This is a genomic window from Paraburkholderia elongata (assembly GCF_013177735.1).
Lineage (GTDB): Bacteria > Pseudomonadota > Gammaproteobacteria > Burkholderiales > Burkholderiaceae > Paraburkholderia > Paraburkholderia elongata.
In genome coordinates this window covers 1-56636 of the sequence record NZ_WOEZ01000005.1, presented here as the reverse complement: position 1 = coordinate 56636, position 56636 = coordinate 1, and the positions used below count along the sequence as shown (strand labels likewise).

The window sequence follows — 56636 nt, the reverse complement described above, 5'->3', positions numbered from 1 at the left end:
CGTCGTCGCTTATGTGCTCGAAGCTGAGAACTTCGAATCGATTCACAATCACAGCGCGTATGCAGTGATCGAACGGGATAAGCGGGCGGCGTGATTACGCTTTAGCTTCTTGCTTGTCACGCAAATAGAAAAAGCCGCTTCGAAAGCGGCTTTTTCTATGGGGTTGTCATCGTGTGGCCCGGCATGCGACGGGCGCCGCGGACTCAGCGTGCAAGAGACGTCAGATCCCAGCGCGGCTTCACCGTGAACGCGTAGTCTTTAGCCGATTGATCGGGCCAGCGTTGCAGCCTCAGGGCACCGGCCAACGCGATCATCGCGCCGTTGTCCGTACACAGCGACAGGTCCGGGTAGTGCACGAAAAAATTGCGTTTCTTCGCCGCGGCCGAAAGAGCTTCGCGCAGTTGCCGGTTCGCACCGACGCCGCCCGCGACTACCAGCCGATTGAGCTTGGTCCGTTTGAGCGCGGCCAGCGATTTCGCCGCCAGCACTTCCACGGCCGCGTCGACGAAACCGCGCGCCAGATCGGCTTTCGCCTGCTCGCAGATATTCGCGCCGCCCAGCTTCTTGGCATGCGTGAGGACAGCGGTCTTCAGGCCGCTGAAGCTGAAATCGAGGTCGCCGGAATGCAGCATCGGGCGCGGCAGGACGACTGCGCCGGGCGTGCCGAATTCGGCCATCCGCGACACTTCCGGGCCGCCCGGATAACCGAGGCCCAATAGCTTGGCGGTTTTGTCGAAGGCTTCGCCGGCGGCGTCGTCCAGCGTTTCGCCGAGCGTCTCGTAGATGCCCACGTCCGTCACGCGCATCAACTGCGTGTGGCCGCCTGACACCAGCAGCGCGACGAACGGGAACGGCGGCGGCTCGTCCACCAGCAGCGGCGACAGCAAGTGCCCTTCGAGATGGTGGATGCCAATGGTCGGCTTGTCCCACGCCATGGCCAGCGAATTGGCGACGCTCGCGCCGACCAGCAGCGCGCCCGCGAGGCCTGGGCCCTGCGTATAGGCGATCGCGTCAATGTCGCTGCGCACCGCGCCGGCGCGTTCCATCACATCTTCGAGCAGCGGCAGCGCACGCCGGATATGGTCGCGCGACGCCAACTCCGGCACCACGCCGCCGTACTCCCGGTGCATCGCAATTTGCGAATGCAGCGCATGCGCGAGCAGGCCGCGCTCTGTGTCGTAGAGCGCGAGACCGGTTTCGTCGCAGGAGCTTTCGATGCCGAGAACGAGCATGATGGGTGGTTTGAATGGGCGCGCGAGTGAAGCCACTCCGGCACCCAAAAGTGAAAAGGCAAGCGTGAAAGTATAGCAGCGCGGACAGGGGGCCGCAGACGCGCGGGTACAATGCGGTCCCATGGAATCCTTCGATATCGCAGTGATCGGCGCAGGCGCGGCCGGCATGATGTGCGCGGCCGTGGCCGGGCAACTCGGCCGCCGCGTGGTGCTGATCGACCACTCGCAGCGCCTCGCGGAGAAAATCCGCATTTCCGGCGGCGGCCGGTGCAACTTCACGAATCTGTACGCCGGACCGGCCAATTTCCTGTCGGCCAACCCCCATTTCTGCCGTTCGGCGCTGGCGCGCTATACGCCGCGCGACTTCATGGCGTTGCTTAAGCGCCATCACGTGACGTGGCACGAGAAGCACAAGGGGCAGCTGTTCTGCGATCAGTCGAGCGACGCGGTCATCAACGTACTGAAGAACGAATGCGACGCGGGCCGCATTGCGTGGCGCACGCCGCTCGCGGTCGAGCAGGTGCGGCATGACGCCGAAGGACAATTCACGCTGGATACCCACTCGGGCCCGATCGCAGCCCGCGCGCTCGTGGTGGCGACCGGCGGCCTGTCGATTCCCAAGATCGGCGCCACCGATTTCGCCTACCGTCTTGCCAAGCAATTCGGCCACAAGCTGATCGACACCCGCCCCGCGCTGGTCCCGCTGACCTTTGCCGCGACCGACTGGGAGCCGTTCTCGGCGCTCTCCGGCATGTCGCTCGAAGTGCAACTGGCAACCGGCAACAAGAAGACCGGTGCCGATTTCAATGAAGACCTGCTGCTCACGCACCGCGGCCTGTCGGGCCCGGGGGTTCTGCAGATTTCGAGCTATTGGCAGCCCGGCGAGCCGATTCACATCAACCTGCTGCCCGAGCAGGACGCCACGACCGCATTGCTGGAAGCCAAAACTGGCACGAAGCGCCAGATCACCAATCTGCTCTCGGAATGGGTGCCGCAACGGCTCGCCCACGTCTGGCTGGAAACCCACCAGATTCCCGCCGAAGCGCGTGTGGCCGACTTGCCGGACAAGACGCTGCGCCGCGTCGGTGAGGCCTTGTCGCGTTGGACGCTCACCCCGAACGGCACCGAAGGCTACCGCAAGGCCGAAGTCACGCGCGGCGGTATCGACACACGCGACCTGTCGTCGGCGACGATGATGAGCGCCCGCACGCCGGGTTTGTATTTCATCGGCGAGGCGGTCGACGTGACCGGCTGGCTCGGCGGCTACAACTTCCAATGGGCGTGGGCCTCCGGCGTGGCGGCCGGCCAGGCGGCCGCGGAGTACGTTCTGGGGGCTTGACGGCGCATTAGCTTTGTGAGAAAGCTCTGCTATACTCCTGAACCTTTACAAAGTTCCGTTATTGAAAAATGACGACCATCCGCGTAAAAGACAACGAGCCGTTTGAAGTTGCCATGCGCCGCTTCAAGCGCACGATGGAGAAAAACGGGTTGCTGACGGAACTTCGCACCCGCGAGTTTTACGAAAAGCCTACGGCTGAACGCAAGCGCAAGAAGGCGGCTGCGGTTAAGCGTCATTTCAAGCGTCTGCGTGGCCAGATGCTGCCAAAGAAGTTCTACTGATTCTGGCGTTGCCGCGGTTCCCATCGAACGGAGCGGCGACATCCAACCGGTGAGGGCACAGCAGGTGCCGTCACGGAAAACACGGCCCTTCGGGCCAGCCGGCAGGGTCGCATCCACTACGCAAAATCGCGCCAACCCGCTTGAGGAAGCAGTCCCAAGCGGGCGTTTGTGTTGGATACGGTGTGTTGATGCAGGGTACTGGTGCGGTTAGCCGGCCGGTTTTTAAATTTTCAACGCATTCAGGTGAGTGATGAGTCTCAAGGACCAGATCAACGACGATATGAAGGCTGCCATGCGGGCGCGTGAGACCGAGCGTCTCGGCACGATCCGTTTGCTGCTCGCCGCGGTCAAGCAGCGCGAAGTCGACGAACGCGTCACCCTTGACGACGCGGCGATCACCGCCGTCATCGACAAGATGATCAAGCAGCGCAAAGACTCGATCAGCCAGTTCGAAGCCGCTGGCCGCACGGATCTCGCCGACAAGGAAAAGGCCGAGCTGGCCATCCTGTCCGCCTATATGCCGGCGCAGATGTCCGAAGCGGAGATCGTTGCCGAAGTTCAGGCGGCGGTCGCGCAAACTGGCGCTGCCGGCCCGCAGGACATGGGCAAGGTGATGGGCGTGCTCAAGCCGAAGCTGGCCGGCCGCGCCGACATGACCGCTGTCTCGGCACAAGTCAAAGCCGCGCTCGCGAAGTAATTCCTGTATTTCCGGTCTGCGCGCACTGTTGCTCGACAGCGCGCGCAGCCTTGAGCTTTTTAGGTAGCGTCATTCACTGTGATTCCACCGTCATTCCTGCAGGACCTGCTCAACCGCGTCGATATCGTCGACGTGGTCGGCCGGTATGTGCAGTTGAAAAAGGGCGGCGCGAACTTCATGGGGCTGTGCCCGTTTCACAACGAGAAAAGCCCTTCGTTTACGGTTAGTTCGACTAAACAGTTTTATCACTGCTTCGGCTGCGGCGCGCATGGCACGGCGATCGGCTTCCTGATGGAGCACGTCGGCTCCACGTTCCCAGAAGCGGTCAACGAACTTGCGCAATCGGTCGGATTGACCGTGCCGAACGAGCCTTCGCCGGGATATGGGGGCGGTGGCGGTTCCGGCGGGTATTCGCCGGCCGCGTCCAAGGCGGTCACCACGGCACTGTCCGATGTTATGCAGACCGCATGCGATTTCTACCGCAAGCAGTTGCGCGGCGCGCCGGCCGCGATCCAGTATCTGAAGAAACGCGGCCTGACCGGCGAGATCGCCGCCCGCTTCGGCCTCGGCTACGCACCGGACGGCTGGCAGAACCTCGAACCCGCGTTCCCCAACTATCGGGACGATTCACTGGTCGAATCGGGTCTTGTGATCGTCAGCGAAAAGTCGGATGCGCAAGGCCAGAACCGCCGATACGACCGCTTTCGCGAGCGGATCATGTTCCCAATACGCAATGTGAAGGGGCAGGTGATCGGCTTCGGCGGGCGCGTGCTGGACGGCGGCGAACCCAAATATTTGAATTCACCGGAAACGCCTCTATTTAACAAAGGCAGCGAGCTGTATGGGCTGTTCGAGGCACGTTTGGCGATTCGCGAACAGCATTACGTGCTGGTGGTCGAAGGCTACATGGACGTGGTCGCGCTGGCCCAATTGGGGTTCCAGAACGCGGTGGCCACGCTCGGCACGGCCTGCACGCCGATTCATGTGCAGAAACTGATGCGTCAGACCGATACGGTCATCTTCAGCTTCGACGGCGATTCGGCAGGGCGCCGCGCCGCGCGTCGTGCGCTGGATGCCTGCCTGCCGCATGCGGCGGACAACCGGACCATCCGGTTCCTGTTTCTGCCGTCCGAGCACGATCCGGACAGCTACGTGCGCGAATTCGGCACGGAAGCGTTCGCCGAGCAGGTCGAGCGCGCCATGCCGCTGTCGCAGTTCATGCTGAACGAGGTGCTGACCGGCAAGGAACTGGACCAGCCGGAAGGCCGGGCCCGCGCGCTGTTCGACGCGAAACCGCTGCTGCAGCAACTGCCGGCCAATGCGTTGCGCGCGCAGATCATGCATATGTTCGCCGACCGGCTCGACGTGCCGTTCGACGAAGTGGCCGCCTTATGCGAGGTCGACGCCCGGATTGCGGCGGCCGCCCGTTTGGCGCCGGCCCGCAAGGACCGGCGCAGTGTGACCGGGATCGAGGAAAAGACGCTGCGCAATCTGGTGATGTATCCGCGGACGGTGGCGGTGCTCGACGAGGAAGCCGAGCAGGCGCTTCTGAGCGTCACGCGGCACGGCGAGCTGTTCGAAGAAGTGACGACGCATGCGCGCGCGCTGGGCGATTCGGCGGAGTTTCAGTTGCTGTCCGACCTATTGCGAAACGGCGCGAATGCCCCAACTTTCGAGGAAATCTTTCGCAAAATTCTAGACTATGATGAAAATGTCCGGGATTTGCTGCTGAAGGACCCGGAGGATGCGACCGTCATCGAGGAACGGCGTGAGCAGGAACGGATCGTCGGAGAGGAGCTGAAAGCGGCGATTCTGAAGATGCGATACGACGCTTACTGTGATCGTCTCGAGCAGCTTTCGCGGCAATCCCGGCACACACCGGAGGAGTTTGCGGAGCTGACGGGCCTGAATCAGAAGCGGGCTGAGATGAAGCGCCAGCTCGGGCTGTAAGCGGGATGGCAGAAGCCTGGGTGCTATAATAAAAGGTTTCTAGCGGTTTGTTTTTTCAATGGTTTTCCTAGCAAAGGCGAAAAGGCGATTGCGATGGCAAAGACACCAGGCGGAAAAAAAGCAACAGGCACGGGCTCGAACGAGCCGACCAGAAAGGTCACTGAAGCCAAGTTAGCTTCTTCCCCCAGAAAAACGTCTGCCGCAAGCGTCACACCTCCTGCCGGGAAGAAATCCTCGACCACTTCCGCTGCGCCCGCGGAGCCGGTCAGGGCGGCGAAAGCTGTACCACTACCGGCCATAAAACAGCCGGGTGTCAGAAGCGCAAGGGAAGCGCCTGCCGTGCAGGACGATGCGGTAGAGCGCGAGACTCCAGTATCCACGGTTCAACCGGCTGTTGTCCAACAGCCGCGAGTCGAGACTACAGCCGGTACGACGAACTCCATGACGAAAAAGCTGAACGAAACACCCGTTGATGACGACGCAACCCAAAGCGACGCAACCCAAAGCGAAGAAACCCCTGCGGCCGTTCCAGGCAAGGTGGAAAAGGTCAAGGCTCGCGATCGTCGTGCAAAGGAAAAAGCGCTGCTGAAAGACGCGTTCGCGTCGTCGCAGCCGGGCACCGTCGAGGAACTCGAAGAGCGCCGCTCCAAACTGCGCGCGCTGATCAAGCTCGGCAAGGAGCGCGGCTTCCTCACGTACGCGGAAATCAACGACCACCTCCCGGACAACTTCACCGAGACCGAGGCGATCGAAGGCATCATCAGCACGTTCAACGACATGGGCGTGGCGGTGTACGAGCAGGCGCCGGACGCTGAAACGCTGCTGTTGAACGACAACGCACCCGCTGCTTCGTCGGACGACGAAGTGGAAGAGGAAGCGGAAGTCGCGCTCTCCACCGTCGACTCCGAATTCGGCCGCACCACCGACCCGGTCCGCATGTACATGCGTGAAATGGGTACGGTCGAGCTGCTCACGCGCGAAGGCGAAATCGAAATCGCGAAGCGGATCGAAGACGGCCTCAAGCACATGGTGATGGCTATCTCTGCGTGCCCGACCACGATCGCCGACATTCTCGCCATGGCTGAGCGCGTCGCGAACGAGGAAATCCGCATCGACGAACTGGTCGACGGCCTGATCGACGCCAACGCGGATGATGCGGACGGCTTCTCGGCGCAGGAAGCGGAAGCGATCGAAAGCGAAGACGAGGAAGTCGAGGAAGAAGACGCGGACGACGAGGAAGAAGACGACGGCACGGCGCAAGCCACGGCCAACGCAGCGCAGATGGAAGCGCTCAAGCGTGCGTCCCTCGAGAAGTTCGCCATGATCAGCGAATGGTTCGACAAGATGCGTCGCGCGTTCGAGAAGGAAGGCTACAAGTCCAAGTCGTATCTGAAGGCGCAGGAAACGATCCAGAACGAACTGATGACGATCCGCTTTACCGCGCGCACCGTCGAGCGTCTGTGCGACACGTTGCGTGCGCAAGTAGACGAAGTGCGTCAGGTCGAGCGTCAGATCCTGCATACCGTGGTCGACAAGTGCGGCATGCCGCGTGCGGAATTCATCGCGCGTTTCCCGGGCAGCGAAACGGATCTGGAATGGGCTGACAAGATCGTCGGCGAAGGTCACGCGTATAGCGCGATCCTCACGCGTAACATTCCGGCCATTCGCGAGCAGCAGCAACGTCTGTTGGATTTGCAAGCGCGCGTCGTGCTGCCGCTGAAGGACCTGAAGGAAACCAACCGTCAGATGGCGGCCGGCGAACTGAAGGCGCGTCAGGCGAAGCGCGAAATGACCGAGGCGAACTTGCGTCTCGTGATCTCGATCGCGAAGAAGTACACGAACCGTGGCCTGCAGTTCCTCGACCTGATTCAGGAAGGCAACATCGGCCTGATGAAGGCGGTGGACAAGTTCGAATATCGTCGTGGCTACAAGTTCTCCACGTATGCAACGTGGTGGATCCGTCAGGCCATTACGCGTTCGATTGCTGACCAGGCGCGTACGATCCGGATTCCGGTTCACATGATCGAGACGATCAACAAGATGAACCGCATCTCGCGTCAGATTTTGCAGGAAACCGGTCTCGAGCCGGATCCGGCAACGCTGGCCGAGAAGATGGAGATGCCGGAAGACAAGATCCGCAAGATCATGAAGATCGCGAAGGAGCCGATCTCGATGGAAACGCCGATCGGTGACGACGACGATTCGCATCTGGGTGACTTCATCGAAGATACGAACACGGTCGCGCCGGCCGACGCCGCCTTGCACGCCAGCATGCGCGATGTCGTGAAGGACGTGCTCGACTCGCTGACGCCGCGTGAAGCGAAGGTGCTGCGGATGCGTTTCGGTATCGAGATGAGCACCGATCACACGCTCGAAGAAGTCGGTAAGCAGTTCGACGTGACGCGTGAGCGGATCCGTCAGATCGAAGCGAAGGCGCTGCGCAAGCTGCGTCACCCGAGCCGTTCGGACAAGCTGAAGTCGTTCCTCGAAGGGAATTGATCGAGGTCGGCGGGATGTAGCAAGTCTAGGGGCTTCCTGGTTGTTTCGCGAGAGCGAAGCGGTCACGGAGGCCCCTTTTTCGTGTAGTATGTCGGCCTGTCAGTGACTAGGCCCGGACTTCATGACCGGGTCTTTTTCTTGGCTGTTTTAGTTTTCTCAGGGCCGGACGCCGTGCTGGTTGCAGGCAGCGGACTCATAATCCGCCTCCGAAAGGACATCGTCGGTTCGACTCCGACCCGGCCCACCAATAAATAAAATACAAGGCAGCATCGGCGCGCACGTCGCGCTTTCCCACGCCTCGAAGTGCTGGGTGCGTAGCGCCCGCTATTGCTTTTTCAGCCCCTTACGCTGACTGACCGCGCTGCTGAGCGCGTCACGGTCCGCTGCAGAAAATGGCCGTTAGTAGTAGGGGGGCTACTTGATGAATGACAGCGCCGCTGCCGGCCTGGCGCGCGTGCGCTTCTACTGACTCGGTCGGGCCCATCACTACCACACCATAGGCTGAGTCTGTAACAGGCTGGCCATCTCCACGTTTGAACAGTGCATCGTTGTGTTCATACCCGAGGACGGCGTAGACGCGAAAGCCAAATGCCGTCAGGTTGCTGCCGTGCGCCGGTCGAAATGCGTTGACCGAGTTCGCTTCGACGCGCATCGGCTTCGGATCGATGTACTGGTCCTTCAGGAGCGGGGCGATGAACGCGTGTGCGTTCGATCTACAGTCGAGTTGCGGATCGAGCGCGTAGGCGTAGGACAAGACTGGAGGGAGCCCCGCGGCGATAGCAATGAGCGCCGCCACCCAGGCGTAGATTGCGGAAACCTTCATCAGTCTCTCCATCCAATCGAGCTTGCTCTCCAGTGTGAGCGAACTCGATCCGGCGCCATTTCTTCAAAATAACGAAGACTCCGCGCACAGGCTGCCCTGACACTGAGACCCATCGGACTCCTCGTTATTCGCCAGTGCCGATTCCAACGCGTGAACAAAACGCTGAAACGCATCCAGCGTTCCATGGACGCTTCGGTACTCGGTGCGACCGATTTTGCCGTCAAGTACGATCAGCATTCCAGCATCCGCCGCCAATTCCAGGATGTTCATTCCGTTCTCCCGAGATCGCCCGACTATCGACCCGTCGCTCATGCCGCAAGCGGGTAAGCGCGCATCGCCGGCGTGCTCGCCTTTGCCGGGAACACGTTCCACGAACCGTCATCGTGCCGGAAGAAAACGATGGTCAAACCTTCGTCCGGCCGCATCACGCCGATGCGCACGTAGCGCCTTCGATCCGATGGTGTGCGACTGAACTCCATCACGCGTACCGCCACCACCGCAGAGTGCCCAAACCACTTTGCGACCAGTGATCGCAAGCACATCTTGCCGGAACCCATCTCGCTCTCCTCTCACCGCGGCGCCACCATCGTGTCCCGCCAATTCGTGGCTGGAACATTGCAACGTCTTGTCGGTTACCTTACCGACAACTATAGGTTGGATAACCTATAAATCAACCGCTTAATTTGGATGTGAGGGTAAACGATATTTGCCTTTAGAAGCTTTGATTCATTGGACATTTCGTGCGTCGATGTTTGGGAAAACCGGTTTCTCAACCTATACTTAAGTCAGGTTAGATAACCTATTCGGAGTGCACGTGAAAAAACTGACCCTCACTTCCGCAGCGATATTTGATCCACGAACCGCGACACTCGCGAGGCAGCGCGGCAATCGGGAGAGCCGGGTGCCTGAGATCATCGATGTATCGATCAACGTGCTGATCGCGGCGGGTTACGCGGGGTACACGATCAACCGCGTGGCCAATGATGCGGGCATTCGCCTGAGCACGTTACAGCACTATTTTTCGACCCGTGAAGCGCTATTGCGCGCCACGATCGAGGAGGTCGCAAAGCGGTACTTCGAACGCTTTCGAGGCTTTGCCGAAAACAGAAACCGCTCCCCGCAGGCGCGGCTCGAAGCGATCATCGACGACGCTTTCGCCGAGTTTGTCAAACCTGGGATGCCTGCAGCCATCTTCGAAAGTTGGGGGTTGGCGCTGCATGAACCGTTTGCGCGCGATGTGGTCGTGGAGATACAAAAGCAGTTCACGAGGCTTTTTGCGAAGCTCGTTGGCGAATTCAATCCGGCACTGTCGATGGAGGAGCGCGAATTGCGTGGCGCATTGATCGTGTCCAGTTGCCAGGGCCTGGTTATTTTCCTTCGCTGGAGTGAAGACAACCCCTCGCAACTGCATGCCTTCCGCAAGGCTGTCAAGGTCGTATGGAGCGGCCTCGGCAAGGCTGAGGAATGAGCACGCCCGCAGTGATCGAGATCGATGAAGTGTTCGACGCGATGATCGCATCGGATCGCGCCACGGATTCGATCTGCTTCAGGATGCGAATCTTCAGATCAAGATTTTCGGTGGCAGCTTCGACCACGAGATCGGCGAGCGCGAGGCGCCTGCCGCCGGACCCTGACGACAAAGCCAGGCGTCGTACAAGCGTTCGTCCTCACTCGGTAACGCACGAATTCCAGTCGTCCGTCACTTGCTCGAAACGCTTGCTGCGGGACGCGGAGAGTAAAGCCGGCTATGGTAGAAGCGGCCGTCATCCCGCCGATCCAATGCGTCGCGAAGCAATTGGCTTATGTTTGTTCGACTGCCGCCGCGGCAAGCCCCTTCACCACTGGCTCTTGCGGTTCTTCCACAGGAAGCGTTCGGTGTCTTCTGAAACATAATCGGGATCGAGATAAACCGAGACACGTTCAATGAGGCCGCCCCGGATCTCGAACACGTTGCAGAAGCGCCCGCCAGCTGTAACGCCGCCATGCCACTCTTCACCTGATTTCATTCGTCCAGACGAGAGACCCTCGACGACCACCTTGTCGCCAGCGACAATGACAGCTGACCGGTCCACGTAATGGGTAATGCTCTCAAGCCGACCCTGCAGACCTGTCATGCAGGCGACGAAATCCTCCGTTCCCTTGCCGATCCCAAACTTCGGAAAGTAAAACTCGAAGTCGTCAGCGAAGAGTTCGAACAACTCTGGAGCGCCACGGTCGAGCCTGTCGAAATAAGCGACGGCCACATCGGCCGGTGAAAGAATCGCGCTGCCTGTCATGACTTTCCGCTTCTAAAAGAAAATTACGGTTTGGCAAAAGAGCTACAACGTCAACCATTTCGGGCCGTGGCGATGCGACGCTGCGCAGCCAGATCGCGACCGATGCGGCGGATCTCAGTCTCACCCTGTGCAAGCGCGTCCGGGCTCGTGTGCACCGAGTAGTGGCCGAGCACCAATGGATAGGGGTGCTTGATAGCGGAGCCGATGACGAACGACGTCGCGCCCTCGGCATGCAGCTCGATGGGCGCCCCGTCGGATTCCTCGAACACGGCGAGTTCCCCTGCCTCGATCGGCTCGGATGCGTTCAGGCGGCCTTTGTCGATCGCCAGCCACGCGACGTTGTGTCCGACCGGCGGCACGTATCGCCACGTATCCCCAGCGCTCAGTTCAACATGGAAATAGTTGATGCCTTCAGGCGCGCGGATATCGCTCGCTGCAGATCCGTGGCGGCCGAGGATTACGCGGACTGGCCCATCCCGCTGGACCTGGGCTGGCGAGATGTACTGGCTTTCCGGCGGCGAATTCTCCAGCGAGGGCGGAAGGGCGACCCAGAGTTGAAAGAGGCGTACGGTTTCGCCTGGCAATACGTTTCCGTCGTGCCAGACACCATTGCCGGCCTTCATCCATTCGAGGCCGCCGGCTCGAAGTTCGCCATTCTTGCCGGTCGTATCTTCATAGGAGATTCCGCCACTCAGCACGGTGGTGAGTGTTGCGATGCCCGAGTGCGGGTGGAACCCGAACATCGGCTTGCCGGTCGGTACGACCACGGCGTGATCAAGGAACACAAAAGGCTTGATCAACTCTCCGAGATCGGAGGGACTGGCCAGACGAGTAATGCCGCCGTGCGCACTGCCGCCGGTGCGAAAAGCGATCCGGCGCGGCGCCAGCATTGTTTGCGGAATCGGGGTGAGTACGGCTGTGTCGATGTTCATGGCTCTGCCTCAAAAAAGCGTGATACGGGTAAGGTAAGAGCTTGCGCTACATCTTAAAAGCCTATATTTTTAGATTCTACGTATCGATATAGGCGATGGATATGCTTGACGGTATTACGTTGGACCAGCTTCGGACCTTCATCGCAGCGGTCGATGAAGGCAGCTTTTCGGCAGCCGGACGAAAGCTCCGGCGCGCGCAATCGGTGGTCAGCCAGACCCTCGCGAATCTCGAGGTACAGCTCGGGGTGAAGCTGTTTGATCGCACTGCCCGCTACCCGAAGCTTACCGATGCAGGTAAGAGCTTGCTGCTCGACGCCCGTTCCGTGGCTGACACGATCGATGGTTTCAAGGCTCGAGCGCGCGCGATGCGAGAGGGTCTGGAGCCCGAGCTCTCCGTTGCGATGGACGTGATGTACCCAATGGACAGCTTGACGAGCGCGGCGGCTCAGTCCCAAAAGGATTATCCGCACACGCCGCTGCGGCTCTATGTCGAGGCGCTGGGCGGCGTGATGAAGCTGGTGCTCGACCAGATTTGCAATATTGGCGTGATTGGCACTCTGCCGATCGTGACGGACGAACTGCAGGTCGAATCCTTGCGCGAGCTTGAGCTGGTTACCGTCGTAAGCCCCTCTCATCCGCTCGCAAATTTCCAAGGCATTATCTCCGCTGCCGCAATGAAGAAGCACGTGCAACTCGTACTCAGCGACCGAACCGCGCTGTCCCAAGGGCGCGAATTCGGTGTACTGTCCCCCTCGACGTGGAGGCTCGCGGATATGGGGGCCAAGCATGCCTTTCTGAAGGCGGGCCTGGGCTGGGGGCATATGCCCCTGCACATGGTGAAGCCGGATCTCGACAGTGGCACCTTGGTGACGATTCGCGTTGAAGGCTTGCCGCGCGATACGAGGATGCCGATGAAGGTTGTTTACCGTAAGGACGCGCCGCCAGGGCCGGCTGCTCGCGCGTTCATCGCACAGCTCGGGAAGTAGGCTACTTACCTCGTGTAACCCGGTGTTGCATGCTTTGGTCTCTAAACGCGAACCCGGCCATTCCGAATGTCTGGCTATCGCGCCAGAGACCAGACGGTCAAGCGCCTGTACTATCCCACAGCGGGGCAAGACCGGGCGGATCTACAATTCTGCTGTCTTCCGTCGCCAACGCGTGTATAGCCGCCATGTCCGCGCCGTCCAACTCAAAGTCGAATACCGCTATGTTTTGCGCCAGTCGACTGATCCGCGTGGTTCTCGAAAGCGCCACAACGCCGCGCTGTTGAACAAGCCACCGTAAAATGATCTGGGCGATGGTTTTGTCATGGCGTGCCGCGATCTCCTTGAGCGTTTGATCCGAGAAGACGCGGCCAATCGCCATGCCGCAATATCCTGTCACGGCGAGCCCAGCCTCGCGCGTGCTTTCGATGAGCAAGGATTGATTCAGATACGGATGGTATTCGAACTGATTCGTTACCAGCGGAATTGCCGAGAGCCGGATCGCTTCCGTCAACAGTGCACGATTGAAATTGCTGACGCCTATGTGCCGGACCTTGCCTGCGCGCACGACCGCATTGAGCTCCGCGATCTGTTCGGCGAGAGGCACATCCGATCCCGGCCAGTGCAGCAGGAGTAGGTCGATATAGTCCGTCTTGAGCTTACGTAGACTCTCGTTGACGGACGCGTCGAAGTATTTTGCGGAGTAGTTGCTAACCCAGACCTTGGTCGTCAGAAATAATTCGCTTCTTGGGATGCCGGATACGGCGATGCAGTCGCCGATCTCCGCCTCGTTACGGTAGATTTGCGCGGTGTCGATATGACGGAAGCCGGCACGAAGGGCTGCGGGGATCATTCGATAAATGTCGTCGCCAGTCATCCCATAGGTGCCAAAGCCTATGGCCGGAATGGCCGCGTTACCGGCATGGACGTTTTGCATGAACTATTCCTTGTGGACTAGCCGATATACCCCTGCAACAGTGCAGGCAGCCTGAACGATGTAGCGTCCTCAATGGTGGCGGCTGGCGAAACAAACCGACCGCTCGGCGTGCGATCTCGTGGAGGGGAGGATAGGTGATGGCGTATCCGGAAAGAAGCCTATATATTTCGATGCAACCTATCGCCAGCGGCGATACATATAGGCGGGGTTTCTTTAGATCAATTGCACACATTTATTGCGGCCGCTTGAGGTTGTGCGGCCATGCAGTGCTCACCATCGGTCGACAGTTAACATCGCATTCCTAAAAGAAGTGCTGGATACCAACCGAGACGCCGGTCGTAGACCGACCGGATGCCACGCCTGCGCCCGTGAACGAGGCGACGCTATTGGCGCCCGACGCGTGTTGGTAGGTCACCTGCTGGTAGACCGTAGTTCTTTTCGAGAAGAGGTAAGAGTTCGAGATGGTAATGGTCTTCCAGTTTCCGCCGTCGAGATTTTCCACCCATCCGCCAATCGCGAGGACGTCATCGGGCTTGATCGTCCAGTTCACACCGGCGTCGACTGTGTTGGCGTTACCCTGGCCAGTCGCCAATGTGATGCGCGACTGCGTAAACGTGGCGTGCAGAAGCACGTTTTTCAGCTGATACGATGCCCCGAGCCCCCAATTGACGAGCTTTTTGGCAACAACGCCTTCGGCCTGAGGAAGTGAGGTTCCAAACAGCGACGGAAGACCAATGAAGCTGGAAAGTTCCAGAAAACGGTCGTTCTCGTTCGCGTACGTGGCTGCCAGACTCAGAGGTCCTCCCTTGTACTGGACAAAGAAAGAGTAGTCCCTGCTTTCGCCGAAATTGCCGGGCACATTTCCAAATGCAAATTCTGCCCCCGAGGAGAACCCGCCAAGAGTCGGGCTCACATATTTCACCGCATTGTTGAACTGGAAGAAGTTGGCAATTTCATCCAGGTTACCCTCGTGAAGCGAGAGAATGTTGCCGAGGAGGAAAGGCGTTTGATAATTGGCCAGAACGTCATACATGAAGCTGGGTTGGTGACCGAGCGTCAACGTACCATAGGTGTCCGATTGCAGTCCAACATACGCCTTTCTATTGAATAGCGTCCCGGGGACAAGTTGCCGGCCGTTGTTTAGCAAGTACTCGTTCTGAAGATCGAAGATGGTGCGGAGCCCGCCACCGAGGTCCTCAACGCCCTTCAAGCCGAAAATGTCGGGTGAGTGCGTGTTTCCCTCCTGGAATAGGGCGTGTCCTCCGACGTTGCTTATGTACTGTACTGCAGTGTCCGCGATTCCATATAAGGTAACGCTGGACTGCGCGTTGGCGGCACCGGTCACAGAAAGTGCGACGATCGCGCCTGCCACCGTACGTCCAAAAATTGCCATGCCTTGTCTCCGATCCGGTTGTTACTCTTCCGAAGAAGTTATATGAATAAAAGGAAAGGTAAAAAATTTGTAGTACTTATGAAATGAGATGCTAAAAATTCAAACGTTTGTTCCGGCTACTCGCTTGTCCCCGATTGCTCCAGCTTGCCGGTGTTGCATTCAACAATAATGAATGACATAATTTATGTTGAACACTATAGGGGTCACCCTTAGACGTGTCAACATGACGACCGTCCGTGGAAACCCGGGGCGGTGCTTTTCTGTGACTTCCATATGGCTGAAAAATGACCAATGTGACTGCGAGGCGCGGCATTCAGTCTGTCGAGATTGCGTTCCGAATTCTTTCGGCGTTGCAGACGAGTGAGCGAGCACTCCCTCTCAAGGAGATTGCTGCGCTGTCCGAACTGTCGCCGAGCGCGACGAGCAACTACATGATTAGTCTGGTGCGGACCGGGCTTGCGTCGGCGGACGAAAAACCGGGGTGCTACAAGCTCGGGCCGGCGTCGCTTGCTTTGGGTATGAGCGCGATCAACCAGTTGGACGGATTCGATATCGTTCGTCGGGAGGTGATCGCCCTGCGAGAAGCAACTCTTAGTGGCGCGGCTGTGACCGCATGGACCGAAGATGGACCGGTTAGTCTCTTTAAGCAGGAGGGGCAGACGCGCAGTATTCTCGAGCTGAGAACCGGTCTGATTCCGCTGGTCACGACTGCTGCGGGAAAGCTGTTCATTGCCTGCCTTCAGCCTGCGCGCACCGACGATCTCATCAGCCGCGAACTGTCTGCGGGACAGGATTGGACTCCGGCTTCCTTGCGGGAAGAAGCGATCGCTGAATTGCGCAACTGTGGCTTCACAACGGTTCATCGTGGGGACATGGGTTACGTGTCTGTCGCGGCCCCTATCTGGGACAGGGACGGAGATCTCCGATTTGCCATCAGTCTCATCGGATCGCCCGCAACACTGAACACGGAAGTTGAAGGTAAAGAGATCAAGGCGCTACTCGATAGCGCGGTTCGATCTACGGTTGCACTGGGCGGAAAGGTCCCCAGCAAAATTGGGTAGAAGCCGGGCGCTCAATACCGATGCGCGCCGTCTGTCTCGGCGAGCGACAAGCAATGGACACGTTAGGGCCTGTTATTAGCGTGAACAGGCCCTAAAGCGAGGGCCACGGCTTGCGCCGCGGCCTCCTCATTGCATTCGTCCTTCCGTCAGTCTGTCCCGGCTGCGGCAGCTGCCAACACGATGGAATTGAATGCCTCTGGCGCTTCAAGCTTCGGCATGTGGCCGATTGCATCGAGTACGTGAAGTGTCGAATCGTGAGCAGCCTCGTGAATCGGCCTGGCATGGTCGTCAATTGGAGCGACGCGGTCCAGGTTGCCGATAATCACGGAGATAGGCGCCTGGATCGAAGGAACGACGGATGGCGTATACGTGGAGAAGAGCATGTCCACGGCGTGTTCCCAGCCTATAGGGGTCACCGCGTCTCTCAGCCGGGATACGACCGCGCGAACCAAGGGACCGGCGTTCGGAGCGACCAGAGCGTTGACCACAGCAGCGCGCGCCTCGGTCGATTGTGCCGCTGCGCTTCGCATCAGGACTTCTCGCGCCAGGTCGCGCTCTGTGCCGGATAGATGTCCTCGTGCAACATTGGGTGCGCTCAATACGACGGCGCGCGTTGCCGACGGGTATCGCGCCGCAAACGTTGCAGCGATGACACTACCCCATGAACTGCCTACGACGGTTGCACGCGAGACGCCGAGCGCAGACAGCAGGGCCATGAGCGCATCCGCATAATCCGTGGCGGCCGGCGTGCCGATCGCAAAGGGGCTGCTTTGTCCATAGCCGGGGGCGTCCCAGGCAATTACCCGATGGCTCTTGCTCAGTGCGGCGAGCTGCGCGCGGTATCCCGCCGAGCTCGAACCAATGCCATGCAGCAGCACGATGGCGGGCGCGCGCTCGTCGCCGGCAGCCCGATACGTGATGACCCGTTTATCGCCGAGTGTGGGGAGATTCAATGATGCCTGTTCGACGGCGGGCAACGAGGATTCAAGTAGATGGCTATCTGTTTCAGTCATGATTGGAGTTTGGCCGAGATGTAAGTTGCGTTAAGGTGAATATCATTTCACGCTTCTCTCAATGCAGCGGAGATCTCATGCGCGGCGTCCCTGAGGGCTTCAGCACAATGGCCGTCAGCCGCGGCATCGAAATGCTCTGCCGGGCCGATCGCCGTCAGTGCCAGCACGGCGAGTCCGCTCGGGGAAAGAATGGGCACGCTGATGGCGTTGGCGAGCACCCGGTCGTCATAAAACGGCCCGGGGCGCCTCGTCGCGACATGCGAAGCCCTGACGGATTCAAGTACGCTTGCGAGTGATTCCACGGTGAGGGGCAGTTCGCCAGACGCTTGTCGTCCGTTATCACGCAGCTCCGCCGTCACGAATCGATCGACCGCTTCGGGCGGAAGGAACGCCGCGAGAGCCAAGCCCGAAGCGGAGGAAGTCACCGGTAGCACAAGCCCCAGCGGCAGATCGGCGGCCACAGGCGTGGTTGCGGCTTGCCACGCGATCACCGTGGGACCGTGATTGCCCCACGCGACCAGCGCAAGTGTCTTGTCCAGTGTACGCGCGAGCCGCAACATGGCGCGGCTGGCCAGCCGGACAGCATGTGGCTGCGATTTCATCGCGCCTGCCGTTCCGACCGGCGCGCGGCCGAGGTCGTGCGGGTCGGCGACCAGATACTGCCCGCCGCCGAATACCAGTGGCCGCCGCGTGCTCTGGCGAATGCAATCCACCGACCCGACATAAATAACATGGTCTCCGCCTGGATAGCGGGAGACTACCTTGCACTCCAGCCATGCGCTGCAATCGCGCAGTAGCGGCAGCCCGTCGACCCCGAGGTCATAGTCGATGCCGGAGAATTTGTCCGGCGATCGGGTCGCAAAGTGATTGGCGAGGTCGTATTGGTGCTCAGCCAGGATGTTGATGGTGAATCGCTCAGCATCCTTGAACGCCGAATGGCTTCCCGCGGAGGTCGCCTGGCTCCATAGAACGAGAGGCGGATCCAGCGAGACCGAGGAAAACGAATTGGCGGTGAGGCCGTGCATTTTGCCCTCGGCATCGAGCGTGGTGACCACGGTGACGCCGGTTACGAAGGACCCGAGCACGTCTCTCAGCTGACGTTTGTCGAACGTCCTGATTGCAGGACGTTCGTGGTCTAACAGGATGCTTCCGGTCATGACAGGACCTTTTGCGCCTCGCTGAACGCCGGCATGATGGACTCGTGAAACAGACCGATAGACGTCTTTGCTTCGGAAACGGACATGTCGCCGAACATGAACGTTCCGATGAGGTAGTTGAAACCGCCGTCGTGCGCCTGCTCCAGCAGTTTTTCACGAACGGTTTCCGGCCGGCCCACCACGGCGAGGCCCGATTCCACGAGCGGCTCGATCGTCGGCGGAAGCTTCGCGTTGACCGGTTCCGTCCCGTGCTTCTTCCAGAGCTTGAAAAAGTTCGGATAGAAGACCGACCATGCCCGCGAGGCAATTTTCATGGCCTCCTGGTCCGTTTCCGCGACAACGATATAGCGATTCACGCCGATTAGCGGCTCAGGGGTGGACGGATGCCGTTTTGCGAATTCTTCGCGATATCGCTCGGTGATGGCTCTGACTCGCTGGACCGGGCCGCCGCACACAATGTTCATCTTCTCCTGGGCCGGCCATACCGTCGACTCAGGTGACGCCAGCGCGTACCAGGTCGGCGGAGGTGTCTGCAGCGGCTTGAGTTCGATCGGCATGTCGTTGAATTGCCAGAACGTCCCCTTATAGTCGAGGGTATCCGAGCTGAGATACCGCTTGATGATTTCATACGACTCGATGTATCTGGCCTGAGCCGTGGCCGGATCGATACCGAGCGCCTCGATTTCGTGGGGCGAGGCGCCTCGGCCCACGCCATACTCCAGGCGGCCGCCGCTCAGATTGTCGAGCATGCAAATTTCTTCAGCAAGACGCACTGGGTGGTGGATCGGGAGAATGTAGACCAGCGGAGACAGGCGCAGTTTCTTGGTGCGCTGCGCGGCAGCGGCAAGAAACACGCTTTGCGACGGGCAAGCGCTCAGCGTGGTCGCGTGGTGTTCCGACATGTGATAGCAATGGAAGCCGAGCCTGTCGTAAAGCTCGATAATCTGCATTCTGTCTTCGTACTGCTTATGAATAGGCAGCCCATTGCGATCGTTTTGATCAAATATACCGAATTTCATCGTTTTTCCAGTAAGGTGCGAAATGAGTGATCTTCTGACTTAGCGCGACTTAGTGCGCCGGAGATTTGCTGAATACCTGAAAGATGTTCTCTTCCGGATCCTTGTAGGTGGCAACGACGCCGTGTGTGCCCATGTCGCGCTGCGCGAGTAGCTGGCCGCCCGAGGACACGATTTTCTGCCGAACCTCGTCCTGGACCTCCCCGGCGACTTGGAAGATGGGGACGGCCCCGACGGCTCCTTGTGCCGCTTCCTCTGCCGAACTTAGAGCAAATGCGCTGCGCTGCAGGCGGAATTGAGTCCACTTGTTCTCGTCGCGGAACTGGACAGGCATTCCCAGCGCCGATACATAGAAATCTTCCAACCTGGCAATATCCTTCGCGACGAAATAGACGGTTTGTATGTCAACTTCTGCCATGGCAGCACTCCGGTAAATGGTGGTAACGGAACTGATGTGATCTCCTCACTGAGGAGCGTCACGCTGTCTGTTGTTCTTTCAGATCAAGCTCGTCGCTCATGATTTGTCGAATCAGGTACTTCTGGATTTTTCCCGTCACGGTGGTCGGAAACGAGTCGACAAAGCGGATGTATTTGGGAACTTTGTAATGCGCTATCCGGCCCTTGCAAAAGTCGCGGACTGCGGCGTCGTCGAGAGCCGCCCCCGGACTGACGACGATCCATGCGCAGAGTTCTTCGCCGAAATGCTTGTCCGGTACGCCGACCACCTGCACGTCGAGAACGCCCGGGCAGGTATACAGAAACTCTTCGATCTCCCTGGGATAAAGGTTTTCACCGCCGCGGATGACCATATCCTTGATGCGCCCGACGATGTTGATGTAGCCGTCCGAATCCATCGTGGCGAGATCGCCCGAGTGCATCCAGCCTTCGGCGTCGATTGCCTCGCGCGTCCGGTCGGGCTGGTCCCAGTAGCCAAGCATGACCGAGTAGCCACGGGTGCAGAGTTCGCCGGGCTGACCGCGCTCCACGGTCTGGCCGGTCAGCGGATCGATAATCTTTATTTCGAGGTGAGGCAACACCTGACCGACCGTGGATACCCGCTTCTCGACCGGGGTATCCGTCATGCTTTGGCAACTCACGGGACTCGTTTCCGTCATGCCATAAGCGATCGTGATCTCGGGCAGATGCATGTCGCCGACAACCCGCTTCATGATCTCGATAGGGCAAGGCGAACCGGCCATGATGCCGGTGCGCAGGCTGCTCATATCGAACTCCGCAAAGCGCGGGTGATTGAGCGCAGCAATGAACATGGTCGGCACCCCGTACAGCGCCGTGCATTTTTCTGCCTGTACGGTCTCCAGAACGGCTTCGGCGTCGAAGCGCTCCGCGGGGTAGACGATCGTCGAACCATGGGTCAGGCAAGCCAGATTGCCCATGACCATGCCGAAGCAGTGGTACATCGGGACCGGGACGCATACTCGATCCGCGTGGGTGAGCTTCATGCACTCGCCCACGAAGAAACCGTTGTTCAGGATGTTGCGATGACTCAGGGTAGCGGCCTTGGGAAGCCCCGTTGTCCCGCTGGTGAACTGGATGTTGACGGCATCGTCCGGGCGCACGGTGCGGCGTACGGCCTGAAGCGATGCGCTGTCTGCATCGGCGAAGCTGAGTAGGTCGGAGAAGCGTTGGGCGCCAGCTTCGTCTGGGCAGTCCGCCTCGTCTATCCACCAGATTGTCTCAAGGCTCGGCAGCCGGGCTTTTCCCAGCTCCCGCAACATGTTCAAGTACTCGCTCGAGCGGTATCTGACCATCGTCACGATGGCCTTGCACCCCACCAGGTTGAGTGCATGCTCCAGCTCCGAGGTCCGATAGGCCGGGTTGATGTTGACGAGTATCAGCCCAGCCTTTGCAGTAGCTATCTGCAGCAGCAGCCAGGCGATGTTCGTGTGGGACCAGATTCCGATCCGGTCGCCGGGCTTGAGCCCTGACGCGAGAAGTGCGGCCGCAAGCCGGTCTGACTTTTCGCGAAGGTCGCCGTAGCTTAGCTGGACCCCTTCATGCCGGCTGACTACCGCAACGTGTTCGCCCATTTGGCTGGCGATCTCGTCGAATGAATCGCCAATTGTCTTGTCGATCAGCTCTGGTAAACGTGTTCCGCGCTCATATGAAAGTGTGTTCATCGGTATCTTCCGCGCAATGGGCTTGTCTGAAGGCTCATTTGCCAAGAAAAACGACCGGAGCCGGTTCTTCGCCACGAGCGACGGCTTCTGCACGTGCAGTTCGCCCTTTCCTGGCGTCTTCCGTCATGTGCAGCCCCATGGTGAGGTCGAGGACCAGCGCGTCGGCACCGGGCACGCCGCCGCCTGACCATGCCTTGAGGAGGGCGCGAATGGCGCCATACGAGCGCGTAGGGCCGTTGGCAAGCTTGATGGCGAGATCCTCCGCGACATTCTCGACCTGATCTTCGCCGACAACGAAGGCGGCGACGCCGAGCTGACCCGCGGTCGCGCCGGACATGGGTTCGCTTAGCATCGCGTAGCGCGCTGCATACGCACGCCCCACTCTTTCCGCCAGGCGCTGCACGCCGCCCGCAACAGGTGCCGAGCCAACGGACGCTTCAATGCACCGGAAGGTGGCGTTCCCCGCCGCGACGATAAAGTCGCAAGCGAGAGCCAGCTCGAATGCGCCGCCAAATGCTGCGCCGCGCACTGCGGCAATCGTTGGAATCTGGAGGGCTTCGATTGACCGATAGGTATGGTGAATCTGCGATATGAAGGTCCGCCAATCATCGAAACCTTTGTCGATGAAATCGAGGACGTCTCCGCCCTTGCTGAAATCGGGGCCCTGTGCACGGATCAGGAGCGACCGGATATCGGCCTTGCTGGCTTCCCGGACGGAGCTCTCGAGGCTGTCAGCGAAATCAGCCGCGATGAGATTCGAGGGAGGATTGGCCAATACGATATGACCTACGTTCTGACGACGTTCAAAATAGATGCTTTTCATTGAAAGGAATCCTTAATAAATGATGGCGATCCTGAAACCTCGATGTCTCCTGTCAGGCGCTATGCTGCGAACGTTCAACAATAGTGAATGCGTACAGCATAGTTGTATATTAGGATGTCGGCGGAAGCGTGTCAACCTATTCGCCGATGACGGCGTGATCGGGATCGCGCCCCAGGCCCAAAGCCGGAAGAGGTCAGTGATTTGGTTCAACGGTGGCTCTAAGTTGAGCCTTTAACGTTCTATCCCGCGCAACGGTGCGTTGCAGTTCAGGACATATGCGAACTATCGTCGTGGATATAGCATTCCCGACGAGGCAAACCATCGGTAATTTCAGTGGCTACCGATCTTGTTGTTGATGGCGGCATGAAGGTCTGGTGATCGTCAGGCCTGCCGCCGCCACGCAGACGGCGATGGATGGCATGACCATCATCGGCCTGCAGGCAGAAGAAAAACCAACGCAACACAGGAGCTTCATCATGACGAAAACAAGCACTCTCGGGTCGTTCATGCTCGGGGACCGCCACGTGAGCCGTATGGGCTACGGTGCCATGCAACTCGCCGGCCCTGGCGTGTTCGGGCCGCCAAAGGATCGAGACACGGCGATTGCTGTCCTGCGTGAGGCAGTGGCGAGCGGCGTCAACCATATCGATACGAGCGACTTCTACGGTCCCCATGTAACGAACCAGCTCATTCGAGAGGCGCTACATCCGTATCGTTACGACCTCACGATCGTAACCAAGGTAGGTGCCGTGCGCGGTAGCGATGCCTCATGGAACCCGGCGCAGAGCCCGGCCGAACTCATCGCGGCGGTGCACGACAACCTGCGCAATCTGCATGTGGATGTCCTCGATGTCGTCAATCTGCGCACCATGGGGGACCACAGTGGTCCGGCCGAGGGATCGATCGCCGAGCAGTTTACGGTCCTTGCCCAGCTGCAGCAGCAGGGCTTGGTACGGCATCTGGGTCTCAGCAACGTGACCGCCGCGCAGATCAAGGAGGCACAGTCGATTGCCCCGGTCGTCTGCGTGCAAAACATGTTCAATGTGATGCACCGCCACGACGGCCCGTTAGTCGATGCGCTCGCCCAGCAGGGCATCGCCTATGTGCCGTTCTTCCCGCTGGGCGGCTTCACGCCTTTGCAGTCTGCGACGCTGTCCGAAGTGGCGTCGTCCCTGGACGCAACGCCGATGCAGGTGGCGCTGGCGTGGCTGCTGCAGCGCTCGCCAAACATCCTCCTGATCCCCGGTACGTCGTCGCTCAAACATCTGCGCGAAAACCTGGCGGCTGGCTCGCTCGCCCTCCCGGCTGACGTGCTCGAACAACTGGACGGCACGATTTGAACTCGCGCAAGGTGGACCTGCGCTTCGCGTGGCCTTGCCAGGAAAGTTCGGCATAAGCAGCATTGGAGAAGGTAATGAAGGCGATTGGTTATGCAGCAAAGGGGGGCGTCGAGGTTTTGACCGACCTTGAACTTCCGATGCCTGAACCTGGCCCGCACGATTTGCGAGTCGCCGTGAGAGCGGTGTCGGTGAATCCTGTCGATGTGAAGCGCCGTCGCTGGGAAGATCCTTCGGAGAGCCCGCTTCCGAGAGTGTTGGGTTACGATGCGGCGGGCGTGGTCGTTGCGGTTGGAAGCGATGTCACCCTTTTCAAACCGGGTGACGAGGTCTTCTATGCAGGCGCGATGGACCGCCCCGGGACAAACTCGGAGTTTCATCTCGTCGACGAGCGGATCGTCGGGCCCAAGCCCTCCTCATTGTCGTTCGCCGAGGCGGCGGCCTTGCCGCTCACTTCAATCACTGCATGGGAAATGCTCTTCGACCGCATGAAGGTGCCGCGCGGCGTGCACACACCCAGCGGCACGCTGCTCGTTCTGAACGGAGCAGGTGGCGTCGGCTCCATGTTGATCCAGCTAGCGAACCGCCTCACGGGCCTCACTGTCATCGCCACTGCATCCCGGCCCGAAAGTGTCGAGTGGGTGCGCAAGCTCGGCGCGAAGCACGTTGCCGACCACAGCAAGCCCATCGACGAAGCGCTGCAAGCAATCGGTTTCAGTGGCGTGGACTATATCGGGGCGATCACTTCGACGCCCGGCACCGCGCCCAGTCTCGCCCGCGCGATGAACCCCCAGGGCCATATCACGCTGATCGACAACTTTGACGACAGCATTGCGCCGTTCAAGCCAAAGAGCATCACTGTTTCGTGGGAGATGATGTTCACCCGGTCGCTGTTCCAGACAGCGGACATGGATGCCCAGCACCGCCTGCTGAAAGAAGTGTCGGCAATGGTCGATGCCGGCGTGCTGCGGACGACGCTCACGCACGTGGAGGGGCCCTTGACGGCAGCGAATCTTCGCCGGGCCCACGAACGGATCGAAACGGGAAGGGCTATCGGAAAAACCGTGCTGGAAGGCTTCCAATGATGATTGTCGCCTCTGTGTGGCGTGGTTAGTAGCTGTTCCGGCATTAGTCGCGTAGCGCAAAGCTGCTGCTTTGTTACGAGAATCGTCACAGCAGTCTTTGGAGCCGGTTCGGCTGCTGACACAAAGGATGACTGAACGATGTGGAAAGCAATGGTGGATGAATTTGCTCAGCCAAATGAACCTGAACCGGAATCGTTGCGGGTCGCGCGGTCCGCGATCCGTCGAAAGAACAGGAGACAACCGCAGGCTGCAACCGGCAATCTCCGGAACATCATTCTTGAAGCCGCGGTAGCGCTTTTCTATCGCGAGCCTGTCGAGTCGTTGAATCTCGAGCGGCTCGCCGATCAAACGGGGCTCAGTAAGAGACGCATTTATCGGATTTTCGGGTCGCGTAAGGCGTTTTTACAAGCTTACGTAGACTGGCTTTGTGATCGTGAGCGCGCGCGGTGGCATGAAGCTGGACATCGATCTGGCGAGGAGCCTGTCCAACACTTGCTCGAGCTCTTTATCGATGTCGCGGTCGATCTGGCTTCCGATGGTTATCAGCGCGGGCAACCTCAGATGTCGGTGGTGCAGTTCACCGACGAGGAGCATCCTGTCAGGCTATCGCGTACCAATCTTGGTCGGGAGTTTCGAGCACTATTGATGCGACTGGCAGTTGCCGCAAATGCAGTGGACGCTGAGGCGTTAGCGGATACGTTGATGATGCTTTGGGAAGGTGCAACATCCGATTTCAAATCAAGCAGCGATTCCCGGCGGGTCGCTCAGCGTTTGCCGACCCTGGTTGACCACATAATCAAGAGCTACGTGCCGGGCCCGGGAGGTCCGTAGGCGTGGCAGTCCGACATCCGCGATGCGCGGCCGTCAACGACGGCAAGCTTCACAAAGGTCTCTCACACTGTGCCACGGTTCTTGACCTTCGTTGAACCTGTCGCATGTTGCCGATTTTGCCGGGCACAACTCAATTTGGCATCTCGGACCTAAGTACCCCCTGCGCGGCGCCGCCGGAAACATCGAAAGGAGTTTGCTAAGTCGAAGCGCCGGCAAATGCCATCGCCACTATGACATGACAGATTCAGGGCGTTACCGAAACGAGTAGACAATACGTTTTGGAGCAAGCTACTATACTGTACGTCTGGTCAAAGTGATATCTATAATATGGCGCCACGCATCCCAAGCGCGAACAAGGCAGTCGCCACTGGGCGCCCGGCGGAACTGAAGCGGGCAGAGCAGCCGCGAGCTCAGGAGACCCGATCTGCCATTCTTCGCGCCGCGCTATCAGAGTTCGCCGAGAAGGGGTACGACGCTGCCAGCATTCGCAATATCGCGGAGCGTATCGGGCTGCAGCACCCTCTCATTACCTACCACTATCGTTCGAAAGAGGTTCTTTGGCAGGCCGTGGCGGAATACGTCTTCGCACGCATACGGGAGGAATGGGATGCGCATCTGGCGGACTCCGGCGCAATTAGCTCCGAAGAACGCTTGCAGTTGGCGTACGGAACGCTATTTCGCTTCACAGTGAAGTTTCCTGAGTTTGACCGCTTCATGCGCCAGGAGATGTTGGGATACAGTCCACGGCTCCAATGGCTCGCCGATACGGTATTGAAGCCGCTGATCGACTGGCTACTGCCGCAGATTTCCGATGCACAGGCCAGAGGCGCATTGCCAAAAGTCGAGCCGATTCTCTTCCATTACCTGATGATCAGTCTGACGTCCGCGCTTGCGAGTTTTGGACCCGAATTGTCTGTCACCAGCAAGCTTTCGCCCTCCGATCCGACCGTTGTTGACGCGTATTGGCGAGCGGTTGAATCGTTGGTATTTGGAAGGACGAAGGTGTCGAAGTAAAACGGCGAGTTGCAGGTTGGTCACTGAGCCGCGTGCAACGTCGGCAAGTCTGTGTGATTATGTCGGATTCCTTATAATTAGATGGCGTCGCCGGATTTCATGCAACGTGACCGGTGACCATGGTAATGCGTCGTCGTGGTTATGGTGTCGTCGGTCAGGAGGCGACGGTTGGTGGATGATCAGATTACTGTGCGATTCAGGAACACCGTTGCGCTAAATGTGATGCGTTAAGCAAGTTCACTTCAACTATAGACAAGGAGTAGCCAATGCGTTCATCCGTGAGCAAGATGACTTTCGTTGCTGTAGCGTTGCTGCTGGGCCACGCCGTTCCGGTGCTTGCGCAAACCGCCGCCAGCGCAACCGTTGTCGATCAAACTGCCTCAGGAACCAAACCCGGCGATAAGGCTGCGCAGAAGAAGCAGCTCAAAGCCCAACACAAGGCTGAGCGCAAGGAAGCGCGCGCGAAAAATACGGCTGAATTGAAGAAGCTCGAGGCAGAGGGCTACCAGCCCGGGACGAACGACCCTAACTACCCGCAGAGCTTGCAGAACGCACAAAAAAAGGCCGCCGCTGCCGGTGGCGCAAGCCAGTAGAAGTCCTTGATGTCGGTCAGCTAGAGTTTGCATGGCGGGCCGATTCGTCCTTCGAAGTCGGCTCCGCGATCGCGGCCAGTGGCTGATCCCTTTCGATGTGCATAGAAAGGTGCATAGACGACACTGCGTCCCTTGAGCGCTATCTCCGCCTCTCTAACTATTGGCCTCCAATCCCTGTTGGTAGCATCCGAAGCACGATGCGAACACCGAACACGTCCACCTTTTGGGGTTCAATGTTGCCCGCCTGGGAGATACCCTGAGAAGATCTAAAACGAAAATGAATTCAGTTTCATTTTTAGAATGTGGCTGCTATAGTGCAGTCATGAATCGTGACCTGATTGGTGTGGACATGGAAATCGACGAGGCCTCCAGGCCGCGGGCAGGAGCAAAGCGCAGCAAAACGGAAGCAGCCATCAAGGACGCAGCGCGACGGGTGCTGGCACGTGACGGATACGTGAACGCCAAGATCGGCGACATTGCGGAGGAGGCCGGCAAGGCAATCGGCTCCTTCTATCAGTATTTCAAGAACAAGGAGGAGCTGCTGCTCGCGCTCGCGGACGAGTTTCGGATCGCTTTGCGTGACAACATCAGCCCCCCTTGTAGCATTGACGAAGATCCGTTTGAGAACCTCCGTCAAATGCTGCTCTCGTTCTGGCGTGTCTATCGTGCACATGGCGCGGTCGCGGTCGCCGTTTTCCAGGCATCGATGGTGGACGAGTCGTTCGCGGCTATCTGGCGCGAGATTCGTGCAGAGGGCATTCGTGTCAGTAGCACGCGTATTCGCCTTGCGCAGCGGCTCGGATATTGCACCGGCGTCGACCCGGAGATCGCAGGTTCCAGCTTGTGTTCCATGATTGAGTTCACTTGCTACAACTGGGTCGTTGGCAACGGCGACCTCGAAATGCTCGGCCGGGACGTGAACGACGAAGTGCTCACGGACACCCTGACGAAGATGGTGGTAGGCGCCATCAGTTGGCGCGAACAGCCCCAGCCCTAAGTTCCCCAGACTCACAGCAATGGCGAGATGCCCCCCGGCAGGGTGGCGCTCGTCTGTACGCCGCGCACACACGTCCGGCAAGAAAATACTCATGGAGGCAGCAATGATGGCCCACGTCCCTGATGCAAGTGATGAGTTGTTCAATCTCCCCCACTGCGAGCGAATGCTCGATCCTCAACCCGTGTACAAGGAACTGGCGGCAAAAGGGCCAGTCGTGCGCGCTCGCAACGCCGTTGGGACGGAGATCTACCTGATCACCCGTTGGGCTGAAGGCTTGGCTGCGCTGAATGACCCGCGCATCGCCAAGGGGTCGCAGTACATGCAACTGGCGCTCGCAAAGACCGGCAAGAGTGGCCCGAGTTCGGGCTTCCCGATCTCAGGTGCGAAAGCGGGCAATCTGCTCAATACCGATGCGCCCGAACACACGCGATTGCGCTCGCTGGTGAATCTCGCATTTTCGCCGCGGCGGCTCGAGGGGCTCCGCGCGATGATCGAAAAAATGGTCGATGACCTCATCGACGCGATGCGGGGGCGCGACACTGTCGATCTGATCGCAGACTTTGCGTATCCGATCGGTATCACGGTGATTTGCACGATGCTGGGCGTGCCGGAGGACCGGCGGGACGATTTTCGACAGTGGGCGGCATGGGCCATGACTCCCGGCCACAATGACCAGGAGCGCGGCATCGCTTTGCTCCAGGACTACATCGCAGAGCTGATTGAGGGCAAGCGCGCGGCAGTTCCGGCAGATGCGTCGCCCGACGAACAACCGGACTTGCTGTCGGCCATGATTGCTGCGCGCAATGCGAAGGATGCGTTGAGTGACGACGAACTCCGAAGCATGGCTTACCTGCTTCTCATCGCCGGACACGAAACGACCGTCGGACTGATCGGGAACACGTTGCTGCACCTTCTGCGCAACCCGGAGCAAATGGAGTTGCTCCGGGCCGACCCGGCGCTTGTCAAACAGGCTGTAGAGGAAACTCTGCGCTACGACGGCTCCGTGCATCGGACAACCTTCCGCGTCACCATCGATGACGTAACCATCGGCGACACCACGATTCCGAGCGGGAGCTTCGTTCAGGTCCTCATCGCCGCATTGAATCGCGATCCCGCTCGATTTGAAGATCCCGATCGCTTCGACATTACTCGCACGGTCAAACAGCACCTCGCGTTCGGCCATGGCCCGCACTTCTGCCTTGGCTCCCATCTTGCACGGATGGAGGCGCAGACTGCTGTCGGTCGTGTCGTGAAGGCGTTCCCGCAGATCACCCTTGCATGCGACCCGGAGGATATTCCGTGGGTGAGCACCGTGATTCGCGGTGCGCAATCGATGCCGGCCAATCTGAATGCCGCGACGTCGGTCCTCGAATCGCAATAAGAGAGGTATCGATGGAAGCGTATTTCAATCTCGTCGGTGGATCGAGCGCGAGCGTGTCGGATGTCTACGACGTGAAAGATCCTGCAACTCTGGGCATTGTCGCGCGGGCGCCGATTTCCACACTCGCTGATCTCGACGATGCGGTTTCTGCAGGCAACGCGGCCTCGCGCGGAATGTGGGCTTACGACCTGTCGATTCGCAGGTCATTACTGGCGCAATGTGCAAGCAGAATCGAAGCCTGCAGCGACGAGCTCGCCAATGTTCTCAGTCAAGAGCAAGGCAAGCCTGTGGCTGCGGCCAAAGCGGAAATCGGGCTCGCGGTGCGTCTGCTCGCGCATTATGCGCAAAAGGACGAACGCAAGGAGACGTTGCGTCGCCGCCCCACCGAATATGTCGACGTGGTGCGCGCGCCCATTGGCACGGTTGGTTTGATCGTGCCATGGAATTATCCGATCGCGATCCTGATGATGAAGCTGGCTCCCGCTCTCTGGGCGGGGAACACCGTTGTTATCAAGCCTGCACCGTCGACGCCGCTGACCACGCTGAAGCTCTGTGCACGACTCGCGGAGATTCTGCCCGCCGGGGTGATCAATACTGTCACAGGCGAAGGCGACATCGGCCAGGCCCTGGTCGAGCATGCCGGCATCCGTAAGGTTTCCTTCACAGGATCAACGCCAACTGGCATTCGTGTGATGAGCAGCGCTGCACCCATGTTGAAGCGATTGACGCTGGAGCTGGGTGGGAACGACGCGGCGATCGTCTGCCATGATGCAAACGTCACCGCCATCGCGCCACGGATCTTTGCCAACGCATTTACGAATGCCGGCCAACTGTGCTGCGCGATCAAACGGCTGTACGTTCATCGCAGCGTATTTGATCAGATGGCCGAGCGCCTTACCGACATCGCTCGCCACTGGCGCGTAGGGCCGGGACTTCACCCAGAAACACAAATGGGGCCGCTGAACAACCGGGCGCAGCGCGATCATGTCCGCGCGCTACTTGACGATGCCGTAGCGCACGGTGGGACGATTCACGTTGGTGGAGAGTCTCTGGCAGGCTATGACGGTTACTTTCTGAAGCCAGCGATCGTTTCCGGCGTCAGCGACGAGTCCCGCATCGTCAAAGAGGAGCAGTTCGGGCCGGCCCTCCCTGTGCTTCCGTTTGATAGCGTCGACGAAGCGATTGATCGAGCCAATGCTTCCGAGTTTGGACTTGGCGGCTCGATCTGGTCCAGTAACGTCATCGCGGCTGCAGATGCGGCCTCCCGATTGGAGGCGGTCAATCTTTACGTCAACCAGCATGCCGTACCGCCTGATCCGGAGTTGCCATTCGGTGGCATGAAGGCAAGCGGCTTTGGGTATGAACTGGGTGACTGGGGCTGCGATGACTTCAGCATCCGCAAAGTCCTGAACGTCAATACGGGAGTTGCGTGATGCGAAGAATGCGTGCCGCTTTGCTTGAGTCACCCGGGACCCCGCTCAGGATCGTCGACGACGTGGAGATCGACGATCCCCGCGATGACGAAGTGCTTGTCCGGATCCGTCACTGTGGCGTTTGTCATTCGGACCTCGGCATCGTCGACGGAAAAATGCCCTATCCGCTCCCGGCAATCCTTGGACATGAAGCGTCCGGCACGGTCGAGGCGCTCGGCAGCGGCGTGACCGATCTGAAGATCGGCGATCGTGTGGTGTTGTCGATGAGACCTCCCTGCGGCCGATGCGAATTCTGCCTGGGCGATCAGCCTGTTCTATGTAGCGCCGCGCAGAGTCCTGCAACTTCGAATACGCCGGGCGCCTCGCGGCTGCGCCGCAACGGCGCACCAATCACCCAGGGATTGCGATTGGGCGCGTTTGCGGAGTATGCGCTGGTCGAACGGGCTGGTGTCGTAGTGGTGCCGGATAGCGTCCCGCTGAGTCAAGCGGCGGTGGTCGGCTGTGCGGTGCAGACGGGACTCGGTTCGGTGTTCAACATCGCGCAGGTGAGCACAGGGAAAACCGCAGTCGTTATCGGACTTGGCGGAATTGGTCTCTCCACAGTCCAGGGTTTGACTCTCGCCGGTGTCAAAACCCTGGTAGGCATAGACCCGCACCAGACACGACGCGACAAGTCGTTGATGCTCGGCGTGAGCGCTGCGTTTGACAGCGCCGACGAAGTTTTTGTGACGAGCGCCCTCGGCTGCGTGGAGAACGAAGGCTTCGATTACGTCTTTGATTGTGTTTGTGCACCGGGGACGATGCGGGCCGCGGCAAAGCTCGTCAAGAAGGGCGGTCAAATCGTCCTGGTCGGTGTGGCGAAGGGAGGAGACCCTGTCGCTATTCCAGCGTTGGAAGTCGTGCTCAAGCAGCTGAGCATCAAGGGTTCCTTCCTGGGAAATTGTCATCCGCAACGCGACATGACCCGGTACCTCGACCTGTGTTGCGAAAGCAGACTCGATCTAAAGAGCCTCGTGACGAAAGAGCGCCCTTTGGAAGAGATCAACGAAGCGTTCGAAGACATGCGCAATGGCGTAGGCATTCGAACTGTACTTAGCGTTTAGCCAGGTGAGACGATGAATATGTGTCTGACGTCTTCGGTGAAGAGAGCGGCCCAAATCAATCCTGAGGGTTTGGCGATAGCAGGCCCGGGCGCGGTGTCGTGGAAGGCATTTGCTAAAAGAGTGAACTGTGTAGCCGGTGGACTTGGCGCCTTGGGCGTTCGCCCAGGCAATCGGGTTGCTTTGCTGTCACTCAACAGGCCCGAGTTTCTCGAGGCGCAGTACGCGATTTGGGCTGCTGGGGCAGTCCTGGTTCCGATCAACCATCGGCTCGCTGTGTCCGAGATCGTGGATATCCTGAGAGACGCCGAGGTCAGTTGTCTGGCCGTTGATGAGGACCATGCATCCATTGCGCTCGAAGTCACGGAGTCGGTCGAAAGCCTGCGATCGCTGATTGCGTTGCAAGTACCCGAGGCGCTACAGGCGACGGCCTCTGTTTCGGTCGCGTCACTTGCACAGTTGCGCGCTACGGATCCTGCGTCCGTCGAGCAGCGCGCCCCGAATAGCGACGAGACGACCGCTGCAATCTTTTATACCGGGGGCACGACGGGCCGGCCGAAGGGGGTCATGCTTTCGCATAGGTCGTTCGCTGTACAGGCGCTGGTGATGGCCAACGCGCTCCAATTCCAGTCCGACAGTGTCTATCTGCACGCGACGCCGATGTTCCACCTCGCGGATTTCGGGATCGGCCTTGCACTGACTGTCGCGGCCGGTGCGCACGCATTCCTGCCGCGCTTTGGCGCGGTTCAGGCTGTCGAGCGAATTGCGGAGGTCGGTGTGACCGAGGTCAATCTCGTCCCCACGATGCTTGCGGCGATGCTGGATCAGCTCTCCGTCTCGCAAGCGTCGGTATTGATGAACATTCGGACCGTCGCCTACGGGGGATCGTCGATCGCAGCACCGCTTCTGCAGCGGCTGATGCAGGTCATGCCGAACGCCCGCTTCAGGCAGTTCTATGGGATGACGGAGCTTTGCGGTGGCTGCACGACGTTGCCGCCCGAACGGCATGTGGTGGACGGCCGTCTCGCCGGCAAGCTTCGAAGCGCGGGCCAGGCTTTGCCGATGATGGAGGTCGCGATCAAAAGCGTCGATGGCGCACTGCTCGAAAATGGAGAGGTCGGCGAAATCGTCGTACGTGGTGCGCCGGTGATGCAAGGCTACTGGCGAAACGCCGCTGCGACAGAAGCGGTGCTCCGCGATGGCTGGCTGCATACCGGCGACGTCGGCTCGATTGACGACGACGGGTTTCTGACAATCATCGACCGGATCAAGGACATGATCGTTACCGGCGGCGAAAACGTCTATTCGGTTGAAGTTGAGAGCACGTTGGCGAGTCATCCCGACGTTGCCGCGTGCGCCGTAATCGGCTTGCCGGATCCTAAATGGGGTGAACGCGTCCACGCGGTGATCGTCAAGCGACCCAATACGGACTTGTCGGAAAGCGATTTGGACGAACACTGTCGGGCCCGGATTGCGGGATACAAGCGGCCGCGTAGCTATGAGATTCGCGAGGACGGCTTGCCCTTGAGTGGGGCGGGGAAAATCCGGAAGGCACAACTCAGGGAAGAAGCGCTTAGGAAGCCAAATTAGTAAGTCAAGTTAACGCCGCCAACGGCGGCATTTCTCATCGATCCAAACTCAAGCGCCTTGCGGCCATGCAAGGTGCAGGGGAGACTTTTACTCTCATGACACACGATGCCTACATTTTTGACGCCCTGCGTTCGCCACGAGGGCGCGGCAAGAAAGACGGGGGCCTTCACACCTTGTCGCCGGTCGAGCTCGCCAGCGAAGTGCTGAAAGCAATCCCGGCTCGCAACCCGGGCTTCGACAGCGAGAAAGTCGAAGACGTGATCTTCGGTTGCGCCGAAGCCGTCAACGATCAAGGCGCGAACCTCGCGCGGTCGGCCGCATTATACGCAGGCTACTCCGACTCGGTAGCGGGAAGCACCGTCGCGCGATTCTGCGGTTCCGGTCTCGAAGCGTTGAATATCGCGGCCTGCAAGGTCATGGCCGGTCAAGGCGATCTCTTCGTCGCGGGCGGTATCGAAATGATGTCGCTCGTCCCGATGCTTTCGACAGGCGGCCCGACGGTGAGCGATACGTTCTTCAACGACAAGTCGTGGGCGACTCCGCAAGGCGTGTCGGCCGACATGATCGCGACGATCGAGGGCTACAGTCGCGAGGATGTGGACGGATGGGCAGCGCAATCCCATCAGCGCGCGGCAAAGGCCGTTGCCGACGGCGCTTTCAGCCGGTCGCTGGTGCCGATTCACGATCGCAACGGAACGCTGATGCTCGATCACGACGAGCTCATTCGCCCGGAGACAAGCGTTGAAAGCCTCGCGAAGCTCAAGCCTTCCTTTGAGCGCGCCGCTGATGCCGGCTACGACATCACGATCCGGCGTCGCTATCCGCAAATCGACCGTCTGCTGCACGTGCACCACGCCGGGAATTCTTCTGGAATCGCGGATGGCGCTTCGGCTCTCCTGATTGGAAGCCTGGATGCCGCGGAATCGATTGGTATCAAACCACGCGCAAGGATTCGCGCCATTGCTCAGGTCGGAATCGAGCCTTGCATCATGCTGACCGGGCCTGTTGAAGCCAGCCGACGCGCACTTGCGCGCTGCGGGCTGGATTTTAAGGATGTCGATCTATTCGAGGTCAATGAAGCGTTTGCCTCGGTCGTCCTTTACTTCAACCAGTATGCAGGCGTCGATGCGGACAAGGTCAACGTGAACGGTGGCGCCATCGCGCTGGGTCACCCGATCGGAGCCACGGGCGGCATTCTCGTCGGCACGCTGATCGACGAACTTGAGCGCCGCGATGCGCGTATCGGCGTTGCAACCATGTGCACGGGATTGGGCATGGCAGTCGCAACGGTAATCGAACGAATCTGATTTAAAGGGCCAACATGATCCAAACTTCACTCGACCCGAACACTGGCATCGCGACATTGACGTGGGACGTCGCAGGTTCGCCAGTCAACGTCAAGAATCGCGCCACGATCGCAGCGTTTGTGGAAGCGGTCGACGCCGTCATCGCCGATGAAAAGGTGACTGGCATCATTGTGACGTCGGCAAAGAAGGACTTCATTTCCGGCGGTGACCTCGACGAGTTGCGGGCGGCACGCACGCCCGAGGCCGCACTGGAACTGGTCAGAGGCATCGGCATTTGCCTGCGTCGATTGGAAACGTGCGGTAAGCCGGTCGTCGCTGCGATCAATGGCTCGGCCATTGGCGGCGGCCTTGAAGTCGCTCTGGCGTGCCATCGCCGTATCGCCGCGGACAACGATGCGACGCGTATTGGGCTGCCCGAGGTGACGCTGGGTCTGATGCCGGGCGCAGGCGGAACACAACGACTTCCGCGGCTCATTGGTATCAAGCGCGCCGCTCCGCTGCTGCTTGACGGCAAGCTCCTGAAGGTCCGCGATGCCGCCGCTCTCGGGATTATCGACGACGTGGTTCCGGGTGGCGAACTGCTCAATGCGGCAAAGGCTTGGCTGCTTGAGGGTCCCGATGCAACGCAGCCGTGGGATCGCGACGGGTATAGCGTTCCGGGCGACGACCCGCAATCGATGAAGGGTCGACTGTTCTTTATGGCTGCGTGGCCGAAGCTGCGCCGAAAGACGTCTCCCGACGATCCCGCTGCGGGCGCGATCCTGCAGGCGCTTCACCACGGCGTCGAGCGAGGCATCGACGCTGGTCTGAAGATCGAAGCGCGACTTTTCGCCGGTGTTGCTTGCTCGAGCGCTGCCAGAAATAAAATCAACACGATGTTCTACGGCGTCAATTCGGCGCGTCGGTTGAAGGCGAGACCCGCCGGTGTTGCACCGTTTCAACCGAAACGCCTCGGCGTAATCGGCGCAGGGCTGATGGGAAGCGGCATCGCGCACACGGCGGCGCGCGCCGGGCTTCAGGTCGTCATTCTGGATGTCACGCAAGAACGCGCTGACGCAGGCCTTGCGTCCATCAAGAAAAATTTGGCGAAGGCTCTGGAGCGCGGACTTATCACTGACGAAGACGCAGAGTCTATTGTGGCGCGGATTGAGTCCAGTAGTGATTTCGGACTCCTGGCCGGCGTAGACGCAATCGTCGAGGCGGTCGTGGAACGTGAGGACATCAAGGCGGACGTAACGAAACGTGCAATGGCTGCGGCGCCCGGTGCGCTGTTCGCTTCGAATACGTCGACGCTTCCGATTACCACGCTCGCGAAGCTCAGCCCGGTTCCTGAAAACTTCGTCGGTATGCACTTCTTCGCGCCGGTTGATCGGATGCCGCTCGTCGAAGTCATTCGGGGCGAACCGACTTCCGACGAGGCCGTCGCAAAGGCTTTGGACCTTTGCCGGATTCTTGGGAAAACACCGATCGTGGTCCGCGATGGCCGCGGTTTCTATACCAGCCGCGTCGTCGGCGCATACACGCGTGAAGCGCTGCTGCTTCTCGCGGAGGGTGTGCCGCCGCAAGTTGTCGATAATGTGGCCATCAATGCGGGCATGCCGATCGGCCCCTTGGCCATGGCGGACCAGACGTCGCTGGACCTTCTCTTCGACATTATCGGCAGCCTCGCCGCTGAACAAAGGGGACAGGAGCCGTTTGTTCGCGCATTGCACGTCCTCGACCGGCTGTCTTCCCAGCTCGAGCGACGGGGCCGCAAGGCGAACGCAGGCATCTACGATTACGCGCCGAACGGAGACAAGACTGCCTGGAGCGGCCTGTCGAAGGAATTTCCCGCGGCAAATCCGATGCCGAGCGAGGCGGATATCGAAAACCGCCTGCTTCACATCCAGGCGCTGGAGAGCATCCGTGCGATGGAGGAAGGCATCTTCAACGATCCGGTTGACGCAGACGTTGCATCGGTGCTCGGCTGGTCATTCCCGTCGAGCAGAGGAGGCGTGCTCTCTCATGTCGACGGCGTCGGCATTCCCGCGTTCGTCCGTCAGTGCGAGGAACTGCAAGCGAGCTATGGCGATCGGTTTGCGCCTCCGAGGAGCTTGCGCGAAATGGCGGAACAGGGGCTCAGCTTCCGGGACCTGGCGGGAAAGAGCCATGGCTAAACTTTCTTGCGATGAACTACAGTCAATCGCCACACAGGTTTTCCCGCCGCTCGTGCAGGCATTGGGGCTGCGCGTAGAGAAGGCAGACGGAGGTGGAATCGCCGTCCGGATGCCTGTTTCCGGGCATGTCGCTCGTCCTGACGGCGTTATCTCGGGACAAGCCATCTGCTCGTTGGCGGATACCGTCATGGTGCTCGCCATTGCCAGCCAGTTGGGCGAGTTCCAGCCGATCGCCACGGTCGATTTCCACATTAGCTTTCTCGGCGCGATTCGCGACGCCGACGCGATCGCGACCACGAAGGTCGAGCGCATCGGATCCAGCCTGGCGTTCGTTTCGACGGTAGTTTCTTCAGCAAAGGACAGTGGAAAGATCGCCGCGAAGGCGAGCGCCACGTTCGCAATGCCTCGCGAGAGCAAGGGCAAGGAGAGGGCAGCATGAGTTCCCGAGCCATAAAGGTTGCCATTGCCGGAGCCGGCATCGGCGGCCTTGCAGCAGCGATTGCCTTGCGTCAGCGAGGGTGCGAGGTTGTCGTAGTCGAACAGGCGCCTCAGCTCGGTGAGGTGGGCGCCGGTGTCCAGATGAGCCCGAACGCGGTCAAAGTGCTTCGTGCGATCGGTGTTGAGCCGTTGATCCGCGACGTTGCCTGCGAGCCATTGGCATTCACGGGCCGGGACTGGAAGAGCGGGCGCGTACTTTACCATACGCCGATCAAGGGTGCGTTCGAGCGCCTTTATGGCGCTGGCTACTATCACGTGCATCGTGCCGACCTCCATAACGCCCTTATCGCTCGACTTGGCGCTGCTGATCTGCGTCTCGGGCAACGGGTCGCAGGAATTGAGCGGGATCGGGACACGGCAAGTCTGAAGCTTGAAGGCGGTGAAGTGATCGAGGCCGATGTGATCGTTGGTGCCGACGGCATTCACTCAACAGTCCGAAGGAATATTTTCGGCGACGAAAAGCCCCGCTTTACCGGGAACATCTGCTGGCGCGGGATGGTTCCGGTCGATGCGCTTCCGAAGGGCCATGTGGAGCTTGCGTCGTCGAACTGGCTTGGACCGAAAGGCCACGTGGTTCACTACTACGTCAAAGGCGGTGCCATGGTGAACTTCGTGGCGGTCTATGAGACCGACGAGTGGACTCAGGAGTCGTGGTCCACGCCGAGCACTGTTGATGAACTGCTTAAGACTTACGCCGGCTGGAATCAGGAACTTCTGACGACGTTCAGCAACGCGGAGCGCTGCTTCAAGTGGGCGTTGTACGACCGCGACCCGCTTACCCGCTGGTCGGACGGGCGTGTCACCCTGTTGGGCGATGCTGCTCATCCGATGCTGCCGTTCCTCGCGCAAGGCGCTGCGATGGCGATTGAAGACGGATACGAGCTCGCCTGCGCGATCGGAGGTGTGGGTGCGGGGGCTGGCATTGCGGAGGCACTGGTGGCGTACGAGCGCCAACGCATTCCACGAACGAGTCGTGTGCAACTGGGTGCTCGGGCTCGGGGAACGACCATGCATCTGCGTTCACCGTGGGCCCGGATGAAGCGGAATGTCGGTTTCATGCTTCAAAGTTTCCGGACACCGGAATCGACTACGCATCGTGCTGAGTGGATCTACGGCTACGACGCCACTGCGCGGTAGGTATTGCAGAAGGGACGGTGGCCGCCGGCGGCAGCTCACGCGCCGGCTGCCGGCAAATGTTTGCCAAGGACGGTTTGCCAAGCACCGCGTTCAGAGCGTTTTGCTGTCAGCGCCGTTCCGTGTCACAGATTTTGAGGTCGCTATGAGCACGATTGACGTACGTGTGGAGAAGAAGGTTGTCGAAGCCGACGGCATTGTTAGTCTTGAGTTGCGCGCGGTGGGTGAAGCGGTGCTGCCGGCGTTTGCCGCAGGCGCGCACATCGACGTTCATTTGCCGAATGGGCTGGTGCGACAGTACTCGCTTTGTAACGCGCCGGGTAGCGGTGGCAGCTATGTTATCGCGGTACTACGTGAGCCGAACTCGCGAGGTGGATCGAGCGCGATTCACGACGCGGTCGCAGTCGGAGATGTCCTGCAGATCAGTTCGCCCAAGAACCACTTCCACCTTTTGTCCGCTCCCCGTTCGATCTTGATTGGGGGAGGCATCGGAGTGACGCCGCTGGTCTCGATGTCCGAGGCGCTCCATGCATCCGGCGCCGACTTTGAGGTGCACTATTGCGCGCGCTCCGAGTCGCGCACGGCGTTTCGCAATCAGCTTCGGGCAAGCCCCTTCTCCGGCAAGGTGAGGTTCTACTTCGACGATCAAGGAGGTTCCATCGAGGTGAATGAGCTCCTGGCTGCGCCGGCGGATGAGACGCATATCTACGTTTGCGGACCGGCCGGGTTCATCGAGTTCGTGACAAGCTCAGCGAAGCGCCTTGGATGGTTGGACAGCAACATTCACTTTGAGTACTTCGCGGCGCCGACGACGACTGACGAGCAGGGCAGCGTGCCGTTTGAGATCGAGATCGCGAGTACGGGTGTTCGACTCACGGTGCCGGAAGACTGTAGCGCCGCCGACGTTCTTCTTGAGAACGGGATCGAAATTCCGGTTTCGTGCTCGCAGGGTGTTTGTGGGACGTGTGTGACGCGTGTCGCGTCTGGAATGCCTGACCATCGGGACATTTATCTTACGGAAGAAGAGAAGGCACAGAACGATCAGTTCATGCCCTGCTGCTCAAGGGCGCTGAGTCGGGTGTTGGTATTGGATCTTTGATCTTTGATCATTGATCTGTCGGCCGGCTGGGCAGTGACTTTGCATCTGACCCATCGTGCTGGCTCAGCGGCGCAGACGCGCATCGTCGCCGATGCGCGTCCATATTCAACTCAATGATCGACGGCCCTGATCGCCAGAATGCCCGTTTGTCCATAGAACTCCTGCAGCGCAAAAGCTTCCCGCTCTCGTTGCGAACGCGCACTCCGATCCAGCATCGAGAATACCCAGATGCCGGCGAACGCAAGCGGCACCGAAACCAGCGCTGGGTTATCGAGGAACACCGGCGCGTGCGTGTGATGCAGGACGTCGACCCATACCGACTTTGAGAACAGCGTCAACAGCACGGCGGAAATCAACCCGAGGCTTCCGCCGACCACTGCGCCTCGCGTTGTCATGCCGCGCCAGAAAATCGACGACACCAGCACCGGGAAGTTCGCACTGGCTGCGACCGCCGCTACGAGACCGACCAGAAATGCCACGTTGATGTGCTCGAAGAGAATGCCGAGCCCGATCGCGACCGCACTAAGCACCAACGTGGAGACGCGGGAGATGCGCATTTCCCGGACTTCGTCGGTTTTGCCGCGCGCGAGCCAGCAGGCGTACAGGTCGTGCGACACGGTGGTCGCCCCGGAGAGCGTAAGGCCCGCCACAACCGCCAGGATCGTCGCGAATGTCACGGCGGCGATGAAACCGTAGAACAGGTTGCCGCCCACCGCTTGCGCCAGTTTGACGGCGACCATGTTCGATCCGCCGAGCAGGTCGCGCGTGAGGTTGAAATGCCCGTCGGCGGCGGTCTTGAAGAACTCGGGATGCTGGGCGAGCAGCGCGATCGCGGAGAAGCCGATGATGAAGGTCAGCAGATAGAAATACCCGATGAAGCCCGTGGCGACGAACACGGACTTGCGTGCCTCCTTCGCGTTGGGCACCGTGAAGAAGCGCATCAGGATATGCGGGAACCCCGCGGTGCCGAACATCAGCGCGATGCCGAGCGAGAGTGCGTTCAGCGGGTCCTTCAGCAGCTTGCCGGGGCCCATGATGCTCAGCGCGCCAGGATGGACGTCGACGGCGCGTCGAAACATCTCCTCGGGGCTGAAGCCGAATTGCGCGAGCGCGGTGACGGCCATGAACGTCGCGCCGCAGAGCAGCAGCACGGCCGATGATCTGCACCCAGGTGGTCGCCGTCATGCCGCCGAAGAACACATAGATCACCATCAGCGCGCCGACAATGACCTCGGCCATCCAGTACTGCAATCCGAACAGCAACTGGATCAGCTTGCCCGCGCCGACCATCTGCACGACCAGATAGAAGATCACGACGACGAGCGACGTGCTCGCCGTCAGAAGGCGAATGGGCGCCTGCTCGAAACGATAGGCGACGACATCGACGAACGTGAACTTGCCGAGATTGCGCAACGGTTCGGCCAGCAGGAACATCACGAACGGCCAGCCGACGAGAAAGCCGATCGAATAGATCAGGCCATCGAAGCCGAAAACGAAAACCATGCCGGAAAGGCCGAGAAACGAAGCGGCGGACATATAGTCCCCCGCGATGGCGAGCCCGTTCTGGAAGCCGGTGATGCCTCCGCCCGCGCTGTAGAAGTCCTTCGTCGTGCGGGTCTTGCGCGATGCCCAGCGCGTGATGCCGAGCGTGACGAGCACGAAGAGCAGAAACATTCCGATCGCGACGGGATTCAGTTCGACGTGCTCCGGCACCGGGCCGGTGATGGAGGTGGCATGAGCGAGCGCGGCGATCGATGCGAGGCCCGCGCAGAAGAAGGCGCGAATGAGTTTCATCGTTCAGTCTCCTTGCCGGGCTTTGGCGAGAAGCGCACTCATCAAAGGATCGAACGTGCGATTCGCTCGCAGCACATATCCGCCCGTCAGGCCGACCGCGATCAGGATGATGCCGATGCCCACGACGATCCCCACGCTCGTCGTGGCGCCGGCATACAGCGGATGTGCGAGCACTTTCGGGGCGAGGGCGACGAACAGGATGAAGCCGTAGTAAGTGAGGATCATCAACGCCGTCAGCCTGAAGCTGAAGCGGCGACGTGAAGTGACGAGCTGCCGGTAGGCGGGACTCGCTTTGATTGAATCGATGAGGGCCTGCTGCATGGGTGTCTCCAACCTGTGACTTGCTGATTTCGTTGTGGTGGTGAATCGAATTTGCAGCGTTTAGGATGCCTGACCCAGTTCGCTCACCCATTGCGGCACGAGCGTGGACAGATCACCGAGGAGGCCGTAATCGGCGACGCCGAAAATCGGCGTCATGGAACAGTGCCGTTGCAATGAAGCGCAATGCGACGTCAAACGATGCCGTCGGCCTTCAACCGTGACAGTCGTTCGTCCGACAGGCCGAGCAGCGACTGCAGAACGTCCTTCGTGCCTTCCCCGAGTTGCGGCGGCGCGCTTCGTACCGGCAAGCGCGCACCGTCGAAGCGATAGGGCGGCGCGAGGACATGTGTGCTACCGGCTTCCGGATGCGGTTGTGTCGTCACGAGCCCGGCGTCCGTCGCGCGCTTCGAGGTGAGCGCCTCGTGAAGGCCGAGCACTTCGCCGCATGGAATGCCGGCCTGAGTCAGACGCTCCAGCAGCACCTGGCGCTTTCTTCGACCGATCTCGCGGTTGAGTTCAGGCACGAGCACCTCGCGGTTCGCCGCACGGCCGATGTTCGTCCGGAACCGATCGTCTTCGGCAAGATCCGGGCGTTCGATCACATCGCGACAGAAGCGCGCGAACTGGCTGTTGTTGCCGACCGTGATGACGAGCGGTCCATCGGCTGCATCGAATACGCCGTAGGGCACGATCGAAGGATGCGCGTTGCCGTAGCGCGGCGGGTCCTCGCCCATGATCAGCGCTTCGAGCCCGTAGTACGACGTGATCATCAGGCCGCAATCGAACAGCGCCATTTCGATGTGGCGTCCCTTGCCGGTCCGCTGACGCTCGAAAAGCGCCGCGAGCACCGCCTGGGCCGTGTACATCCCGGTGAACAGGTCGACGGCGGCAACGCCGAACTTCAGAGGCGGTTGATCGGCTTCGCCGTTGAGCGCCATCAGCCCGGCCTCGCCCTGAACCACCAGATCGTAGCCGGGACGCGCGGCTTCCGGTCCCGTGCGGTCGTAGCCGGAAATCGAGCAGTAGATCAGGTCCTCATGTTCCTGCTTCAGTTGCTCGTATCCGAGGCCCAACTTTTCCGCGCCACCGAACTTGAAGTTCTGGATCACGACGTCGCTCTTCTGCGCCAGTTCCCGCGCGATCTGCTGGCCCTCGGCGGTTTGCAGGTCGAGACTCACCGAGCGCTTGTTGCGGTTGACGCTGTTGAAATAGGCCGTCTCGGTCGAGCCGACTCGCAAGCCCCAATCGCGGGTGTCGTCGCCGCGCTTCGGATGCTCGACCTTGATGACTTCGGCGCCGAGATCACCCAGCACCATGCCGCACCACGGTCCAGCAAGCACGCGGGAGAGATCGAGGACGCGAACGCCGGCTAGCGGCAGGGAGGAAGTCAGGTTCGACATGGCAAATCCAGATTGACAAGGGTTCGTGACGAGGAAGCCGCTTCTACTTTGAATGCGCGGCTGGCTTGTTGATGATCACGATGAGAATCTGGTCGCGCCGTTCGGGCGCGGCGATGTCGTCAGACAATTGGGGGTTCATTGTCCCAGTCTCCGTGTATTGGCTTTTCGTATGGACCCATTGTGGGATGGCTCGATCGTATTGACAATTCCACTGGAGGTTGACGGACTGTTAACTACAGATTGACGTCGAGCGCGGTGGCTCACGGCGTGCACGTGTTACTTCAGACCCATGTCTGCGCGAGCGAAAGGATTTCCTCGCGCAGGTAGTCGATCAGGGCTTGTGTCGATGGCGATGGATAGCGATTGGGCAGGGTGACGATATACAGCGTGTTCTGCTGACCGGCGACACGGTATTGCGGCAGGATCGGCAGCAGTCCACGGCTCATCGGCGCATGCGGCACGTAGGCCGGCAATAGCCCGATACCCATGCCCTGACATACGGCCTCAGCCAGGAATGGATAGTCCGACGACTGCAACGCGGGCTGCATCGTGATCGTGTGGACATCGGCTTCGTTCTCCCGGTGCGTGAGCGTCATCGTCACGCGCCGGCCCGGGTAGGGCGACGCGACCAGCGTCTGCCGTTCGAGGTCGGCAGGATAATCGATCGGACCATGCTTCTCCACATAGCCGGCCGACGCATACAGGTTCCAGTCGATCGAGCATATGTTGCGCGCCACGTAGTCCAGCGGCGGCGTCGACGTGATTCTCACCGCGACATCGACTTCCGCGGCGATCAGGTCTTCGATCCGGTTATTGAACGTGACATTGAGCGTAATGCCCGGGTGCGTACGCGCGAATTCAAGCAGCTTCGAACCGATGAACATCCGGCCGAAACCGGTCGGCACGCTGATCCGTACGCGGCCGCGCAGTGTTTGCCCGAGGCTGTCGATCGATGCGCGCGCCGTACCCAGATCCTCGAGCATCCGCTGGCCGCAGTCGTACAGCGTGTGTCCGGCTTGGGTCAGTTCGAGACTTCGCGTCGAGCGACGCAGCAGTTGCGCGCCGGTTTCGCGTTCCAACAGCTTCAACCGTTGGCTGATGTTGGAGCGCGTCATGCCGAGCTTGCGTGCCGCGGCGCTGAGGCTGCGCGATTCCACAATCTCGACGAACAGGCCGATCAGATTCAAATCCATAGGGTGTTTGTCAATTCAGCCTGAACAGGTGCCGCTATGTTAGGCCTATTGTCGCCGCATGGAGAGCGATCGTCCCGCAGGGCGCTGTTGCGCGTGGGCGAATGCGGCCAGTCGCAAAGCGGCCCACAAGGGCGGCCCGCCGGAAAGTAGGGAAACTCCGCGTAAAAAAGCTGACGGCCACACCGTTAATCAAATACGGAAGGCCGTTCGATGCTATCCGCTTTCAGCACGGGTTTCTTGTCACGCGGCGGCCGGCACCGCAATTCACCTCCGGGCAATACCCGTGCTGAAGGCTTCACTTCTTTGGTGGTGTCCGTTTTGAAGCACTAGCGCTTTGAGTGCATAACCGAGAGCCATAACTACATGTGACCGCCGCACGGCGGTCTTTTCATTTGCGCGTGTCCGAACAAGGCTGTGCGGCGGCGGCTACATGGAGGGCGAGTCGGGATTCAATCCGGTTTTGAAGTTAATCGACGTGTGCTAATCGTTCGAACAGCACATAACCGCTATGTCGCGCTGTGTAGAATAATCCGCGCAAAACAAACGACCTGATTGATCGAATTAAGTTCCCGGTTTTCTGAAATAAATTTACTCCACGCCGCATTCCTCTTGTTCATTTGCCTGATTTTCAGGCAATCAGATCTCGCTCATTTTTTGATCGTTCCGACCCGATTACGGCAGGCATATTAAATGCTGTTGCATACACACAACTTTAATATTGATATGTTGCGAATAAATTCTGTCCAGAGCAGGCGCGGCGCAGCCCGTATTTTGCGATAAATGTCTGAAAAACAAAGACTTAACATCCATCCTGATTCGATTGTTGCGGATTCTGAAAAATCATGTTGCGTAAATTGCGGGCGTCCCTACTAGGGTCTCCCCCTACACTCACGCTTCGTTTAAAGGGTGCCCGGCTGATCCGAAACGGTTCGGCCATCAGGGCGGCAGCGAGTGATGCACGCGCTGCTGAGGCTGGTCCCCGCTCCCCGCGTAAATTTATCGAACTGGAGTCCCACGCATGAAAAAGAGTCTCATCGTTGTTACGGTTGCCGCATCGTTCGCATCTGTCGCTCACGCACAAAGCAGCGTGACCCTGTATGGTCTGTTGGACGCAGGCCTGACGTACACCAGCAACGTCGCCCCCGCCAACGGCATCGGCCACGGCAACGCAAAGTGGGCAGCGGGTAACGGCGGCATCAACCAAAGCATGTTCGGTTTGCGCGGTTCGGAAGATCTGGGCGGCGGTCTGAAGGCAATCTTCACGTTGGAAAGCGGCTTCAATATCGGCAACGGCAAGTTCGCTAACAACAACGGCATGTTCAACCGTCAAGCGTTTGTCGGTCTGTCGAGCGCGCAATTCGGTACGGTCACGCTGGGTCGTCAATACGACGCAGCACAAGACTACCTGGCACCGCTGACCGCAACGGGCAGCTGGGGCGGTACGTACTTCGCGCACCCGTTCAACAACGACAACCTGAACACGAACGGCGGCTCCGCAGTCAACAACTCGATCAAGTACTCGAGCGCTAACTACGCTGGCTTCACGTTCGGCGGCACGTACGGCTTCTCGAACCAGGCTGGCGCATTCGCAAACAACCGCGAATACAGCGTTGGTGCTGCATACCAGTGGCAAGGTCTGCGTTTGGGCGCTGCTTACGCACAGCAGAACAACCCGGGTGCAAGGAACGCAGCAGGCACGGCAAGCAACGGCGGTGCTTCGGACGGCTCGATCATGGGCCTCACCGGCAACTTCCGTCAGCGTGAATTCGGCGCGGCAGGTTCGTACTCGTTCGGCCCGGCTACCGTCGGTCTGGCATGGACGCAATCGCGTATCGACAACGTCGCTGGCGCACAACAATCGCTGCGCGCTAACAACTACGAAGTCAACGGTAAGTACAACGTGACCCCGGCTCTGGGCTTGGGCGTTGCTTACACGTTCACGGACGGCAAGGGTTACGGCGTTGGCGCGAACGGTGGTTCGGAGTCGGTGCGCTACCACCAGATCGGCCTGCAAGCTGATTACTCGCTGTCGCGTCGTACGGACGTCTACGCTCAAGCCGTGTACCAGCACGCAATGGGTGACGGCGGTGTTGCTTCGATCTACAGCGGCGACGTGACGCAACTGCCGTCGTCGTCGAAGAACCAGACGGCTGCTACGGTCGGTCTGCGTCACCGCTTCTAAGCTTCAGCAGAAGCTAGTTGTGGTAGAAAAGGTGCCGTTCGCGGCACCTTTTTTTATGGGCGCGTCACTTTCGCACACGAGTCTGACAATAATTGACTTTCTCGAAAGCGCGCTTGGGGTAGTCTGAAACGATCAATTTATCGACACTATTTTTCGCGGCGACGCTAGCACGTGTGCTGCAGGTGCGCGTTCTTACTGCATGCATACTCCCCCTTCAAACCCGCCGGCTCGCTCGCCAGCCATTCAGGATCTCACCGACGAGCAATGGCATCGCATCGTGCCGCTCCTGCCTGAAATGAAAGACCTTGGACCTCGGCGCGGCCGTCCCAGCATCGACATCCGTTGCGTGGTGAACAGCGTGCTGTGGGTGCTGCACACGGGCAAGCCGTGGCACGCGATGCCCGACCGGTATGCGCCTTATCAGACTGCGCATCGCTACTATCTGCGCTGGAAGAATTCAGGCGTGCTGGCAAGCATCGCCTTTGCGTTGTTCGACACCGATGCCATGCTGGCGCGGCCTGTCACTCGCAGAAGCGACCCGCGCACTGTGTAGCAGGCTCAGGACTGTTTCGGCATGGCAAACAGTAAGGCCGTCACCCGGTAACCGGATGTGAACTGCGCACCGTCGCCCTAAATCTGCTCCCGACCAAACGCGCACAGGCGTTCGAGATCCAGCACGTCGATCTGGTTGTACGAGAGGCGCAAAATCTGCAGCCTTTCGAGGTTTTGCAGTGCCTGGTTGATCCGTTGCCGCGACACGCCTGCCAGCAGCCCGACTTCTTCCTGCGAAATGGCCAGCGTGCGTCCGGTGTCGGGATAGAGCTCGGGATTGAACAGTTGTGCGAGTGACTGGGCGACGCGAGCGTCGACGTCCAGCAGCCGGCTATTCTGGATCGCCGCGATGAATTCGCCCATGCGATTGTTCAACTGCCGGATCACGAAGCCGGTGAACGGCAGACTCGACTCCAGGAGGGCATGGAACGTCTCCGACGGCACGAACATCACGAGCGAGGGCTGAATCGCGGCCACGTCGTATTTGCGCAATTCACGCTTGATCACGCTACCTTCACCGAACCAGCCGCCGGGCGGCACGCCCGAGAGCGTGCAACTGCGTCCTGAGGCATTGTAGATAGCGAGTTTGATGAGGCCGGAATGGACGCCGATCCAATAGTCCGACGGCTCCTGGCGGCGCGCGATCCATGCGCCCCCTTCCAGATGCTCCGCGTACGAGCTGGCAAGGACCATGGCCTGATGTTCGGCGGCGAGCGCCCTGAACCAGGCGCAGGTGCCGAACAGCCGCGGCAGATCGGCGCGCGAAACCCGTCCAGGACGGTGCGAGCGGGCGTCTGCGAGGGCGGTAAGCGATGCGTCATCCATAAGCGGCGAGCGGGGCGTAGGCGGGTGAAGTCGGTTGAGTGGAGTCAGGGCGCGCCACTCTGTCATTTGAATGACAGACAGTTCACCATGACAGTTGCTAGGCTAGCTCATCAATCAGAAAAAGCGACGGCGCAGCCAGCGCCTCAGGAGACAAAGCGATGAAGCACATGTTCGAAGAAGGCCTCCAGCGTCGCGAGCCTAATTATGTCCCTCTGACGCCCATCGATTTCATCGTACGCGCAGCGGAAGTCTACGGTGAGCGGCTGGCGGTCGTCCATGGGGAGATTCGCCGTAACTGGCGCGAAACCTACGAGCGCGCGCGGCGACTGGCCAGCGCGTTGAGACAGGCCGGTATCGAACGCGGCGACACGGTTGCTGCGTTGTTGCCGAATATTCCTCCGATGATAGAAGCGCATTTCGGCGTGCCGATGGCCGGGGCCGTGCTCAATACGTTGAATACGCGGCTCCACGTGTCGTCGCTGTTGTTCATGCTGCGGCATGGCGAGGCGAAGGCGCTGATCGTCGACACGGAATACAGCGAATTGGCGCATCGCGCGGCGCTGGAATTCCCCGAGCTGCGCGTAATCAGCGTGGCCGATGCGATGCCTGCCGACGCGGACAAGTTCATCCGCGCAACCGACTACGAAACGTTCCTGCAAACCGGCGACCCCGAGTTCGCCTGGACCATGCCGGCTGACGAGTGGGACGCTATCGCGCTGAACTACACCTCGGGCACGACCGGCGACCCGAAGGGCGTGGTCTACCACCATCGCGGTGCTTATCTGAATGCGCTTAGCAATATCCTCGAATGGGATATGCCCAAGCATGCGGTCTACCTATGGACCTTGCCGCTCTTTCACTGCAACGGCTGGTGTTTCCCGTGGACCGTCGCCGCGCGTGCCGGCGTCAACGTCTGTCTACGTAAGTTCGACGCGAAGGCGGTGTTCGAACTGATTCGCCGCGAAGGCATCACGCATTATTGCGGCGCGCCAATCGTGCAAAGTGCGCTTGCGAATGCGCCCGCCGAATGGCGCGAAGGCATCACGCATCGCGTGTCGACGATGGTGGCGGGCGCGGCGCCCGCACCGGCGGTGATCGCCAAGATGAAGGAGATCGGTTTCGATCTGACGCACGTGTACGGACTCACCGAGACCTACGGCCCGGCCGCGGTCTGCGCGAAACAGGAGGAATGGGAAGCGCTCGACGACAACGCGCGCGCCGAAATGAATGCGCGGCAAGGCGTGCGTTATCACCTGCAGACAGCCGTAACGGTGCTCGACCCGGACACGCTCGCGCCAGTGCCTGACGATGGCGAAACGCTCGGCGAGATCATGTTCCGCGGCAACATCTGCATGAAAGGGTATCTGAAGAACGAGCGCGCCACGCAAGCGTCCTTCCGCGGCGGCTGGTTCCACACTGGGGACCTTGGCGTGCGGATGCCTGACGGCTATATCCGCATCCGCGATCGCAGCAAGGACATCATCATTTCGGGCGGCGAGAACATCTCGAGCATCGAGGTCGAAGACACGCTGTACCGTCACCCTGCGGTGTCGGTTGCCGCCGTGGTGGCGATGGCCGATCCGAAGTGGGGTGAGGTGCCCTGCGCCTTCGTCGAACTCAAGGAGGGCGCTCAGGTGAGCGCAGAAGAGATCATCGCGCACTGCCGGCTGTTTCTTGCGGGATACAAGTTGCCAAAAGCAGTGCGCTTCGGCGAATTGCCGAAGACGTCGACGGGAAAAATTCAGAAGTTCGAACTGCGCGCGCGAATCAAGGCGGAACAAGCCGAATAGACCGCGCGCGATTGTCTAGCGCGCCGAATGGCGCGCTATGGGGTGCTGACCGATGCAAGCGCAGGGTTTTTAAGCGCGCATCCCGTTCGACTCGCGCTTAACCGCGCGTGTCGACCCAGCGGCGTGCCCAGCGTGCCGAGTGCTGCAGTGCCTGTTCTTCGTTCGGGAAGTAGTCGAGCGAATAGAACTGGTAGCGCCCTTCGGTACGCGCGCTGTCAGCGCGTTCGAGCAGCAGGTTGGATGAAAAGCTACCGTCGGGCAAACGATGCGCCGAGGGTTTGACGGCATAGCCGTTGTAATGATGAATATGTTTGTTTTGCATTTTATATTTTAATAATGTTCGAGTGCGCGCCTGCCGTGCGAGCCGTTGTATGGGTCACGCGGACGAGCTGATTCAAGCCATTGCGAGCCGAATCCAAACGCAGTCGGAAAGCTAAAAAGGGCGTTAAAGCCAGAGGGGAGAATGAGGTGCAACGAGGCGTTTGGCGCTTGGGGCTTGCTGCTGAACAACGCATGCAGCTAAAAGCGATCGCGCCAACTGTGGGAGGCAAAGCTCCGCGAGGATGTCGCTGCAGCCCGATGTCCGTTGCCGGACACCGAGCCCTTCAAACTTACAGCGGCTTGATGTTAGCCGCTTGCAGACCCTTCGGGCCTTGCTTCGTTTCGAAGCTCACCTTCTGATTTTCAGCCAGCGTCTTGAAGCCGTCGCCGCTGATTTCGGAGAAGTGCGCGAACAGGTCGTCGCCGCCCTTGTCCGGGGTGATGAAGCCAAAGCCTTTGCTGTCGTTGAACCACTTAACGGTACCGGTATCCATGAAGAATCCTTGAGGAAAAAATAGAAAAATTTGCTCTGTTGAGGAGCGCGTGAAGGGTCAAGGAGGGAGAGGACAACGAATACCGCTGAGGAGCGAGACATTGATGAACAGCAATCGAACTTCTTGAACTTCGGATGCCACAGTAACCGCCGGGGCGTGTCAGCGTCAACACTTATCTTGTAACTGTTTTGTTATGCACCCTGCTCGCACACGCTCGGCGCTCGGCGCTCGGCGCTCGGCGATGCGGCCCTCGTTTCTGGCTTGCCGTATCGCGCGGCACGGCAAGCCGCTCAAGCGGAGTTTCTGTTTCAGATACCCACTTTATGCGCCGTGAGGATCAGGCGTAATCCGAGCGCGGTAACTGCGCTTGCAGCGACGCGATCAATCCAGGCCTTCCACTGCAGATAGATTTCGCGCGGCCGTTTGCTCGAAAAGCACAGCGCGACCACGGTGTACCAGCCGGCTTCGATGGCGAAGATCGCAGGGGGCAATGCAAAGTAGCACCACAGCGGCGGATGTTGCGGAAGCAAGGCCGCGAAGATACTGCCGTAGTAGACCGCTGTCTTCGGATTGCTGAGTTGTGTGCTCAAACCGATCCAGAAGGATTTGCGTACATTGGTGGAGGCGGCTTGCGCAGCATCGAACTCGAGCGGTTTGGCCGCACCGCGCCAGATCTTCGACGCAAGGTAGATCAGATAAAGGCCACCAGCCACTTTCAAGCCGACGTACAGCCACTCTACCGTCGCCAGCAAGGTGTACAGACCGAGCAAGGCGATACCGCTGAAGAACACGCCGCCAATGCCCATGCCGGCGGCTGTTGCGAGGCCGTCGCCGCGCGAGAGTCCGATTGCATTGCGGGCAACGATGACGAAGCTCGGTCCAGGGCTCATGGCGCCGAGCAGCAGTGCGGCCAGGATTGTGACGATGGCTGTCGAGGCGGGCATTTTTGTGTGTCTCCTACGGGCGGCGATGCGGGTCATTGAAACATAGCATGAGAGGGCAAGCAGCGGAAATTGGATGCTAGAATCGGCGTCCATACGCTAAAGCAGCCTTGGAGCACCAAGGCCGATCGGGCGCGATTCGAGCCGTTTGCCGACGAATTCCCCTAAATCCAGGATTTATTGGGCATGATTCCCGATGCAAGTTGTTACGCATCAGGAGAGTCGTCGTGAGTTCGATTTGCACTCAACCCATCTGATTCACACAGGCTTCGCGTTGTTTAGCGAAGCTTTTTGTTTTTCGAACGCGAGCACTATCAGCCGCGAAACCTGTACGTTATGAAAGAGCGAGAAGAACAACGGCTGTTCGACCTCGACGGGAATGCGCGTGAGCGCCTGATCGTGTGGATCCGCCGACGCATGGACGAATACGGCATTACGATGGAAGCGCTTGCCGATGCGATCGAAGCCGACAAAGCCGCAGTCCGGGCAGTAATGTATCGCGACGCCTTTGGCAATACGTGGGACGGCCATGGCGATAAGCCGGATTGGCTCGCGCGCGCGATCTACGCCGGACAGAACATCGACCATTTCCGCTGTTGAGCGTGGTCTCGGTTTTCTATGTCAATTGTTTCGGTATCCAAACGGATGGCCGCGCAGGCGCAAAAACCAAAAAAAAGCCCGCGCGGGGCGGGCTCAACTACTCGGAGTTTCGCGATCCAGTCGCTAGACGGATCATCTCCAGTGTATGTGAAAGCTATATGAAAGTGTAAAAATCCGCGTTACAGGTCGAAAAACACGGTTTCCTTGTCGCCCTGCATATAGATATCGAACCGGTACACATTGGCCGTATTCGGTTCGCGACGCGCGATCAGCGTGCCACGCCGGTCCGCCGGAACCGCTGCCAGCACGGCGTCCTGTTTATTAGCCTCGGCTTCGTCGTCGAAATAGACGCGCGTGAACGTGTGCAGCAGCATGCCGCGCATCGTCACGATCACGTTCAGATGCGGCGCTTCGTCCGGACTTGCGCGGCCGGGTTTCACCGTCTCAACGACAAAGCGCTTCTGCGGATCGGTCCCCGTGCCGACGCGTGCGAAGCCGCGGAAGCCGGTCTTCAGGATTTCCTCGCGTGATTCCGGGTAATGGCCTTGCGCGTCCACTTGCGACACTTCCAGCATTGCATCGCCGATCACCTTGCCGTCGCCGTCGAACACCTGGCCGACGATCGTGATGTGCTCGCCGGCCGCTTCACGGTCGGCCAGAACCGGCGTAAACAGGCTCTTGAAGTCGAAGTCGTATTGCTGCGGGCACAGACCGTAGGCAAAGTACGGTCCAACTGTTTGCGAAGGCGTTTGCTTGAGGGTCGTCATGGCTTAGCGCTCCATCGGGGTTTCGTTGCGGCCGCGCAGCACGATGTCGAAGTCGTAGCCGAGCGCGTAGGCCTCTTGCGTCGTGTCGAGCGAGAAGTTTGCGATCAGGCGGTCGCGTGCGTGCTCGGGCGTGCCTTGGAAAATCGGGTCGAAGGCCAGCAGCGGGTCGCCGGGGAAGTACATCTGCGTGACGAGGCGCGAGCCGAAATAGTCGCCGAACAGCGAGAAGTGAATATGGTTCGGACGCCACGCGTTCGGGTGATTGCCCCAAGGGTACGCGCCCGGTTTGATCGTCAGAAATCGATAGCGGCCTTCGTTGTCGGTGATGCAGCGGCCGGCGCCGAGGAAGTTCGGGTCGAGCGGCGCGTCGTGCTGATCGTTCTTGTGCACATAGCGGCCGGCGGCATTGGCTTGCCAGATCTCAACCAGCGTATTGCGCACCGGACGGCCACCTTCGTCGAGCACACGGCCCGTCACGATGATGCGCTCGCCGAGCGGCTCGCCGTTACGCACCGCATTACGCGTCAGATCGTGATCGAGCGCGCCGAGGTCTTCGGTGCCGTAGACCGGCACGCGCTGGTCGCGCAGCTTTTCCTTCAGCGGAATCAACGGACGCGTCGGGCCGCGCTTTACTGAAGAACCGTAGCCGGGATAGACGTAGGCGGGGTGGGACGCGAAGTCGCGTGCGGTGAGAAAGGACTCGTCCATCAGTGTCTCCTTCGGGGAATTGCGGGATACAGCGTATGGAGCGACTTTATCTAACCTGAGAGGTTATGCAAAATGACGTTTTCGCTCATTTCGTATAACCTGTCGTTATGCAACGCAGCCTCGCGGACAGCCGCGTCAAATTCCGTCATCTCCAGTGCTTTCTGGCCGTCGCCCAGTTCGGCGGCGTGCAGCGGGCCGCCGAAAGTTTGTCCATTACGCAGCCCGCGGTCTCCAAGACGGTTGCTGAACTGGAAGCGATTCTCGGCGTGAAGCTGTTCGAGCGCGGCCGCCACGGCGCCGTGCCGACGCGCGAGGGGCAGCTCTTCATGCCGCATGCGAGCGCCTGTGTCAGTGCGTTGCGACAGGGCGTCGATTTGCTGGCGCGCGCGGAAGGCGCGGCCGCCGCCACGCTGGAAATCGGCATTCTGCCGACCGTCGCGGCTGCGCTCGTGCCGCCGGTGCTGAAGCTGTTCGCCGCGCTTTGGCCGCGCGTGATCGTGCGCCTTGCCACCGGCGCCAACCCCGAATTGCTCGAACGCCTGAAGGCCGGCACGATCGAATTCGCGATCGGGCGTCTGGCGGACCCGGAAAGGATGGTCGGGCTCAGTTTCGAGCAGCTTTTCAGCGAGCCGTTGATTGCCGTAGTGCGCGCCGGGCACCCGTTGGCGCTGGGGGCCGGCTTGCCGGCCACGTCGCTGGAGGATTTCCCGGTGGTGCTGCCACCGTTCGGCACGCTGATCCGGCAATCGGCCGACAGCCTGTTGAGCGCGTGGGGCGTGCCGCCGTTGTCGGGGTTTGTCGAAGTGCTGTCGGTGTCGACGGGGCGTGCGTTGACGCTGGAGAATGACGCGGTGTGGTTCGTGCCGCTGAGCGCCGTCGAATATGAACTGGCGCACGGGATGCTGGTGCGTTTGCCCTTGCCGTTCGCGGGCACCGGCGAGCCCGTGGGGCTGATCCGGCGCTCGGACACCCAGCCGTCGCCGGTGGGGCGGGCGTTCATCGAGGCCGTGCGCGAGGTTGCGCAGCAGCGCATGGCGGCGGCCGCTGGCAAGCCTGCGGCCAAACGCGTGTCGAAACGCGGCCGCGGCGGCGCGCCCAAGATCTAACACTTGCCGCGCGGCGGTGGTGATGTGCAAGAGCCACGAGAACCACAGGAGCCGCACGCTGCGCCCCGATTCGCCGCGCGTGAACCATCCAGTACAAAATGAAGGTTGCGAACGCCCTGCTACACGGTGTACAAACACGGTGCAAAAGCCGTCGCGGGCCGCATTGCTGCGGCACACCACGCACGCGGTGTCACACTACGAGTGGGTGACGGCTTGCACCAAACAGCAGCAACATCGCGAACACTCGCAACAGCGTACGAAAGACTGCACAAGGAGATTGCCATGCCCAGCGACTTGCCCACTCCAGACGCCGCGCTGCGCGCCGTGTCGGCGCCTGAGCACAATCCGCTCGGCACCGCCGGCCTCGAATTCGTGGAGTTCGCCTCGCGCGAGCCGAAGGCGCTCGGCGAGACCTTCACGAAACTTGGCTTCAAGGCGATTGCGCGCCATATCAGCAAGGATGTCACGCTGTATCGCCAGGGCGAGATGCATTTCCTGATCAACGCCGAACCGGATTCGTTTGCCGAGCGCTACGCCGAGGAGTACGGCGCGGGCATCTGCGCGATCGGCATTCGCGTGGCTAACGCGCAGCGCGCCTTCGACCGCGCGATCGAACTCGGCGCATGGGCGTTCGAAGGCGAACGCCTCGGCGCGGGCGAACTGCTGATTCCGGCGATCCAGGGCATTGGCGATTCGCACATCTATTTCGTCGACCGTTGGCGCGGCCGTGGCGGCCAGCGCGGCGGTCTCGGCGACATCTCGATCTTCGACATCGACTTCCGTCCGATCGAGATCGATACTGCGCAAGCCGATCTGAATCACGCGGGCACCGGCCTCGTCGCGGTGGACCATCTGACGCAAACGGTCGGCGAGGGGCGGATGCAGGAGTGGCTCGACTTTTATCGTGACCTGCTCAACTTCCGCGAGATTCACGAGTTGCACGCGAACTGGCATGTGTCGGCGGAATCGCGCGTGATGGTGTCGCCGTGCGGCGCGATCCGCGTGCCTTTGTATGAAGAGGGCACGCGCCGCACGAATCTGATGCACGAGTATCTGCCGGATCATCCAGGTGAAGGCGTGCAGCACATCGCGCTCGCCACCGACGATATCTTCGCGTGCGTCGAGCAACTCCTCGCGAACGGCGTCGAATTTGTCGAGCCGCCGCCGCGTTATTACGAACAACTGGATGCGCGCCTGCCGGGTCACGGGCTCGATGTCGAGCGGCTCAAGCGCACGCATGTTCTGGTGGATGGCGAGATCGGCGCCGACGGCGTGCCGTTGCTGTTCTTTCAGACCTTTGTGCGGCGCGGTGCCGGCGAGATCTTCTTTGAGATCGTGCAGCGGCAAGGGCACCACGGCTTTGGTGAAGGCAACCTAAGCGCGTTGGCGCAGGCACGCGAGCAAGCCGGCGCCTAGGAGACCGTCGGAGTTGAGGTGAAGCGTAATTCAAAACACTTCAAGGTCCGACTGAGTTCGCGCCGGTTTGCGGACTCACTTCGTCGTCGACACGCAATGAAAGCAATTTGAAGGCTGATTG

At 59.9% G+C, this 56636-nt stretch carries 54 protein-coding genes, 1 tRNA gene and 2 pseudogenes (1 of these 57 running past the window's edge); 31 read left to right on the top strand and 26 right to left on the bottom strand.

Annotated elements, in window-relative coordinates:
- Positions 1-94: the final stretch of a GTP cyclohydrolase FolE2 gene (folE2, locus tag GNZ13_RS01000; RefSeq protein ID WP_172159671.1), read on the top strand. Its footprint begins 713 nt before the window's first position; only the last 94 of its 807 coding nucleotides appear in the window; the start codon falls outside the window, past its left edge; the stop codon is at positions 92-94.
- 109 nt (positions 95-203) lie between these two features.
- Here folE2 and tsaD read toward each other — a convergent pair whose 3' ends face one another.
- Positions 204-1232, bottom strand: a complete 1029-nt coding sequence (gene tsaD, locus GNZ13_RS00995) for a tRNA (adenosine(37)-N6)-threonylcarbamoyltransferase complex transferase subunit TsaD (protein ID WP_172159706.1) — start codon at positions 1230-1232, stop codon at positions 204-206.
- A gap of 121 nt (positions 1233-1353) precedes the next feature.
- On the opposite strand from tsaD, the gene GNZ13_RS00990 reads away from it, so the two are divergent.
- The 4 genes from GNZ13_RS00990 to dnaG all read left to right on the top strand — a co-directional run bounded on the left by GNZ13_RS00990 (position 1354) and on the right by dnaG (position 5499).
- Positions 1354-2571, top strand: a complete 1218-nt coding sequence (locus GNZ13_RS00990) for a BaiN/RdsA family NAD(P)/FAD-dependent oxidoreductase (protein WP_172159669.1) — start codon at positions 1354-1356, stop codon at positions 2569-2571.
- 68 nt (positions 2572-2639) lie between these two features.
- The gene (rpsU, locus tag GNZ13_RS00985) at positions 2640-2852 is read left to right on the top strand and encodes a 30S ribosomal protein S21 (RefSeq protein WP_172159667.1); all 213 of its coding nucleotides are present in this window, start codon (positions 2640-2642) and stop codon (positions 2850-2852) included.
- 250 nt (positions 2853-3102) lie between these two features.
- Positions 3103-3549 (top strand): GatB/YqeY domain-containing protein, encoded by a 447-nt coding sequence (locus GNZ13_RS00980; protein WP_028196181.1) that lies wholly within the window; start codon positions 3103-3105, stop codon positions 3547-3549.
- A 78-nt stretch (positions 3550-3627) separates the two neighbouring features.
- A complete protein-coding gene (dnaG, locus tag GNZ13_RS00975) occupies positions 3628-5499 on the top strand; it encodes a DNA primase (RefSeq protein WP_172159665.1) in 1872 nt (623 codons plus the stop codon).
- A 23-nt stretch (positions 5500-5522) separates the two neighbouring features.
- On the opposite strand, the gene GNZ13_RS54120 is transcribed toward dnaG, so the two are convergent.
- Positions 5523-5798: a DNA primase gene (locus tag GNZ13_RS54120; RefSeq protein WP_407945596.1), complete on the bottom strand. Its 276-nt coding sequence runs from the start codon at positions 5796-5798 to the stop codon at positions 5523-5525.
- Between GNZ13_RS54120 and rpoD the strand changes: the two genes are divergently transcribed.
- Complete coding sequence (rpoD, locus tag GNZ13_RS00970) at positions 5797-7998, top strand: RNA polymerase sigma factor RpoD (RefSeq protein ID WP_407945595.1); 2202 nt, start codon at positions 5797-5799, stop codon at positions 7996-7998. The genes GNZ13_RS54120 and rpoD overlap by 2 nt on opposite strands.
- Before the next feature lie 159 nt (positions 7999-8157).
- Positions 8158-8245, top strand: a tRNA-Ile gene (locus GNZ13_RS00965).
- A 126-nt stretch (positions 8246-8371) separates the two neighbouring features.
- Here GNZ13_RS00965 and GNZ13_RS00960 read toward each other — a convergent pair.
- From GNZ13_RS00960 to GNZ13_RS00950, 3 genes are all read right to left on the bottom strand, one after another.
- Positions 8372-8821, bottom strand: coding sequence for a hypothetical protein (locus tag GNZ13_RS00960; RefSeq protein WP_172159661.1), 450 nt, complete (start codon positions 8819-8821; stop codon positions 8372-8374).
- 63 nt (positions 8822-8884) lie between these two features.
- Complete coding sequence (locus tag GNZ13_RS00955; RefSeq protein WP_172159659.1) at positions 8885-9091, bottom strand: hypothetical protein; 207 nt, start codon at positions 9089-9091, stop codon at positions 8885-8887.
- A gap of 38 nt (positions 9092-9129) precedes the next feature.
- Positions 9130-9378, bottom strand: coding sequence for a hypothetical protein (locus tag GNZ13_RS00950; RefSeq protein WP_172159657.1), 249 nt, complete (start codon positions 9376-9378; stop codon positions 9130-9132).
- 257 nt (positions 9379-9635) lie between these two features.
- Between GNZ13_RS00950 and GNZ13_RS00945 the strand changes: the two genes are divergently transcribed.
- Positions 9636-10289, top strand: a complete 654-nt coding sequence (locus GNZ13_RS00945; protein WP_172159655.1) for a TetR/AcrR family transcriptional regulator — start codon at positions 9636-9638, stop codon at positions 10287-10289.
- Here GNZ13_RS00945 and GNZ13_RS00940 read toward each other — a convergent pair.
- The 3 genes and pseudogenes from GNZ13_RS00940 to GNZ13_RS00930 all read right to left on the bottom strand — a co-directional run.
- Positions 10270-10437, bottom strand: a pseudogene (locus GNZ13_RS00940) (3-hydroxyacyl-CoA dehydrogenase NAD-binding domain-containing protein); the annotation flags it as partial. The gene GNZ13_RS00945 and the pseudogene GNZ13_RS00940 overlap by 20 nt on opposite strands.
- A gap of 219 nt (positions 10438-10656) precedes the next feature.
- The gene (locus tag GNZ13_RS00935; RefSeq protein ID WP_172159653.1) at positions 10657-11097 is read right to left on the bottom strand and encodes a nuclear transport factor 2 family protein; all 441 of its coding nucleotides are present in this window, start codon (positions 11095-11097) and stop codon (positions 10657-10659) included.
- Between the two features lie 50 nt (positions 11098-11147).
- Entirely contained in the window at positions 11148-12029 is an 882-nt protein-coding gene (locus GNZ13_RS00930) for a pirin family protein (protein WP_236001754.1), read from the bottom strand.
- Positions 12030-12130: 101 nt separating this feature from the next.
- Here GNZ13_RS00930 and GNZ13_RS00925 point away from each other — a divergent pair, with 101 nt between their 5' ends.
- Positions 12131-13015, top strand: coding sequence for a LysR family transcriptional regulator (locus GNZ13_RS00925; protein WP_172159702.1), 885 nt, complete (start codon positions 12131-12133; stop codon positions 13013-13015).
- A 97-nt stretch (positions 13016-13112) separates the two neighbouring features.
- Here the strand turns inward: GNZ13_RS00925 and GNZ13_RS00920 are convergent, their stop codons facing one another.
- Positions 13113-13949, bottom strand: a complete 837-nt coding sequence (locus tag GNZ13_RS00920) for an aldo/keto reductase (RefSeq protein WP_172159651.1) — start codon at positions 13947-13949, stop codon at positions 13113-13115.
- Between the two features lie 301 nt (positions 13950-14250).
- Positions 14251-15342 (bottom strand): porin, encoded by a 1092-nt coding sequence (locus tag GNZ13_RS00915; RefSeq protein ID WP_172159649.1) that lies wholly within the window; start codon positions 15340-15342, stop codon positions 14251-14253.
- A gap of 284 nt (positions 15343-15626) precedes the next feature.
- Between GNZ13_RS00915 and GNZ13_RS00910 the strand changes: the two genes are divergently transcribed.
- Positions 15627-16403 (top strand): IclR family transcriptional regulator, encoded by a 777-nt coding sequence (locus tag GNZ13_RS00910; protein ID WP_172159647.1) that lies wholly within the window; start codon positions 15627-15629, stop codon positions 16401-16403.
- Positions 16404-16549: 146 nt separating this feature from the next.
- Here the strand turns inward: GNZ13_RS00910 and GNZ13_RS00905 are convergent, their stop codons facing one another.
- Genes GNZ13_RS00905 through GNZ13_RS00880 form a run of 6 tightly spaced genes read right to left on the bottom strand, consistent with a single transcriptional unit; the run spans position 16550 to position 22550 of the window.
- Positions 16550-17416, bottom strand: coding sequence for an alpha/beta fold hydrolase (locus GNZ13_RS00905; RefSeq protein WP_172159645.1), 867 nt, complete (start codon positions 17414-17416; stop codon positions 16550-16552).
- 47 nt (positions 17417-17463) lie between these two features.
- Positions 17464-18573, bottom strand: a complete 1110-nt coding sequence (locus GNZ13_RS00900; RefSeq protein ID WP_172159642.1) for a flavin reductase — start codon at positions 18571-18573, stop codon at positions 17464-17466.
- Positions 18570-19592, bottom strand: a complete 1023-nt coding sequence (locus GNZ13_RS00895) for an LLM class flavin-dependent oxidoreductase (RefSeq protein WP_172159640.1) — start codon at positions 19590-19592, stop codon at positions 18570-18572. The genes GNZ13_RS00900 and GNZ13_RS00895 overlap by 4 nt, the downstream gene beginning before the upstream one ends.
- Positions 19593-19641: 49 nt before the next feature.
- Positions 19642-20007, bottom strand: coding sequence for a VOC family protein (locus tag GNZ13_RS00890; RefSeq protein ID WP_172159638.1), 366 nt, complete (start codon positions 20005-20007; stop codon positions 19642-19644).
- Between the two features lie 58 nt (positions 20008-20065).
- Complete coding sequence (locus GNZ13_RS00885) at positions 20066-21727, bottom strand: AMP-binding protein (protein WP_172159636.1); 1662 nt, start codon at positions 21725-21727, stop codon at positions 20066-20068.
- A 34-nt stretch (positions 21728-21761) separates the two neighbouring features.
- A complete protein-coding gene (locus GNZ13_RS00880) occupies positions 21762-22550 on the bottom strand; it encodes an enoyl-CoA hydratase/isomerase family protein (protein WP_172159634.1) in 789 nt (262 codons plus the stop codon).
- Between the two features lie 476 nt (positions 22551-23026).
- On the opposite strand from GNZ13_RS00880, the gene GNZ13_RS00875 reads away from it, so the two are divergent.
- The 15 genes from GNZ13_RS00875 (at position 23027) to GNZ13_RS00805 (ending at position 40105) form a co-directional block, all read left to right on the top strand.
- Entirely contained in the window at positions 23027-23890 is an 864-nt protein-coding gene (locus GNZ13_RS00875) for an aldo/keto reductase family oxidoreductase (protein WP_172159700.1), read from the top strand.
- A gap of 74 nt (positions 23891-23964) precedes the next feature.
- The gene (locus GNZ13_RS00870; protein ID WP_172159632.1) at positions 23965-24972 is read left to right on the top strand and encodes a zinc-binding alcohol dehydrogenase family protein; all 1008 of its coding nucleotides are present in this window, start codon (positions 23965-23967) and stop codon (positions 24970-24972) included.
- Positions 24973-25110: 138 nt separating this feature from the next.
- Entirely contained in the window at positions 25111-25803 is a 693-nt protein-coding gene (locus GNZ13_RS00865; protein WP_172159630.1) for a TetR/AcrR family transcriptional regulator, read from the top strand.
- Between the two features lie 327 nt (positions 25804-26130).
- Positions 26131-26817 (top strand): TetR/AcrR family transcriptional regulator, encoded by a 687-nt coding sequence (locus GNZ13_RS00860; RefSeq protein WP_172159628.1) that lies wholly within the window; start codon positions 26131-26133, stop codon positions 26815-26817.
- A 266-nt stretch (positions 26818-27083) separates the two neighbouring features.
- Positions 27084-27410, top strand: coding sequence for a DUF4148 domain-containing protein (locus tag GNZ13_RS00855; protein ID WP_172159626.1), 327 nt, complete (start codon positions 27084-27086; stop codon positions 27408-27410).
- Between the two features lie 349 nt (positions 27411-27759).
- Positions 27760-28407: a TetR/AcrR family transcriptional regulator gene (locus GNZ13_RS00850; protein WP_172159624.1), complete on the top strand. Its 648-nt coding sequence runs from the start codon at positions 27760-27762 to the stop codon at positions 28405-28407.
- A gap of 103 nt (positions 28408-28510) precedes the next feature.
- Positions 28511-29788, top strand: coding sequence for a cytochrome P450 family protein (locus GNZ13_RS00845; RefSeq protein ID WP_216674666.1), 1278 nt, complete (start codon positions 28511-28513; stop codon positions 29786-29788).
- A gap of 11 nt (positions 29789-29799) precedes the next feature.
- Positions 29800-31221 (top strand): aldehyde dehydrogenase family protein, encoded by a 1422-nt coding sequence (locus tag GNZ13_RS00840; protein WP_172159622.1) that lies wholly within the window; start codon positions 29800-29802, stop codon positions 31219-31221.
- 62 nt (positions 31222-31283) lie between these two features.
- The gene (locus GNZ13_RS00835; protein WP_172159620.1) at positions 31284-32324 is read left to right on the top strand and encodes an alcohol dehydrogenase catalytic domain-containing protein; all 1041 of its coding nucleotides are present in this window, start codon (positions 31284-31286) and stop codon (positions 32322-32324) included.
- Positions 32325-32336: 12 nt separating this feature from the next.
- Positions 32337-33911, top strand: coding sequence for a class I adenylate-forming enzyme family protein (locus GNZ13_RS00830; RefSeq protein WP_172159617.1), 1575 nt, complete (start codon positions 32337-32339; stop codon positions 33909-33911).
- Positions 33912-34006: 95 nt separating this feature from the next.
- The gene (locus GNZ13_RS00825; protein WP_172159615.1) at positions 34007-35218 is read left to right on the top strand and encodes an acetyl-CoA C-acetyltransferase; all 1212 of its coding nucleotides are present in this window, start codon (positions 34007-34009) and stop codon (positions 35216-35218) included.
- Between the two features lie 14 nt (positions 35219-35232).
- A complete protein-coding gene (locus GNZ13_RS00820) occupies positions 35233-37374 on the top strand; it encodes a 3-hydroxyacyl-CoA dehydrogenase NAD-binding domain-containing protein (protein ID WP_172159613.1) in 2142 nt (713 codons plus the stop codon).
- Positions 37367-37813 (top strand): PaaI family thioesterase, encoded by a 447-nt coding sequence (locus GNZ13_RS00815; protein ID WP_172159611.1) that lies wholly within the window; start codon positions 37367-37369, stop codon positions 37811-37813. The genes GNZ13_RS00820 and GNZ13_RS00815 overlap by 8 nt, the downstream gene beginning before the upstream one ends.
- Entirely contained in the window at positions 37810-39009 is a 1200-nt protein-coding gene (locus tag GNZ13_RS00810) for an FAD-dependent monooxygenase (protein WP_172159609.1), read from the top strand. Before GNZ13_RS00815 ends, GNZ13_RS00810 begins: the two co-directional genes overlap by 4 nt.
- A 142-nt stretch (positions 39010-39151) precedes the next feature.
- Entirely contained in the window at positions 39152-40105 is a 954-nt protein-coding gene (locus tag GNZ13_RS00805) for a PDR/VanB family oxidoreductase (protein ID WP_172159607.1), read from the top strand.
- A gap of 110 nt (positions 40106-40215) precedes the next feature.
- Here the strand turns inward: GNZ13_RS00805 and GNZ13_RS00800 are convergent.
- The 4 genes and pseudogenes from GNZ13_RS00800 to GNZ13_RS00785 all read right to left on the bottom strand — a co-directional run bounded on the left by GNZ13_RS00800 (position 40216) and on the right by GNZ13_RS00785 (position 44813).
- Positions 40216-41899: pseudogene (locus GNZ13_RS00800) on the bottom strand (cation acetate symporter).
- A gap of 3 nt (positions 41900-41902) precedes the next feature.
- Positions 41903-42220 carry a DUF485 domain-containing protein gene (locus GNZ13_RS00795; RefSeq protein ID WP_172159605.1) on the bottom strand — a complete coding sequence of 106 codons (318 nt, stop codon included), beginning with the start codon at positions 42218-42220 and terminating at the stop codon, positions 41903-41905.
- A gap of 191 nt (positions 42221-42411) precedes the next feature.
- Positions 42412-43620: a CaiB/BaiF CoA transferase family protein gene (locus GNZ13_RS00790; RefSeq protein ID WP_172159603.1), complete on the bottom strand. Its 1209-nt coding sequence runs from the start codon at positions 43618-43620 to the stop codon at positions 42412-42414.
- A 281-nt stretch (positions 43621-43901) separates the two neighbouring features.
- A complete protein-coding gene (locus tag GNZ13_RS00785; protein WP_172159601.1) occupies positions 43902-44813 on the bottom strand; it encodes a LysR family transcriptional regulator in 912 nt (303 codons plus the stop codon).
- Positions 44814-45831: 1018 nt separating this feature from the next.
- Between GNZ13_RS00785 and GNZ13_RS00780 the strand changes: the two genes are divergently transcribed.
- Both GNZ13_RS00780 and GNZ13_RS00775 read left to right on the top strand, forming a co-directional pair.
- Entirely contained in the window at positions 45832-46995 is a 1164-nt protein-coding gene (locus tag GNZ13_RS00780) for a porin (protein ID WP_172159599.1), read from the top strand.
- Between the two features lie 199 nt (positions 46996-47194).
- The gene (locus GNZ13_RS00775) at positions 47195-47548 is read left to right on the top strand and encodes a transposase (protein ID WP_172159597.1); all 354 of its coding nucleotides are present in this window, start codon (positions 47195-47197) and stop codon (positions 47546-47548) included.
- A 77-nt stretch (positions 47549-47625) separates the two neighbouring features.
- On the opposite strand, the gene GNZ13_RS00770 is transcribed toward GNZ13_RS00775, so the two are convergent.
- Entirely contained in the window at positions 47626-48372 is a 747-nt protein-coding gene (locus GNZ13_RS00770; RefSeq protein ID WP_172159595.1) for a Crp/Fnr family transcriptional regulator, read from the bottom strand.
- Positions 48373-48530: 158 nt separating this feature from the next.
- Here GNZ13_RS00770 and GNZ13_RS00765 point away from each other — a divergent pair, with 158 nt between their 5' ends.
- Positions 48531-50162: an acyl-CoA synthetase gene (locus GNZ13_RS00765; protein ID WP_172159593.1), complete on the top strand. Its 1632-nt coding sequence runs from the start codon at positions 48531-48533 to the stop codon at positions 50160-50162.
- A gap of 97 nt (positions 50163-50259) precedes the next feature.
- Here GNZ13_RS00765 and GNZ13_RS00760 read toward each other — a convergent pair whose 3' ends face one another.
- From GNZ13_RS00760 to GNZ13_RS00750, 3 genes are all read right to left on the bottom strand, one after another.
- The gene (locus GNZ13_RS00760) at positions 50260-50484 is read right to left on the bottom strand and encodes a hypothetical protein (protein ID WP_025495857.1); all 225 of its coding nucleotides are present in this window, start codon (positions 50482-50484) and stop codon (positions 50260-50262) included.
- A 289-nt stretch (positions 50485-50773) separates the two neighbouring features.
- The gene (locus GNZ13_RS00755) at positions 50774-50977 is read right to left on the bottom strand and encodes a cold-shock protein (protein WP_012428559.1); all 204 of its coding nucleotides are present in this window, start codon (positions 50975-50977) and stop codon (positions 50774-50776) included.
- Between the two features lie 308 nt (positions 50978-51285).
- Entirely contained in the window at positions 51286-51921 is a 636-nt protein-coding gene (locus tag GNZ13_RS00750) for a LysE family translocator (protein WP_172159591.1), read from the bottom strand.
- A gap of 333 nt (positions 51922-52254) precedes the next feature.
- Between GNZ13_RS00750 and GNZ13_RS00745 the strand changes: the two genes are divergently transcribed.
- Entirely contained in the window at positions 52255-52518 is a 264-nt protein-coding gene (locus GNZ13_RS00745; RefSeq protein WP_172159589.1) for an H-NS family nucleoid-associated regulatory protein, read from the top strand.
- A gap of 179 nt (positions 52519-52697) precedes the next feature.
- Here the strand turns inward: GNZ13_RS00745 and pcaG are convergent, their stop codons facing one another.
- Both pcaG and pcaH read right to left on the bottom strand, forming a co-directional pair.
- Entirely contained in the window at positions 52698-53285 is a 588-nt protein-coding gene (pcaG, locus tag GNZ13_RS00740) for a protocatechuate 3,4-dioxygenase subunit alpha (RefSeq protein ID WP_172159588.1), read from the bottom strand.
- Positions 53286-53288: 3 nt separating this feature from the next.
- On the bottom strand, positions 53289-53993 hold the full coding sequence (gene pcaH / locus GNZ13_RS00735; protein ID WP_063500273.1) for a protocatechuate 3,4-dioxygenase subunit beta: 705 nt from the start codon (positions 53991-53993) through the stop codon (positions 53289-53291).
- A 107-nt stretch (positions 53994-54100) separates the two neighbouring features.
- Here pcaH and pcaQ point away from each other — a divergent pair, with 107 nt between their 5' ends.
- Together pcaQ and GNZ13_RS00725 are read left to right on the top strand one after the other, a co-directional pair.
- Positions 54101-55099, top strand: coding sequence for a pca operon transcription factor PcaQ (pcaQ, locus tag GNZ13_RS00730; protein WP_172159587.1), 999 nt, complete (start codon positions 54101-54103; stop codon positions 55097-55099).
- A 282-nt stretch (positions 55100-55381) separates the two neighbouring features.
- Complete coding sequence (locus GNZ13_RS00725; RefSeq protein WP_172159586.1) at positions 55382-56515, top strand: 4-hydroxyphenylpyruvate dioxygenase family protein; 1134 nt, start codon at positions 55382-55384, stop codon at positions 56513-56515.
- Positions 56516-56636 lie beyond the last annotated feature (121 nt).

Bases quoted from the DNA above. Each gene is read 5' to 3' on its own strand.
- rpsU (WP_172159667.1), top strand. From the start codon at position 2,640: ATGACGACCATCCGCGTAAAAGACAACGAGCCGTTTGAAGTTGCCATG.
- pcaQ (WP_172159587.1), top strand. From the start codon at position 54,101: ATGCAACGCAGCCTCGCGGACAGCCGCGTCAAATTCCGTCATCTCCAG.
- GNZ13_RS00915 (WP_172159649.1), bottom strand. From the start codon at position 15,342: ATGGCAATTTTTGGACGTACGGTGGCAGGCGCGATCGTCGCACTTTCT.
- pcaH (WP_063500273.1), bottom strand. From the start codon at position 53,993: ATGGACGAGTCCTTTCTCACCGCACGCGACTTCGCGTCCCACCCCGCC.
- GNZ13_RS54120 (WP_407945596.1), bottom strand. From the start codon at position 5,798: ATGGCCGGTAGTGGTACAGCTTTCGCCGCCCTGACCGGCTCCGCGGGC.
- GNZ13_RS00830 (WP_172159617.1), top strand. From the start codon at position 32,337: ATGAATATGTGTCTGACGTCTTCGGTGAAGAGAGCGGCCCAAATCAAT.
- GNZ13_RS00805 (WP_172159607.1), top strand. From the start codon at position 39,152: ATGAGCACGATTGACGTACGTGTGGAGAAGAAGGTTGTCGAAGCCGAC.
- GNZ13_RS00875 (WP_172159700.1), top strand. From the start codon at position 23,027: ATGACGAAAACAAGCACTCTCGGGTCGTTCATGCTCGGGGACCGCCAC.
- GNZ13_RS00890 (WP_172159638.1), bottom strand. From the start codon at position 20,007: ATGGCAGAAGTTGACATACAAACCGTCTATTTCGTCGCGAAGGATATT.
- tsaD (WP_172159706.1), bottom strand. From the start codon at position 1,232: ATGCTCGTTCTCGGCATCGAAAGCTCCTGCGACGAAACCGGTCTCGCG.
- GNZ13_RS00825 (WP_172159615.1), top strand. From the start codon at position 34,007: ATGACACACGATGCCTACATTTTTGACGCCCTGCGTTCGCCACGAGGG.
- GNZ13_RS00865 (WP_172159630.1), top strand. From the start codon at position 25,111: ATGTGGAAAGCAATGGTGGATGAATTTGCTCAGCCAAATGAACCTGAA.
- GNZ13_RS00790 (WP_172159603.1), bottom strand. From the start codon at position 43,620: ATGTCGAACCTGACTTCCTCCCTGCCGCTAGCCGGCGTTCGCGTCCTC.
- GNZ13_RS00885 (WP_172159636.1), bottom strand. From the start codon at position 21,727: ATGAACACACTTTCATATGAGCGCGGAACACGTTTACCAGAGCTGATC.
- GNZ13_RS00745 (WP_172159589.1), top strand. From the start codon at position 52,255: ATGAAAGAGCGAGAAGAACAACGGCTGTTCGACCTCGACGGGAATGCG.
- pcaG (WP_172159588.1), bottom strand. From the start codon at position 53,285: ATGACGACCCTCAAGCAAACGCCTTCGCAAACAGTTGGACCGTACTTT.
- GNZ13_RS00955 (WP_172159659.1), bottom strand. From the start codon at position 9,091: ATGAACATCCTGGAATTGGCGGCGGATGCTGGAATGCTGATCGTACTT.
- GNZ13_RS00900 (WP_172159642.1), bottom strand. From the start codon at position 18,573: ATGACCGGAAGCATCCTGTTAGACCACGAACGTCCTGCAATCAGGACG.
- GNZ13_RS00960 (WP_172159661.1), bottom strand. From the start codon at position 8,821: ATGAAGGTTTCCGCAATCTACGCCTGGGTGGCGGCGCTCATTGCTATC.
- GNZ13_RS00815 (WP_172159611.1), top strand. From the start codon at position 37,367: ATGGCTAAACTTTCTTGCGATGAACTACAGTCAATCGCCACACAGGTT.
- GNZ13_RS00880 (WP_172159634.1), bottom strand. From the start codon at position 22,550: ATGAAAAGCATCTATTTTGAACGTCGTCAGAACGTAGGTCATATCGTA.
- GNZ13_RS00935 (WP_172159653.1), bottom strand. From the start codon at position 11,097: ATGACAGGCAGCGCGATTCTTTCACCGGCCGATGTGGCCGTCGCTTAT.
- GNZ13_RS00780 (WP_172159599.1), top strand. From the start codon at position 45,832: ATGAAAAAGAGTCTCATCGTTGTTACGGTTGCCGCATCGTTCGCATCT.
- GNZ13_RS00910 (WP_172159647.1), top strand. From the start codon at position 15,627: ATGACCAATGTGACTGCGAGGCGCGGCATTCAGTCTGTCGAGATTGCG.
- GNZ13_RS00760 (WP_025495857.1), bottom strand. From the start codon at position 50,484: ATGCAAAACAAACATATTCATCATTACAACGGCTATGCCGTCAAACCC.
- GNZ13_RS00795 (WP_172159605.1), bottom strand. From the start codon at position 42,220: ATGCAGCAGGCCCTCATCGATTCAATCAAAGCGAGTCCCGCCTACCGG.
- GNZ13_RS00870 (WP_172159632.1), top strand. From the start codon at position 23,965: ATGAAGGCGATTGGTTATGCAGCAAAGGGGGGCGTCGAGGTTTTGACC.
- GNZ13_RS00820 (WP_172159613.1), top strand. From the start codon at position 35,233: ATGATCCAAACTTCACTCGACCCGAACACTGGCATCGCGACATTGACG.
- GNZ13_RS00810 (WP_172159609.1), top strand. From the start codon at position 37,810: ATGAGTTCCCGAGCCATAAAGGTTGCCATTGCCGGAGCCGGCATCGGC.
- GNZ13_RS00725 (WP_172159586.1), top strand. From the start codon at position 55,382: ATGCCCAGCGACTTGCCCACTCCAGACGCCGCGCTGCGCGCCGTGTCG.
- GNZ13_RS00785 (WP_172159601.1), bottom strand. From the start codon at position 44,813: ATGGATTTGAATCTGATCGGCCTGTTCGTCGAGATTGTGGAATCGCGC.
- GNZ13_RS00850 (WP_172159624.1), top strand. From the start codon at position 27,760: ATGGAAATCGACGAGGCCTCCAGGCCGCGGGCAGGAGCAAAGCGCAGC.
- GNZ13_RS00980 (WP_028196181.1), top strand. From the start codon at position 3,103: ATGAGTCTCAAGGACCAGATCAACGACGATATGAAGGCTGCCATGCGG.
- GNZ13_RS00765 (WP_172159593.1), top strand. From the start codon at position 48,531: ATGAAGCACATGTTCGAAGAAGGCCTCCAGCGTCGCGAGCCTAATTAT.
- GNZ13_RS00930 (WP_236001754.1), bottom strand. From the start codon at position 12,029: ATGAACATCGACACAGCCGTACTCACCCCGATTCCGCAAACAATGCTG.
- GNZ13_RS00895 (WP_172159640.1), bottom strand. From the start codon at position 19,592: ATGAAATTCGGTATATTTGATCAAAACGATCGCAATGGGCTGCCTATT.
- GNZ13_RS00755 (WP_012428559.1), bottom strand. From the start codon at position 50,977: ATGGATACCGGTACCGTTAAGTGGTTCAACGACAGCAAAGGCTTTGGC.
- GNZ13_RS00770 (WP_172159595.1), bottom strand. From the start codon at position 48,372: ATGGATGACGCATCGCTTACCGCCCTCGCAGACGCCCGCTCGCACCGT.
- GNZ13_RS00775 (WP_172159597.1), top strand. From the start codon at position 47,195: ATGCATACTCCCCCTTCAAACCCGCCGGCTCGCTCGCCAGCCATTCAG.
- GNZ13_RS00990 (WP_172159669.1), top strand. From the start codon at position 1,354: ATGGAATCCTTCGATATCGCAGTGATCGGCGCAGGCGCGGCCGGCATG.
- GNZ13_RS00920 (WP_172159651.1), bottom strand. From the start codon at position 13,949: ATGCAAAACGTCCATGCCGGTAACGCGGCCATTCCGGCCATAGGCTTT.
- GNZ13_RS00925 (WP_172159702.1), top strand. From the start codon at position 12,131: ATGCTTGACGGTATTACGTTGGACCAGCTTCGGACCTTCATCGCAGCG.
- GNZ13_RS00855 (WP_172159626.1), top strand. From the start codon at position 27,084: ATGCGTTCATCCGTGAGCAAGATGACTTTCGTTGCTGTAGCGTTGCTG.
- GNZ13_RS00950 (WP_172159657.1), bottom strand. From the start codon at position 9,378: ATGGGTTCCGGCAAGATGTGCTTGCGATCACTGGTCGCAAAGTGGTTT.
- GNZ13_RS00840 (WP_172159622.1), top strand. From the start codon at position 29,800: ATGGAAGCGTATTTCAATCTCGTCGGTGGATCGAGCGCGAGCGTGTCG.
- GNZ13_RS00905 (WP_172159645.1), bottom strand. From the start codon at position 17,416: ATGACTGAAACAGATAGCCATCTACTTGAATCCTCGTTGCCCGCCGTC.
- GNZ13_RS00860 (WP_172159628.1), top strand. From the start codon at position 26,131: ATGGCGCCACGCATCCCAAGCGCGAACAAGGCAGTCGCCACTGGGCGC.
- GNZ13_RS00845 (WP_216674666.1), top strand. From the start codon at position 28,511: ATGATGGCCCACGTCCCTGATGCAAGTGATGAGTTGTTCAATCTCCCC.
- GNZ13_RS00750 (WP_172159591.1), bottom strand. From the start codon at position 51,921: ATGCCCGCCTCGACAGCCATCGTCACAATCCTGGCCGCACTGCTGCTC.